This is a genomic window from Rhizobium sp. 05N49 (genome assembly GCF_056396805.1).
Map to the genome: position 1 here is coordinate 54978 of NZ_JBFTME010000024.1, position 40395 is coordinate 95372.

Consider the following 40395-nt stretch of genomic DNA (forward strand, 5'->3'; position numbering starts at 1 on the left):
ATAGGCCTCGCCATATTCGCGCAGCGACGTCTCGATGGAATCGTCGGCCGCCTGCTGGATGCCCATGTCGATCGTGGTGCGCACGATCAGCGAGCGCTGGTGGAAGCGCGGCGACAGGCGCTGTACCTCATCGAAGGCCCAGTCGAGGAAGAAGTCGGGCGATTCCACCTCGTTGCGGTCGACGACATTGGCCGGATTGCGCCGTGCCGCGATCACCTGACCCTCGGTCATCAGCCCGCTCTGCACGAGATTGGTCAGCACCTCGTTGGCGCGGCCGCGGGCGGCCGGCAGGTTCACATGCGGCGCATATTTGGCAGGCGCCTTGAACAGGCCGGCGAGCATGGCGGATTCGGCCAGATTCACATCGGTGATGCTCTTGCCGAAATAGAATTGCGCCGCGGCCGCCGCACCGAATGTGCCGCCGCCCATATAGGCCCGGTCGAGATAGGTCGCGAGGATCTCTTTCTTGGAGAGATTGGCTTCCAGCCAGAACGCCAGGAAGGCTTCGGTGATCTTGCGGTCGATCGAGCGCTCGTTGGAAAGGAACAGGTTCTTGGCGAGCTGTTGCGTCAGCGTCGAGCCGCCCTGCACGACTTCGCCGGCCTGAGCGTTGGTCACCATGGCGCGGAAGAGGCCGATCACGTCGATGCCGAAATGGTCGAAGAAGCGCCGGTCTTCTGTGGCGATCACGGACTTGATCAGGGAATCCGGCAACTCGTCGATCGGCACGGAATTCTGGTGGATGACGCCGCGATGGCCGATCACATTGCCGTAGCGGTCGAGGAAGGTGACGGCAAAATCGCCGCGGTTGCGCCAGTCTTCCTTGGTGGCCTCGAAAGCCGGCTGGGCGAGCGCCAGCATCAGCACCATGCCGACGGCGCCGAGCGTCAGCCCTTCGCCGGCGAGTTCGAACACCGCACGTTTCCAGCCGCGAACGCGGAAGCGGCGGAAGAAGATAGTTGTGTCTTCCCAGATCTCTGCGGCGCGAAAACCGGCATTCCAGACGGTCGAGTCGATCCACGAATCGATGCGCAGCAGCAGGTGACGGTTTTTCGACTGCTGCTTGCCTTGCCCGTTTTCGGGGCCTTCTGAACCAACATCTGACCCATTATTTGGGTTGTCCGGATCCTGCACGTCCTATATTCCCGCCTGAGCACGCTCGGCGACCGTAGAATCCGGACGCCGGAGCGGGGCCTGAAAGGGGCCGCAACTCTCCGGATAGCCGGAGCAAGTTGAATAATTGGTTGATTTTGCGCACAAGAACAAGAGAGTTGAACGGTCGTCACGCGAATTTGCGGGCGGCTGTTGCAAGAAACGAACGATGAACGATCTGCCCTTCTGGAAGCGTAAGACACTTGCCGAAATGAATGCCGAGGAATGGGAAAGCCTCTGCGACGGCTGCGGCCTCTGTTGTCTGAACAAGATCGAGGAATGGGATAGCGGCGATGTCTATTTCACCTCGATCCGCTGCAAGCTGCTCGACAGCGAAAGCTGTCGCTGTTCCAGCTACCCGAACCGCTGGGATTTCGTGCCCGATTGCGTTCAGCTGACCAGGGAAAACGTTCCCGAAATCGCATGGCTGCCGCCGACCTGCGGCTATCGCCTCGTCAATGAGGGCCGTGATCTCTATTGGTGGCATCCGCTGGTCTCAGGCGATCCCGAGACTGTCCATGCCGCCGGCATTTCCGCCCGCGGCCGCACCATCAGCGAAAACGAGGTCGCTGTCGACGATTTCGAGGATTACGTCGTCGACTGGCCGCTGACGGTCGGAGATGATGCCAAGGAGCCCGAGGAAAAGGCCGGCTGACCGTCATGACCAGGTGCTGTGAGGGATCTGGAACAGATGCCTTATGCGCGTCGTCAGCGTCGTTGGATGGCTGGCTTCGGCCGACACGCCTGCACTGAAATGATGCTTCTCGGACTCGATCCGGCGAGACAGCAGCAGACCAAGCTCTTCGGCAAGTGCCGGCCGCTCCTGCATGATCGCCGCGAGGTGATCCTTGGCGATTTCGTAGACCACGACGGATGTCAGCGCACGGATATTGGCCGGCTCAAGCGCACCCATCAGCACGCCGCGTTCGCCGAAGAGATCACCGGGCGCGATTCTGGCGAGTTCGATCGTCTCGTTGCCTTCCTTCCGCTCGACGACGGCAACGCCGCGCCGCACGACCATCAATGATGTCAGCGACGTATCCTGCGTGGCGATCAACGCATCCTTCCGGAAGGTCAGCCGCTTCATGTCGGCCGCAAGCGATTCCTTTTCGTCTTCCGTCAGCGTCGAGAAGAGCGGAATGGCGTTGAGCAGGCGCCAGGCCGAGTTCGGATGTTTCCCGGCGTCCTCCGGCGGATCCGCAGCCGGGGGAAGCGACGACCCTGCAGGTGACGCAAGCTGCAGGCCTGACGCCTTGATGTGACGATAGACGAGATCGTAGACTTCGTTCCGGGCAGCGGTCGCCTCGCCCAGTCCGGAGACACGGAAGGAGAGCTCGAATTCGATGGCACTGCTGTCAAGCCCGGTGACGCTGACAGTCGGGACGGGGGACTTCAGGATGGCGTTGCTGCTCAAGAGTACCGTGCGCATCGTCTCCTCGATGGTCGCCGGCGGGCTTGAAGGCACGACCCGGATTTTCAGCGAGACGCCATGGGCTTCTTCAGGGCTGGTCAGGTTCGTCAGCCGCGCCTTGGCGAGTGCGCTGTTGGGTACGATGACAAGGTCGTTTGTGCCGTTCAGGAGATGGGTGGAGCGCCAGTTCGTCTCCACCACGCGGCCCTGCACGCCGTCTTCGAGAACGATCCAGTCGCCGACGCTGTAGTGCCTGCCGAGATTGAGCGCGACACCCGAAAATACGTCATTCAGCGTACTCTGAAGCGCAAGGCCGAGCACGATGGCGAAGACACCCGATGTCGCAATCAGTGTGCCGATTGGCGCGCCGAAGACGTAAGCCACGACCGACAGCCCGGCGCCGAGATAGATGATGCCGACGACGAGATCCTGCAGCAGCCGTGCCTCGCGCGGCTTGCGCTCGAAGATCAGGAAGAGCCGCACCGAACTCGCCAGTACCATTGCGCCACCGATCCACCAGACGGCCTTGGCGACCCCGACGAAAATGCGCCGGAAAAGATCTTCGGCCTTGCCCATGTCGGACGTATAGGGGGCAATCTCGTGTTTCACGAGCAGCACGGTCAGCAGCGCGAAGAAGATGAAGTTGGCGATCAGGCGGAAGGCGGGTTCCCGTCCGAAAATGAACCGCGCCGCGCCACTGRCCAGAACGAGAACAATAAACTGGTACAGCGGATCTTCGAGCGTCTGCCATGACATGCAGGACATCCTGATTGGGGGTTGGACCCTATATCACGGAAGAAGAAGTCCTGTCCTCTGACACGAATGGATAGGGTGTCGTGACCGCTGACAACGCCGGCCGGGATTCTTGCCCGGCCGGGCATTTGACAGCTATTGCGCCGCGAAGGCTTCCAGCGCCTGGACTAGCTTCAGCCCCGCTTCGGCGCGGACCGTGTTCGGATAGTTCCGGTTCGCCAGCACCGTCAGGCCGATATGCAACTTCGGCACCAGCACGACATAGGCGCCGAAACCGTTCGTCGATCCGGTCTTGTTCATCAGCACTGCCGTCTGCGGCGCAAGCGGCTTTGTCCGTTTTTTCACGGGCTGGCTTTCCAGGCTCATCTTTGCGGAATTGCCGTCGAGAAGCTGCTTTAGCGCGACGGGCCAGGCATATTGCTCCCAGACCATGTCCTGCGTGTAATAGGCCGTATCGAAATATCCCGTATGCGTTTTCTCGATCGCAGCCCTGAATTCAGGTGCAAGAGCGTCCGGCTTCAAATTGGCGTCCAGCAGATGCACCATGTCGCGGGCCGTGGTCTTGATGCCGTAGGCCTCGTCGTCGAGGACGCCAGGTCCGACGCGGATCGGCTTGTTGGCCTTGCCATAACCGAAGGCGTAGCGATCCATGGCATCAGGCGGAACCGCGATGAAGGTGCTTTTCAGACCGAGGGCGGGAAACAGCTGCCCTTCGGCGGCTTGCCGGTAGGTGCCGCCGAGACGCTCTCCGGCAATGCGCCCGAGCAGGCCGATGCTGACGTTGGAATAGGAGCGCATGGTGCCGGCCTTATAGGCTGGCTTCCAGCTCTTCAGGTACCTCATCAGCTCGCTATCATCCGTCACGCTGTCGGGAACCTGCAGCGGCAGGCCACCTGATGTATGGGTGGCGAGATTGACGAGGGTGATCTTGTCGAAAGCGCTGCCCTTGAGCTCCGGCAGGTAGGTCGAAACCGGCTGATCCAGCGACAGCAGGCCGCGCTGTTCGGCGACGGCGGCAAGCGTGACATTAAAAATCTTGCTGACGGAGCCGAGTTCGAAGATCGCGTCGCTGGTGACCGGCGCTTTCGTCTCGCGCGCGGCTTCCCCGCGGGTATAATAGAATTCCGAGCCATTGATCGTCACGCCGACGGCCAGTCCCGGAATGTCGTATTCCCTGATCACCGGCTGAAAAACGCGATCTGCTATCTCCTGGAATGCCTTGTCCGTCATGTCTGCCGCGTGAAGCGGGCTCGCCGACAAGGCGAGGGCGATAAGGCAATGTCTTGTGTTCATCGGGCGGTTCCTCTTTGCGCAGCCGGCGACATGGCCGACACACGGTCGATAGCGTGGCCTTTTGCCCCTCCACAAACGATAAGAACTCGCAGGAGGCCCTAGTTAAATTGGGGCTTGAGAGCGGCAAGAAAGAGCCGCAGTTCCCGCTCCACGTAATCGGCAACCGCGCCATCGGACGAGAAGCCCCACCAGAGCAGCGATCCCTGCCATTGCGAGAGCATCAGCCTGGCAATGGTCTGTGCTTGACTGTGCCCCTCGAAACGCTCGGCAAGTGCCGAGATCAGTGCGGTCCCCCACGCCCCGCCGCGGGCGCGCAACACCGGGTCGCGGAAGTCTTCGCGCAGCAGAAGCAGGCCTTCCGCATAGGAGGCGGGATTATCTCCATAGTCCTGGGAAAGGGCGGCCAGAAGCGCGATCGCTCCGTCCGAGGTCTTCGGCAATGTATCGGCAAGTCGGGCGGTTTCAGCATCCAGCCGGTCCCAGGCGTGGAGCAGGGCGGCGCGCAACATGCCGGCCTTGGTGGCGAAGCGCTGCACCAGCGTCGAACCGGAAAGGCCGCTCGCCTTCGAGACCGCCGCAAAGGTCACCGCATCCGGTCCCTCCGACTGGATCACATCGAGAACGATCGACAGCAGCTGTTCATCGGAAAGCGTGCGCGGACGCGGCATGAAATTCCCTCTTGCGTTCGCCTTATTTATGAACGAACATTCGTTTATATACAAGCGAGCCGATCGATATGGCCAATTCTTTCTAGCGGGGAGGACAGCGAAGTGACAGTGAACTTGAATGGAAAGGTAGCACTCGTTGCCGGCGGAACGCGTGGTGCCGGCCGCGGCATTGCGGTGGAACTGGGCGCGGCAGGCGCGACCGTCTATGTGACCGGCCGCACGACCCGCGCGCAGCAATCCGAATATGGCCGGCCCGAGACCATCGAGGAAACAGCCGAATTGGTGAGTGCGGAGGGTGGGCACGGCATCCCGGTGCAGGTGGACCATCTGGTGCCCGAGCAGGTCGAAGCGCTGGTTGCCCGCATCCGAGCGGAGCAGGGCAGGCTCGATATTCTCGTCAACGATATCTGGGGTGGCGAACATCTGACGGAATGGAACAAACCGGTCTGGGAACATTCTCTCGACAAGGGCCTGCGCATGCTGCGGCTTGCAATCGACACCCATTTCATCACCGCCCACTATGCGCTGGCGCTGATGATCGAGCAGCCGGGCGGCCTGCTGGTAGAGGTCACAGATGGCACGGCGGATTACAACGCCACCCATTATCGCCTCTGCCCCTATTACGACCTGGTGAAAACAGGCACGAACCGCATGGCCTGGGCGCATGCCAAGGATCTGGCAGCCCATGGCGCCACTGCCGTCTCGCTTTCGCCCGGTTGGATGCGTTCGGAAATGATGCTGGAAATTTATGGGGTTAAGGAAGAAAATTGGCGTGACGGTACGAAAGTCCAGCCGCATTTCGTCATATCGGAAACGCCGCGGTTCACCGGCCGAGCCGTCGCCGCACTCGCTGCCGATCCCGATCGCAACAGATGGAACGGCCAGTCGCTCTCGAGCTTCCAGCTGGCCGATGCCTATGGTTTCACCGATCTCGATGGCACCCGGCCGGATTGCTGGCGGTATCTCGCCGAAGTGCAGGAGCCCGGCAAGCCGGCAGATGACGCTGGCTATCGCTGATCCGATGGACTGCAGCCCTGGGCATTGATCGGCCGGCGAATCTGCTAGTCTCCTCCCGGAAAGGGAGCTCGCACGACTTTGCGTATCATTTCACTGAATGCCTGGGGCGGCAGCATCCACGCGCCGCTGATCGACTATCTCGCGCACGCGGAGGCCGACGTCTTTTGCCTGCAAGAGGTGATCCGGTCAGCGCCCGATACGCCGGAATGGCTGGAATATCGCGACGGCGGCACTCGGTTGGCCCAGCGCGCCCGTCTCTACGACGAAATCGCTGCCGTTCTTCCCGATCACGACGGTTATTTCAGCCCGTTTGCGCGCGGCGACCTCTTTCACGGCGAGATCCTTTTCCCGTCCGAATTCGGGATCGCCACCTTCGTCCGCAGATCATATCCTGTCATCGGGCAGGCGGCGGATTTCATCCATGGCCGTTTCTCGCCAGATGGCTGGGGCGAGCATCCGCGCTCGCGCAATGCCCATTGCATCCGCCTGTTCGATCATGCCGGCGGCTTTTCCGTCACCATCGCCCAGCTTCACGGCCTGCGCGATCCCGCCGGCAAGGGCGACATCCCGGCACGTCATGCCCAGGCGGATGCACTCGTCGAGCTGATCGAACGCGTCTGGCCGGGTGATGAACGCCTCGTCGTTTGCGGCGATTTCAATGTGCTGCCTGACAGCATAAGTTTCGAAAAGCTTGGCCGCCTAGGCCTCAACGATCTCGTCACCAGCAGGGGTTTTACCGATACCCGCACCTCGCTCTATCCGAAGGAAGGGCGCTTTGCCGATTATATGCTGGTGACGCCAGAGGTCGTGGTGGAGCGCTTCGAGGTCATCGAACAGCCCGAAGTTTCCGATCACCGGGCGCTCCTGATTGAGCTTGCCTAAGCAATTCCGAAGGCGAGAAGCGGTTTTGCGTCCGGAATGGCGCAGGAATTAGCGCAGCTTGAAATGCCGGTTGAGGTCGGCGATCTGCTCCTCGTTCAGCTGCCGCACCTTCATGCCGCGCGTAATGATCGAAAGCTTCGCCGCCTCTTCCAGCTCTTCGATCGCGAAGACGGCAGAGTCGAGCGTCGCGGCCGAAACGATGGGCCCGTGATTTTCCAGGAGCACGGCGCTGTGTTCGCCCGCAATCTCGGCAATCAGCGGCTTCACGTCGGTTGAGCCCGGCCGCGTATAGGGCACGACCGGCACTTTGCCGACGCGCATGACCACATAGGGCGTCAGCGGCGGGATGGCGTCTTTTGGATCGGTATCCGCAAGGCAGGAAAGGGCAGTCGCATAGGTGGAGTGCAGGTGCACCACGGCGCCTGTTTGCGGCCGCTTTTCATAGAAGGAGAAATGCAGCGGCAGTTCCTTGGTCGGCGCATCGCCCGACAGATGCCTGCCGTCGCTATCAAGCTTCGATAGCCGCTCGGGGTCGAGGAAGCCGAGGCAGGAATTGGTCGGGGTCGCGAGATAGCCTTCTGCGGTGCGCACGGAAATATTGCCGGAAGAGCCGGCCGTAAGCCCCCGGTCGAAAAGCGATTTTCCCCAGCGGACGATGGCTTCACGCAGTAGGGTCTCACTCATGGCCTGCAATCCTGTCCAATGCCTTGGCGAAAAAGTCGGGCGAGCCGAAATTGCCGCTCTTCAGCGCGAGTCCGATCGGCTGCATCGGGTTGCCGCGTTCCGATACCAGCACCGGCACGCCGGGATCGATCTCGGCGCCGATGATCATATGCCTGAGGCCGAGCGCCTCGACCACCGCGCCTGAGGTTTCGCCGCCGCCGACGACGATCAGCTGCGTGCCGGAATCGGCAAGCCGTTTGGCAAGGCCGCCGAAGAAATCCTCAAGAATCTTCGCCGATTCCTCGCGGCCGAAGCGCTGCTGCACGAAGCTGACGACTTCAGGCGAGGAGGTGGAATAAACGATCGGATTGTCGGCCGCATTGGAAGCAACCCAGTGGGCGGCATGCTCCACCGACATGGTGCCGCGCATGATCGCCGCCGGGTCGATAGAAAGGCCTGGATGATTCTGGAGATGGCAGGCGACCTGGTTCTGAGAGGCGAGCGAACAGGAGCCGCAGAGGATGACACCAGGCCCGCTGACGACAGGCACTTCGGCCGGGGCGCCAGAGAGCTTGCCGCGCCTGGCGAAATTGCGCGCCAGCCCCTGGGCCAGTGCCGACCCGCCGGTTACGAGTTCATGATCGGCGACGGCTTCGCCGATTGTCAGCAGATCGGCATCCTCGATCGCATCGACGACGACGAGACGATTGCCATCGGTCAGCTCATCGCGCAGCCGGCGGCGGATGGCTTCCGAACCCTGGCGCACCGTATCGAGCGTGATGCCGCCGACACCGCCGCGCGTCTGCAGCCGCAGCCAGCGGCGAATATCCGGATCGGTCATCGGCGTCAGCGGATGGTTCTCCATGCCGGATTCGCTGAGCAGCTTGTCCTTGACGAAGAGGTGGCCCATGAAGACCCGTCGGCCGGTTGCCGGAAAGGCTGGGCAGACGACGGTGACATTGGCGCCGGTCAGTCGCTGCAACGCTTCGGCCACCGGGCCGATATTGCCTTCAGGCGTGGAATCGAAGGTCGAGCAATATTTGAAGAAAATCTGCTCACAGCCCTGATCGAGCAGCCAACGTGCCGCATCCATCGATTGCCACACCGCTTCCTCGGCCGGTATCGAGCGCGTCTTCAGCGCCACCACACCTGCTTCGCAATTGACCTTGCCGCGGCCGGGGCCGACGAACTGCATCGTCGACATGCCGCCGCGGGCAAGGGTGTTGGCTAGATCGCTGGCGCCGGTAAAATCGTCGGCAATGGCTCCAAGCAGCATGTCAGGTGCGCTCCGGTAGACTATTGTTCAATTGGTCCTCGATATGGACGCGGATGGTGTCATCAAGGGATGTCCCGGCTGTGAAACCGGGCGAAAGAGTGCGGCTGGCATCGAAACTCTGCGCCGATCACAAGGATTTTCATCTGAAACGGTCCTCCGACCGATGAAGTGAACGCAAACCAGAACGCGTTGTCGCCTGAGTCGGCAGACATAGTGCGTTTCCAGTTAAGACCAGCCGGGCACGGCTGTCACGCAATTTCGGGCAGAGGGCGTACCTTGCTTCGAGAGCGGTTTCGCGGCAACAAGCAGGGCATGAGCATTCCGACAGACTATCCGTTCGACTTCGATCCCACCTACGGGATGACGCTTGCCGATCTGCAGGCCATCCGCCCGCCTGAGGCGCCTGAGGGATTCGATGCTTTCTGGCAGAAGCGTTATGCGAAGGCGCTGGCGGTCAAGCCCGGGCCACGCCTGAGCCCGAGCAAGGATACCCATCCGGATTGGCAGGTGCGCGATGTCGTCTACACCTCCACTGATGATATCAGCATCGGCGGCTGGCTGCTCACGCCCCGCAAGGGCGAAGTCAGGCGCGGCCTCGTCGTCGGTCACGGCTATGGCGGGCGCGACCAGCCGGAATTCGATATTCCGGTCGAGGAAACCGCAATCCTCTTTCCCTGTTTTCGCGGCATGTCGCGCAGCGCCCATCCGCCGATTTCGCCCGACGCCACCGGGCATGTGCTGCATGATATCGATGATCCCGACCATTACGTGATCGGCGGCTGCGTCGAGGATCTGTGGGTAGCGGTGTCGGCGCTGCTCTCCCTCTATCCTTCACTCGACGGTCACATCGGCTATAGCGGGATCAGCTTCGGCGGCGGTATCGGCGCGCTCGCCATTCCCTTCGACAGCAGGATCGAGCGCGGCCATCTGACGGTGCCGACCTTCGGAAACCGCAAGCTCTGGCTGACATTGCCAACGGTCGGCAGCGCCCACTCGGTGCAGGAATACGCAAAGACCCACTCGGGTGTTTTGGAAAAGCTGCGCCTTTTCGACGCCGCAACGGCTGCGACCCGCATCAGAATACCAATGCTGGCCGCCGTGGCCCTCTTCGATCCAGCCGTCGCGCCGCCATGTCAGTTCGCGGTCGCGAACGCTCTGCCGAGATCAAAATTTAACGAAATCTTCATCCTGGATGCCGGGCATTTCGACTATGCTGATAGTGCAGTGCAGCAAACTGCGCTGCGCGAGCGAGTCGGGCGGTTTTTCAGGGGTCTATGAACCGAGAATATCTGCGCTGGTACAGCGATCGGCTCCATCGTGACATGGAGCTTCTGGTGTTCGGGCATGCCGGCGCCAAAGTTTTGATGTTCCCAACGCGGGAAGGGCGCTTTTGGGAATATGAACATCTCGGTATCGTCGCCAGCCTCGCTGAAAAGCTCGAGGCCGGCCATTTGCAACTGTTCTGCATCGAAGGCCTGGCGGGCGAGACCTTTTACGATTTTGGCCGTCACCCGGCCGATCGTATCCGTCGCCATATCGCGTTCGAGGAATATGTACTGAACGAGGTCCTGCCGTTGATGGAGAGCCGCAACGGCCACGAATGCACCATCGTGCACGGCTGCAGCCTCGGCGCCTTCCAGGCCGCCAGTCTCGTCTTCCGCCACCCGCATCTCTTTCGCAAGCTGGTGGCCTTTTCCGGCCGCTACGACCTGACGATGAAGGTCGAGTCCTTTGGCGATCTTTTCGACGGCTATTACGACGAGACGGTCTATTTCCACACGCCGACGCATTTCCTGCCGGGTCTCACGTCCGACTGGCGGTTGGAAAAACTGCGGCAGGTCGAAATCGTCCTGACGATCGGCAACGAGGATCCCTTCCTCGACAACAACCGCTATCTCAGCCGCCTGCTCGCCGAAAAGGCCGTCGGCCATCAGCTGCATTTCTGGGATGGCAGGGCGCATCGCGCAGGAGCCTGGCGCCGGATGGCGCCACTCTATATTTAAACGCTGCCGGATGGCGCCACTCTACATCTAAACGCTGCCGGATGGCGCCACTCTAACTCTGACTATTGCATCAGCGGCTTCTTGAGGAAGCTGTTGCGGTCAGCGGATTTGATGCGCAGCCAGGCCTCGCGGCCGTTCCGCAGCACGCGCATGGGAATTTCCGCCCCTGCCGGGCCGCTGCCCCAGACCTTGCGGTAGAAATCGGCAAGCCCGTCCACTTCTCCGTCGCGGATTTCCGAGATGACGTCGCCCTGCTGCAGACCCGCCTGTGCCGCAGGACTACCCTTGGCAACGCTCATGACAACCACTTCGCCATTGCTTTCGGCCGAAAAGGCGCCGAGCCAGGGGCGCGGCGGGCGGTCGATCTGGCCGCGATTGAGCAGGTCGTCGAGGATCGGCGGCAGAAGGTTGATCGGTACGACCATGTTGATGTCGGCCACCTCGTCGCCCTGTACCATCTGCAGACGCAGCGAGCCGATGCCGAGCAGCTTGCCGTCGTCGCTGACGAGTGCTGCACCGCCCCAGGAGGGGTGGGCGGGTGCGATGAAGATCGCCTCGTCGAGCAGATATTCCCAATAGCCCGCAAATTCCTGTTTGGCGACGATATTGGCCTGCACGAATTCACCAAGGCCGTCGGCAAAGATCACGGCGTCGCCGACCGTCGTCTTGACCTTGTCGCCGATGTCGATGGCCGGCAGGTCGAGAGGCGCAAGCGACTGGATGAGGCCGAAGCCGGTTTCCTGGTCGTAGGCGAGCGCATGACCCGGAACCACCTTGCCGTCATGGCGGGTCAGCCAGATTTCGTCTGCTTCGGTGATCAGGTAGCCGATGGTGAGCACCAGCCCGTTTTCCCTGATGACGACGCCGCTACCTTCCCGGCGGGTGCCCAGCGTATTCGCGGTGAAGGCATCTTCGGGGATGGAGGCGCGAACGGCCACAACTGACCGCAGGATCCTGTCGATATTCATGGTTTCATCCTCGTAAGGCGCGGCACAAAGGCCCAGAATGCAGCGAGGGCCGGCAAGGGCCGGACGCATACCATTCTCTGTATAGGTATGAAACGACAGCCGTTTCTGCAAGACCCGCGGCCTGCGGTCTTTTACTCCGCCGCGTCCCGGCCGTATTGCCGTGGCGAGCGCGCCATCACCCGCTTGAAGGCGGTGCTGAATGCGCTTTCGGACTCGTAGCCGAGGGAAAGTGCAATCGTACCGATCGGTTCGCGGCTGTTTGCCAGCCGCTCGCCCGCCAGCATCATGCGCCAGCGCGTCAGGTAATCCATCGGAGCAGCACCGACTTTCTGCTTGAAACGCTCCGCAAAGGAGGAACGCGACATGCCGGCCATGGCTGCAAGCTGCTGTAGCGTCCAGCGCCGCGCCGGCTCGGCATGCATGGCGCCGATCGCCGCGCCGATCTGCCGGTCGGCGAGCGCAAAGAGCCAGCCCGTGCCCTCCGTATCGGGTGCCGCGAGATAGAGCCGCAGGATCTGCATCAGCATGATATGTGCCAGATGCTCGGTCATCAGGAAGCCGCCAGGGTGCCGCCCGCGCAATTCCCGCGCCATCTGGTCGATCGCAAAGCGCAAGACCGATGCCTGGTCCGAATGCTCGCGGATATGCACGACCGGCGGCAATATGCCGACGAGCAGGTCGGCGCCGGCGCCGGAAAAGCCGAAACGGCTGCCGACGAGGAAGAAGGCGCCGCCGCCATTGCAGACCGCGACACCATCCTTCGCATGCGCGTAGATGTCGTCGGCCGGGATCGGCTCAAGGCTGCGATCGCTTGTCATCCGGAAGGACCGGCTCTGCGTCAGCAGAAAACAATCGCCTTCTTCCAGTCGGACAGGCTCGGCGACACCATCCACCTCCAGCCAGCAGCCGCCTGAGAGGACTGCGTTGAACTTGATACCCTGCGGTGGCGGAAAATCGATCGCCCAGTCGCGGCCGGCATCGAGACCGAGCGAGACGTAGCTTTTCGGCTTCAAGAGCGCCAGCACATCGGAAAGTGGATCCATGGATACGGAACTCATGCGGAAATCCGGACGATCGCAAACATATCACGGACTTTAACGCATAGATCGTATGGGCGCCACCGCACTAGTCTCCGGGCGAAAATAGAGAAGGAGACATCCATGGAAAACGCACAACACCCCATCGGTTCCGGTTTTGGCGCTCGCTCGACGGCCGAAGACGTGCTCGCCGGCATCGATCTCACAGGCAAACTGGCAATCGTCACCGGCGGACATTCCGGCCTCGGATTGGAGACGACGAAGGCGCTGTCGCGGGCCGGCGCACATGTGCTTGTCGGCGCACGTCAGCCGGAAGTGGCGGCCAAGGCGCTCTCGGGCACCACCAATATCGAGGTCGACAGGCTCGATCTTTCCGATCTCGAAAGCGTGCGGCAGTTTGCCGAGCGCTTCGTGGCCTCCGGCCGCAAGGCCGATATCGTCATCAACAGCGCCGGCATCATGGCCTGCCCGGAAACGCGGGTAGGGCCGGGCTGGGAGGCGCAGTTCGCCACCAACCATCTCGGCCATTTCGCGCTCGTCAATCGCCTCTGGCCGGCAATATCAAAAGGAGGCCGTGTCGTCTCCGTCTCCTCAGCCGCTCACGGCATCACGCCGATCCGCTGGGACGATATTCAGTTCAGTAGTGGCTATGACAGGTGGCAGGCCTACGGGCAGGCGAAGACCGCAAATGCGCTCTTCGCCGTACATCTGGACAGTCTGGGCAAGGATTCCGGCGTGCGTGGATTCTCGCTGCATCCCGGCAAGATCCTGACGCCGCTGCAGCGGCATCTGGAGAAAGAGGATATGGTCGCCGCCGGCTGGATCGACGCTGACGGCAATGCCATCGACCCGACCTTCAAGACACCCGAGCAGGGTGCCGCAACACAGGTCTGGGCCGCGACCTCGCCAAAGCTTGCAGGCCTCGGCGGCCTCTACTGCGCCAACTGCGATATCGCATCCATCTCCGACGACGGGGCGGAGACCAGTGTGCGCGCCTACGCCGTCGATCCCGACGAGGCTGCCCGTCTCTGGGCGCTCTCGGCGGAATTGACCGGTGTAAACGCGTTCAGCCGTTAAGCGTGGATGCCGGGCGCTTCGTAACCGGTGCGCTCGACATACTCGGTATAGCCACCGCCATACTGGTGGATGCCATCAGGCGTCAGCTCCAGCACGCGGTTGGAAAGGGCTGCCAGGAAGTGGCGATCGTGCGAAACGAAGAGCATCGTGCCCTCGAAATCGGCGAGCGCCTTGATCAGCATTTCCTTGGTATCGAGGTCGAGGTGGTTGGTCGGCTCGTCGAGCACGAGGAAGTTCGGCGGGTCGAACAGCATATGGGCCATGACGAGGCGGGCTTTCTCGCCGCCGGACAGCACGCGGCAGCGCTTGTCGACGTCATCACCCGAAAAGCCGAAGCAGCCGGCAAGCGCGCGCAGCGGCGCCTGGCCGGCAAGCGGGAAGGAATCTTCAAGCCATTCCAGCACGGTGCGTTCGCCGTCCAGCAGGTCCATGGCGTGCTGCGCGAAATAGCCGAGCTTGACACTGGCACCCAGCGCCACGCTGCCGGTATCCGGTTCGGCCGTACCCGTCACCAGCTTCAGAAGCGTCGATTTGCCGGCGCCATTGACGCCCATGATGCACCAGCGCTCCTTGCGGCGGACCATGAAGTCCAGCCCTTCATAGATGGTGCGGCTGCCGTATTTCTTGTGCACGTTCTTGAGGTTGACGACGTCTTCGCCCGAGCGCGGCGCCGGCTGGAATTCAAAGGCCACCGTCTGGCGGCGCTTCGGCGGCTCGACGCGCTCGATCTTTTCCAGCTTCTTGACGCGGCTCTGCACCTGCGAAGCGTGGCTGGCGCGTGCCTTGAAGCGCTCGATGAACTTGATTTCCTTGGCAAGCATCGCCTGCTGGCGCTCGAATTGCGCCTGCTGCTGCTTTTCGTTCTGTGCCCGCTGCTGCTCGTAGAAGCCGTAGTCGCCGGAATAGCTGTTGAGCGAGCCGGCATCGATCTCGATGATCTTGGTGACGATGCGGTTCATGAACTCGCGGTCGTGCGAGGTCATCAAGAGCGCGCCCTCATAGGTCTTCAGGAACTCTTCCAGCCAGATCAGGCTTTCGAGATCCAGATGGTTGCTCGGTTCGTCGAGCAGCATCACGTCGGGACGCATCAGCAGGATGCGGCCGAGCGCCACGCGCATCTTCCAGCCGCCCGAGAGCGCGCCAACATCGCCGTCCATCATCTCCTGGCTGAAGCTCAGGCCGTCCAGAACTTCGCGGGCGCGGCCTTCCAGCGCATAGCCATCCAGTTCCTCGTAGCGTGCCTGCACTTCGCCATAGCGCTCGATGATCTCTTCCATCTCGTCCATGCGATCAGGATCGGACATGGCCGCTTCCAGCTCGCGCAACTCGGCGGCAACGATGCTGACGGGGCCGGCGCCCTCCATGACTTCGGCAACCGCGCTGCGGCCAGCCATTTCGCCGACATCCTGGTTGAAATAGCCGATCGAGACGTGTTTCTCGACCGAGACCTGACCTTCATCCGGCAGCTCTTCGCCGTTGATCATGCGGAAAAGCGTGGTCTTGCCGGCGCCGTTCGGGCCGACGAGACCGATCTTCTCGCCCTTGTTGAGGGCTGCGGTAGCTTCGATGAAGAGGATGCGGTGGCTGTTTTGCTTGCTGATATTTTCTATACGGATCATGTCTTACGCGGGAGCTTGGGAGAATTTTGGCGCCCTTATGCCACGGGTTTGCCGCCGTGTCGCAGGTTTTCCGCGTCATGAAGCTGTGATCTTTGCAGCCTGTGTCCATTCCGCACGACTGGAAATCGAGACATCCTTCCTTATTATCCCCACGGGGAGGAGCCCATGACCGACAAGATATCCGCCAAGCCGGCAAAACCAGCGGAACCGAAGCTGCTGTCCGGCGGCAATCCGCAGATCGCCAAAGGCGAGGGCGATGGCCCGGTGCAAGCCTATATCGCTGCCATGCCCGGCTGGAAAAGCGATGTCGGCCGTCGCCTCGACGCACTGATCATGCAAACCGTTCCCGATGCCCACAAGGCCGTCAAATGGAACTCGCCGCTCTACGGCATGAAGGGTGACGGCTGGTTCCTCGGCGTTCACTGTTTCAACAGATACATCAAGCTGGCCTTCTTCCGCGGCGCCGCCCTGCAGCCCATGCCGCCCGAGGAATCCAGGACTGCGGAAACGCGCTACTTCCACATCCATGAGAACGACGTGATCGATGAGGCACAGATTGCCGATTGGGTGAGACAGGCAAGCCTGCTGCCCGGCGAGAAAATGTAAGGAGAGAGACCATGAAGAAAGCGGCGACCACAAAAAAGGAAACGGACCTGAAGGAAGTGTCTCCCTCCGAACGCATCGATGCCAAGATCGAGGAGTTGAGCGACTGGCGGGGCGAAACGCTCGCTCGCGTCCGGGCGATCATCCGCGCGTCCGATCCCGAGGTCGAGGAGACCTGGAAATGGCGCGGCGTTCCGGTCTGGGAACATGCCGGCATCATCTGCACCGGCGAAACCTACAAGACCGTCGTCAAGCTGACCTTTGCCAAGGGCGCTTCGGTGGAGGATCCGTCCAAGCTCTTTAATTCCAGCCTTGAAGGCAATACGCGCCGCGCGATCGATATTCACGAAGGCGAGAAAATCGACGAGGCAGCCCTGACAGCGCTGGTGCAGGCCGCGGTGGCGCTGAACACCGCGCGCAAACCGGCGGCGAAGAAAGCAGGCGCCTAGTTTTGCAGGCGAAAGGCGGTCCGGCCCGACTGGACATTGCCGACACCGCGGAGTGGGCTATGTGGAACCTTGCGCGCTGATTTCGATTAAAACCCGATAAGACGGAGGCTCTCTTGAAGGGTTACCTTCCCTATCTGCTGGGCGCACTGGCCGGAATGCTCATCGCGATTTTCCTGTCCAGTCTTTTGACGCTGACAGGAACGCCACAACTGGTTCTTTTCGCACTTCTGCCCGTCGCGGGCGGTGCGGTCGCCGAGCGTGCGGTCCGTCGCCGCTCCGGCAATTCCTGAGAGACCCATGGGACGGCTGAAGGAAATCGTCATCGATTGCGATGTGCCCTCCCGCGTCGCCCGTTTCTGGGCCGAAGCGCTCGATGGTTACGCGGTGCTGCCTTACGACGACGATGAAATCGCGCGTCTGGCAGCGCTCGGCCTGACACCCGAGACCGACCCGGTGGTGATAGTCGAAGGGCCTGGCACGCGCCTTTGCTTCCATCTTCGCAAGGGAGAGCGTCCGGCTCGCAACCGCGTTCATCTCGATTTAGCTGTCGACGACCGGAAAAAGGAAGTCGCGCGCCTGTTATCCCTGGGCGCGACTTTCGTGCGCGAAACGGCCGATTACACCGTGCTGAACGATCCCGAAGGCAACAATTTCTGTGTCACCTCCGACTAGTTCACGTCAGACCGACTTCACCTCGCCGCCATCCATGCGCAGCGTCGTGCCGGTCATCCAGTGCGCAGCCGGCGAGACGAGGAAGGCCATGAGTTCGGCGATCTCTTCCGGCTCGCCGTAGCGGGCAATGCCGGCTTCCTTCGGAAACCTGGCCGTCGCCTCTTCCGCCGTCATGTTGTGCAACGGCGCCCAGTGCTCCAGATAGCTGCGGCGGCGCCCGGTCATGACCGGCCCGGGCAGCACGCTGTTGACCTGCACGCCATCCTCGATGCCACGATCGGAAAAGCCCTTGGCGAGCGCCGAAATCGCCGCATTGATCGTGCCGACCGCAGCATAGGCCGCCTTCGGAAAGACCGCCGAGTTACCGGACATCAGCACGACGGAACCTTTGGTTTCCTTCAGTGCTGGCCAGGCGGCGATGGTCAGCCGCCGAGCGCCATGCAGCTTCAGCGCCATGCCGTCATCCCATTGTCGGTCTGTCATCTCGAACACGTCGATCTGCGGCACGGCGCCTGCAATGTTGAGCAGCGCATCGATCCGTCCGAAGGCGGCAAGCGCCTTGTCGACGATGCCCCGTGCCGCCGCCGGTTCCGCAAGGTCGGCATCGATGACCAGCGTTTTTGCGCCCGCCGCCTCGACAGCCTTGGCGGTCTCGGCGAGATTGGCCTTGTTGCGAGCAACGAGCACCAGCGCGGAAAAATCCTTTGCAAGCCGGATGGCCGTTGCCTGGCCGATGCCCTGGCTGGCGCCGGTAATGATGGCTACTCTGTCGGACATGATATCCCTCCTTTTTGCAGGCCTATCAACCGAGGAAGTCGCGGATCGCAGCGGCAATCTCGTCCGCATGCGTTTCGAGCGCGAAGTGGCCAGTGTCGAAGAATTTGATCACGGCATTAGGAATATCGCGGGCGAAGGCTTCTGCGCCCGGCGGCAGGAAGAAGGGGTCGTTCTTGCCCCAGACTGCGAGAAAGCGCGGCTTGTGGGTGCGGAAGTAATTCTGGAAGGTCGGGTAGAGTGCCACGTTGCTCTTGTAGTCGCCCATGAGATCGAGCTGCACATCGTCAGCACCGGGACGCGAGAGATAGAAATTGTCGAGCGAATAACCGTCGGGCGAAACTGTGGTCGGATCGGCAACGCCATGCGTATACTGCCAGATCGTTGTCTCCGGACCCAGAAAGGCCTTCAGCGCGGCACGGTTTTCTGCGCTGGCGTCCTGCCAGTAGGCCTGCACCGGATTCCATGCCTCGCTGAGGCCATCGACATAGGCGTTGCCATTCTGAGAAATGATGCCCGTGATCCGCTCCGGATGCTTCACTGCCAGGCGGAAACCGGTTGGCGCGCCATAGTCGAAGACATAGACGGCGTAGCGATCGAAGCCGACGATCTCGGTGAAGCGGTCGATCGTGTCCGCAATGCTGTCGAAGCTGTTGACCGCGGGATCGTCCGACTGGCCGAAGCCCGGAAGGTCGGGCGCGATGATGTGGTAACGATCGGCAAGCAGCGGGATCAGATCGCGGAACATGTGGCCGGAGGTCGGGAAGCCATGCAGCAGCAGTAGCTTCGGCGCGCCTTTGGGACCGGCCTCACGATAGGCGATCTTGATGCCGTCGACGGTGGTGTTGCGGTAGCTGATCTTGGTCATGGTCATGTTTCCTTCAGTTGAGATGAATGGCGATATGTCGGCCGTTCAGGCTTCGGCCACTGTTGCAGCGGCCTCGCGGATGACCTGCAGCACCGTCTCAGGTGCCGTTACCATCGGCGTATGATCGACAGCGAAGGGCCGCTGTATCGCCTGCATACGCTCGGCCATGAAGCGCTGGTTGGAGGCCGCGATCATCCGGTCGTCTTCGGCGACCAGGAACCAGGAAGGGCGATCCTTCCAGAGCGGTCGCCCGACCGGCACCGTGATGCAAGCAGGTGAAATCGGCCGTTGCACGGCAGCAAGTACTGCCAGTTCTTCATCCGTGGCATTCTGCGCATAGGCCGCGGCAAAGGCTTCCCGCGGGTAATAGATCAGGCCGTTTTCATCGGGCGCAAGCTGCGGCGCCCGCGGATCGAGGTCAGTGCGATAGAAGACATCGGCAACCGTCTCTCCCTCATCAGGGGCAAGGGCAGCAACGTAGACCAGTGCCTTCACATTCTCGTTCTGCACGCCGGCGATAACCGCTCCGGCATAGGCATGGCCGACGAGAACCACCGGCCCGTCCAAACGGTCCAGCGCCTGCGCAAGGGCTTTGACGTCATCGGCATAGGAGGTCAGCGGCAGCGGTGCGGCCGTCACCGCAAAACCGTCGGCGGCAAGCGGCGCGATCATCTTGGCCCAGCCGGAGCCGTCAGCCCAGGCCCCATGGACGAGCACGATATGCATAGTCTGCTGATCAATCGATTGCGACGGCATCTGCTTTCTCCCTTTTTCGAAGTAACCGTTTAAAGCGATGTAGAACGGTTATCCCGCCGACGTGTAACTTGTCAACAGGCTTTTGACAGGTTACATAAGAGCCGCATTTTCAAACGGGCTGCCCTACAGTTACGGTCTGCAGCCGAAATAGGACTTGTCATGGATAACCACTCTCCCGCCCTGTTTCTGGGTGATGCGCTGGCACTGGATTTCCTGAATTCGGTGGCGACGCCTGTCGACACGCCTGTTGATTGGATGGAAGACGGCGAGGGCCTGTTGCGCTGGCTGGAGCAGGCAAAGCTCGTCCCGCGCGAAACGCTCGAAAGCCTGCGTGCCCAAGCATTGCCGGGGGAACTCGACAAGGTCGCCGATCAGGCGCGCAATCTGCGCGAATGGTTCCGGACTTTTGTCCGCGATCACAAGGGAAAGCCGTTGAAGCCTCAGGCTTTGGCCGAGCTGGAACCGCTGAACCGCCTGCTTGAACGTGACGAGGGTTTCAGCCGTATCGTGGCGCGCCAGACGGAAGAAGGCGAGGTTTTCGAGTTCCGGCCGATGCGCAAATGGCGTTCGCCGGAAGCATTGCTGTTACCGGTCGGCGAGGCGCTCGGGCGCTTTGTCTGCTCCGAGGATTTTTCCAATGTGAAAGCCTGCGAGGGGCCGGTCTGCACTCTCTTGTTTGCCGACCATACACGCGGTCACCGCAGGCGCTGGTGCAGCATGGCAATGTGCGGCAACCGCGCCAAGCAGGCCGCACACCGCGACCGGATCAGGCAGGCGTAACCTTCATTTCTTCGATAAGCCGGTCGAAGCCGATACCCGTGCCGCTCTCTCTGATATCGCCGTCTTGGGAGTCTCCGAAGACGGCCTGCTCGGTAAAGGTCATCAGCGTCGTGGCGCCCCGTCCGGTAAGTTCCACCGTTACCAGTGACGAGGAGATGCTCTTGCCTGCCGTCAGCATCGTATAGGCATAGACGATGCGTTCGCGCGGGTGAATTTCGAGATAGTGGGCGCGCATCGCCTGCTCGGTCCCATCAGGCATGCGCCATGTCATGCGCTCGGCTCCGCCGATCTCGAAGTCGAAATGATCCTCCATCACCTGCCAGTCGGGATGACACGCTGTCCAGCGCCGCTTCAGCTGGTGGTCTGACCAGAAGCGGAAGGCATGCCCGACACTACCAGGCAGGTCGCGCTCGATGACGAAAGTCCGATGATTGACGGTGACACCCATCAGTGATCCTTTTCCTCAGGGGTTTCCGCCATCAGCAGGGCAAGGCGGTCGAAGGCGGCATGCATTTCGGCCTGTCGCTGCTCGAGCCACCGGTTGATGGCGCCGAAGGCCTGTTGCTGCATGCGATAGGTGCGCACGCGGCCGATCTTTTCCGAAATGACGATGCCGCTTTCCTCGAGAATGCGCAGGTGTTTCAGCACGGCCGGCAGACCGACATCGGCTGGCTCTGCCAGTTCCGTGACGGAGGCCGGTCCCCTGGCAAGCTGCTCGATGAAGCTGCGCCGATAGGGATCGGCGAGCGCCTGAAACATCCGGTCGAATTCGGCTGGCGCCGGCTCTGCCATTACATTGCCTCAAGATACCGCGCGGGCATCGCCTCCCGATAGGGAAACATCGAAAAATAGGGTTGCGCTTCCGACAGCACGCGTTTGACGGAAGGACGTTGTAACAGACGCTCCAGATAGGAGGAAAGCGCCCGCTGCTCCCTGGTGAACGGATGCACGATGGAGGCGAAGAACAATCCGGGCAAGGCCGCGCAATCGGCCATGGTGAAATCATCTCCCGTTGCCCAGCGCTTTTCCTGCATGTGGGCATCAATCATCTTGTAGGCCTGATCAAGCATAGCCCTCGCTTCCACCACGCCATGCGGATCATGAGCATCTGCCGGCCGGATCCTGTCGGTGACGACCTTCTGCATCGGCACACTGACATAGAGATCGTAGAACCGGTCCCAGAGCCGCACCTGCATCTGCGCCCCCGGATCATCGGGCAGAAGCCGCACCGGTCCCGGACAATGGGCCTGTAGATACTCTATGATGATGCTCGTTTCCGGTATCGTGCGCCCCGCCGCCCGATCATGCAGAATCGGAATCTTGCCGACCGGCCACTTGTCGAGCAACGCTGCGGCCGACTCCGGATTGCCGAAGTCGACGATCTCCGCGTCAAACGCAGTCCCATTTTCATAAAGGGCAATCAGCACCTTATGGCAGAAGGAGGCGAGGGGATGAAGATAAAGCGTCAGTGTCATTAATCCACCTATAGTTTCCAACTGAGGAAACTATAGCGTCGCCGTGATGGTACGGCAAGATACTTTCCAATAGCGGAAAGTTTTTATGCGTAAGCCACCCATCCCCTGAAGCTGAAGGCGGTGTAGAAAAGGGTGACACCCGAAAAGCCCGCCTCGCGCAACATGGTCTCCTCTTCCTCGGGTGCGAGGATATGCAGCCTTTCACGCATCGCCTTGCGCGCATTCTCGACGCGGGCGGGGTCTGTTCCATCGATGGCRCCAAAGGCGAGATGCCGATCGATCCATATCGATCGCTCCGGCTCGCTCTGCAGAAAGCTCATATGCGCAATCACAAAGGGCGCGCCGGACTTCAGGCGACGGCGAATTTGCAAAAGGGTTTCAAGCCGCTGCTCGATCGGGATGTGGTGAAACGTCAGAAGGCAGACGGCGGCATCGAACGGTCCCTCGGGCGCGACATCAATGTTGCCCTGATGAAAACCGATGCGGTTGCCGTGCTCTCCGGCGACCTGATGCGCCAGTTGCAGCATGTCGGCGGAGGGGTCGACGCCATCGAAAGTCCAGCCCGCCTGTGCCTCGGCAAGGGCTTTAAGCTCCAGCCCGCCACCGGCGCCGAGGACAAGAACGCGACCGTTGTCAGGCATGCGCTCTGCCATCAGCAACGTCGCCATCCGGTGCAGGCTTGAAAAGCCCGGAACCTGCCGCGGTGGGCCTTCGAGATAGGATTTGACGGCATCGCCGCTGAAGGCAGATGCCGCCGTGTGAGACGTGGAGTGGCCAGGATGATCGCCGTTCTTCATGTAACTTTTATTATTACATGATTTCTGGCCTGTCAATTCGTGGGCCTATTTCGCAAACTTGCGCGCCCCGGCGACGCAAAGAATGACGGCGACCGTTACCGCAAGCATGGACCAGCTCACCGTTTCCCGCAGCAATGTTGCGGCAAGCGCCAGGCCGAAGAAGGGCTGCAGCAGCTGCAACTGGCCAACGGCGGCTATTCCACCCTGCGCAAGGCCGCGGTACCAGAAGATGAAGCCGATCAGCATGCTGAAGAGCGAGACATAGGCGAGGCCCAGCATGGCCGGCGTCTGGATCTCGGCAAAGCTCGGCGGCCGGTAGGCGATGGCCGCGATGATCATGACAGGCAACGAAACCACCAGAGCCCAGGAAATCACCTGCCAGCCGCCAAGCCGGCGCGACAGCCGCGCACCCTCGGCATAACCGAGCCCGCAAACGATGATCGCGCCGAGCATCAGCGCATCGCCAACAGGCGAGGCGGTCAGTCCCTGCATCAGCGCAAAACCGGCCACAAGCCCGCTGCCGAGCAGCGAGAAGAGCCAGAAAGCCGGCTTCGGCCGCTCGCCGCCCCTGATGACGCCGAAGATCGCGGTTGCGAGCGGCAATAGGCCGATGAAGACGATGGAATGCGCCGAGGTCACATGCTGCAGCGCCAGCGCCGTCAGCAGCGGGAAGCCGACGACGACGCCGAGCGCTATGACGACGAGCGAGATGAGATCCTGCCGCGAAGGACGCTTTTCCCTAAAGACGATCAGCAGGCAGAGCGCCAGGATGCCGGCAATCGCCGCTCGCGCCACCGTCAGAAAAACCGGATCGAGCTGCATGACGGCCACGCGTGTGGCAGGCAACGATCCGCTGAAAATGAGCACGCCGATAAAACCATTGATCCATCCGGTCGCTGTGCGATCCATGTAGGCACTCCTTTGTTTGCCCCATGCTTATCCGCTTTCCGCACTGGCGCTGCCAGCCACAGTTCGATACAGTTTTCTGAAACTGTTATGGTGAAGGAAGCAGTACGGATGGACGAGCAGATACAGGCAGGCAGCCGGGTCGGCATGGTCATGGCGACCATCCGCCAGCGCATCGCCGGCCGCAGCCTCACACCCGGCGCCAAGCTGCCCTCGATCCGCAGCCTCTCGGGGTCTTTGAAAGTCTCGGCCTCGACCGTTGTCGATGCCTATGAGCGGCTGGTCGCCGAAGGCGCGATCCTCTCGCGCCCCGGCTCCGGCTTCTATGTCGCGAGCCAGACGGCCCCGCTCTCGCTCGCCGATATCGGCCCGAAGCTCGACCGCGCCGTCGATCCCTTCTGGGTATCGCGGCAATCGCTGGAGGCACAGGAAAGCGACCTCAAACCCGGCTGCGGCTGGCTGCCGCCCGCATGGCTTCCCGAAGAAGCGATCCGCCGAACCCTTCGATCCCTGTCGCGCGCCGATGCCGCAAGCCTCTCCGATTACGGCGCGCCCCTTGGCCTCAAGCCGCTGCGGCAGCTGATCGCACGCCGCGCGGCCGAGCGCGGCATCGAGGCATCGCCGGACCAGGTCATGCTCACCGAATCCGGCACGCAGGCGATCGATTTCCTCTGCCGTTTCCTGATCGAGCCCGGCGATACCGTGCTGGTGGACGACCCCTGTTATTTCAATTTCCATGCCCTGCTCAGAGCCCACCGCGCCAAGGTCGTCAGCGTTCCCTATACGCCCTCCGGCCCCGATATCGAGCTCTTCGCCGCAGCGCTTACCGAGCATCGGCCGCGCCTCTACATCACCAATTCCGCAATCCACAATCCGACCGGGGCCACGCTCTCGCCGGTTACAGCGCATCGGCTCCTGAAGCTTTCCGAACAACACGGCCTCACCATCATCGAGGACGATATCTTCGCCGATTTCGAACTGATGCCGGCACCGCGCCTTGCTGCCTTCGACGGCCTCGATCGTGTCATCCATATCGGCAGCTTCTCCAAGACGCTCTCGGCTGCCGCTCGTTGCGGCTTCATCGCCGCACGGCCGGAATGGATCGAAGGCCTGATCGACCTCAAGATCGCCACCTCCTTCGGCGGCGCCCGGCTGAATGCCGAACTGGTGCTTGGTGTGCTCAGCGACGGCAGCTATCGCAAACATGCCGAGGGCCTGCGCAGCCGCCTCTCGAAGGCGATGTTCGAGGTGACAACCCGGCTGAAATCACTGGGCATTCGCCCCTGGCTGGAGCCGCAGGCCGGCATGTTCCTCTGGTGCCATCTGCCGGATGGTCTGGATGCTGCGGCAGTCGCGCGCGCAGCACTTGCCCGGAATGTCGTGCTCGCGCCGGGCAACGCCTTCAGCCTGTCGCAATCCGCCACCGGCTTCATGCGGTTCAATGTCTCGCAGACGCTGGAAAGCAGGGTGTTTGATGTGCTTAGGGATGCGCTTAGGCAGGCGGAACGGTCCGCTGAGTGATACGCTGTCGCATGCCGATGTTTTAGGATGACAGGATCGCTGCCCAACAATATACAGTCAATTTCGGCCGGCCGTATCAGTCCGGATGCGCATTGTGGATTACGACATGAAAGACTGGCATCCAGACCTCAGCCTCTCTTCGAGCCCACGTTACATGGCAATCGCCGATCTGATCGAGATGGATTTGCGAAGCGGCGCACTGGCAGCGGGCGACAGGCTCCCTCCGCAGCGCGAACTCGCAAAGCGCCTCAACATCGATTTCACGACGGTGGCGCGCGGTTATGTGGAAGCGCAGAAGCGCGGGCTGGTGGACTCGCATGTCGGCCGCGGCACCTTCGTGACCGGCGGACCGGGCAGGGAACGGCGCGACCCTTTTGCCGATGCTGCGCCGGATCCGCGCCGGACATCGGTGGTCGATTTTTCGATGAACTTGCCGCCGGAGCCCGACGATCCGGAACTGCTGACCCATATGCGCGAAGGCATGTCGACGGTGGCTGCCAATCTCATTTCGCTGCTGCGCTATCAGGGATTTGGCGGTTCCAGCATGGACAAGGAGGCGGCTGCCATTTGGCTTGCCCGCCGCGGGCTGGTGCCGTCGCAGGAGCGCATCTTCGTCACGCCTGGCGCCCACCCGGCGCTGCTGGCGATCTTCGGTCTTCTGGCAAAGCCTGGCGAAACCGTGCTGTCGGAAAACATCACCTATCCCGGCATGCGCTCGATCGCCGCCCAGCTGCGCCTCAATCTCTCGGGTCTGCCGATGGATGAAGAGGGCATCCTGCCCGATGCCTTTGCAGAAGCCTGCGAGCGCTTGAAGCCGAAGGCGCTTTATCTCAATCCAACCTTGCAGAACCCCCTGACGCTGACCATTCCGGAAACGCGCCGCGAGGAAATCGCTGCCGTCGCCCGCAAATATCACGTGCCCGTTGTCGAGGACGATGCCTATGGCTTCATCCCGCTGCACGGCCCGCCGCCACTGGCCGCAATCGCGCCCGATCTCACCTGGCATATCGGCGGCCTCGCCAAATGCATCGGCGCCGGCCTGCGGCTGGCCTATGTGGTGGCGCCGGACACCAAGGCGATCTGGCCCTTCGTCAGCGCCATGCGCGCCAACAATGTCATGGCCTCGCCGATATCGGTGGCGCTCGCGACGCGCTGGATCGAGGATGGTACGGCAGACACGATCCTGCGCTTCATTCGCGCCGAGGCAGGTGCTCGCCAGCAGATGGTGGCGAATATCCTCCCCGAGGGCAGCTACAAGGCCGATCCGATCAGCTTCAACATCTGGCTGCCGCTCACCAATGGCTGGACCCGCTCCACTTTCGGCAGCCACATGCGCTCTTCAGGTATCGGGGTAGTCGCGAGCGACGCCTTCACGGCGGAAGGTGCAGCACCCGAAGCCGTCCGTGTTTGCCTGGGTGGTCCGATCGGCCGCGAGAGGCTTAAGGGCGCGCTGGACTTCATGGCCCATGCGCTGGAAGGCCCGCCGGAAATGTCGGCGTCTTTCTTCTGAGCCGTTGCTCCGCCTAACGCCTTCAATTCAATCAATAAAGACCCTGCCCCAAACCTCCCCGCAAGGGGAGGGACTCAATCTGCCGCGCTCGGCKGCCACTTATTCGGTGTTTCGGAAGGAGTGAAGGGGCGCCACAAGTTAGCCCTCCCCCTTGTGGGGAGGGTTGGGGAGGGGCTTTTGGCAAGCGCGCAATCTCGTCCGGTTAAGATTGGATCTTCCCTCCCTCGCGCCTCATGAGCCTAACCCAAAAGATCTCTGCGTCATTCTGACTAATGGACTGGCAATTCCCTTTCAATGTAACTATATTGTATGCATTCATTATGGGGCATTGAATGGATTTCCTGATGCCTCGCAAAGTCGAAAAGCGAGATCGCGATGGACACCGAATATCCTCCTCTCCCTCCGATGCAGACTGGCATCCGGGGCCGCTGCCCGCGCTGCGGACAGGGGCATATGTTCAAGGGTTTCCTCACGCTGCAGAAGGAATGCGAAGTCTGCGGGTTGGATTATTCCTTCGCCGATCCGGCTGACGGGCCTGCCTTCTTCGTCATCTGCTTTGCTTGCGTCCCAAGCGTGCTGCTTGGCGTGTGGCTGGAAGTCGCCTTCTCCGCACCGCTCTGGGTGCAGTTGGTGGTCACCGGCCCCTTCATGTTCGCCACCTGTATTCCGCCGCTGAGACCGCTGAAGGGATGGCTGGTCGCAAGCCAGTATTTCTATAAGGCCGAAGAGGGCAAGCTCGCCTGATCTCAGGCTGCCAAGGTCTGCTACTGTCAGGCATGCTGACCCTTCACAATGAAAGGCCGTTCGGAAAGCGAGCGGCCTTTTTTGCTGCCCGGGCCGTCACCGGATTTCTCCGAAGCCAAAATGCCGCAGGAGCCCGGTATTCAAGTCCATTGCATTTTCTGTACCGATCAGTACAATGAGTAACAATAGGTACAGATTCATCAAGGAGACCAGATATGCCTGCACCGCTTCCTCCCTTCACCCGTGAAACTGCAATCCAGAAGGTTCGCCTTGCCGAAGATGGCTGGAACAGCCGCGATCCGCAGCGCGTCTCGCTCGTCTACACGCCAGACAGCCAGTGGCGGAACCGCGCCGAATTCGTGACGGGCCGTGCCGAGATCGTCGCTTTCTTGACACGCAAGTGGGCAAAGGAGCTGGATTACCGGCTGATCAAGGAACTCTGGGCTTTCACCGACAATCGCATTGCCGTGCGTTTTGCCTATGAATGGCATGATGACAGCGGCAACTGGTTCCGCTCCTATGGCAATGAGAATTGGGAATTCGATGCGGAGGGCTTGATGCAGCGCCGTTTCGCCTGCATCAACGATCTGCCGATCAAGGAATCGGATCGCAAGTTCCACTGGCCGCTCGGCCGGCGGCCCGACGACCATCCGGGCCTTTCCGACCTCGGCCTTTGAGGCCTCAAGGTGAACTGTGAAGACCGTTTATGAACGTGCTGATGTCGTGCCGCTGCTCGCAGAGATCTTCCGCGAGCTCGGCTACGAGGGCACGACGTTGAGCCGCATTACCGAGCGCACCGGCATCGGCAAGGGCAGCCTCTATCACTTCTTTCCTGGCGGGAAAGAAGAGATGGCGGCGGCCGTCCTTGCCGATGTCGACGGCTGGTTCGAACGCGCCATCTACGAGCCGTTGCGCCGCGACGATGCCGGGGCGGCGATCGATGCGATGTGGGCCAATGTAATGGACTATTTCCGTTCCGGCAGCCGCATTTGCCTCGTCGGTGCCTTTGCGCTGGACGAAACGCGGCAGCGCTTCTCGCCCGTCATCAGGGATTATTTCGTCCGTTGGATCGAGGCGCTGCGCCAGGCACTGATCCGCGCCGGCTACGCCGAGGATATCGCGCTTGCCGCGTCCGAAGAAGCCGTTTCGGGCATCCAGGGCGCACTGGTGCTCTCGCGGGCGCTGGATGACAAGGATATGTTCCGCAGGACCCTTGGTCGATTGGCCGTCAGGCTGGCTGCGACGAGACTTGGGGAATAGTCCGTGGCCGCCGCGGCTGGAGCGCAGATGACGCCAATGCAGAAGGCTGCGAGTGAGGGGTTCAGGACATCCTCACTCGTCAGGATTGTGTTTAAGAGTCGTTCTGGGAGGGCAGACGGACCGGGCGCGGATTCTCGCGTTGCGTGCGTACCTGGCGCCATTCGTTTTCCATCTGGTCGACGACGTGCTGGGGGATCTTGGTCGGAGTTTCTGCGGTGGTCGGCATCGTGTCCCTCTCTTCCTCAGCAAGAGTGTGCTTGCGGATGGAGGCATCGCACAAGAAAAACAGCGTGTAAATCTACCCCGGTCACACTTGAAACGATTAAAAAAATTTCAATCGATTAAGCGGACATTAACCACAGCAGGCCTCGGAGAAAAGCATCATGACCGTCCCACTCGACCGGCAATTCTTCTTCGACACTGTGCAGCACAGCCTGTTCAAGGGCAGCCTCACGCCGGCCCAGATCGAAGGCATGAACGCGATGCTCGACTACTGGAACGCGAATTTGGCTACCGCTGATCGGCGCTGGTTGGCCTATATATTAGCGACCGCGTTTCATGAGACTGCTTACACCATGCAGCCTGTACGCGAGACGCTGGCGACGAGCGATTCGCGCGCCGTGGAAATTCTCGAGACCGCCTTCGCTTCGGGTCGGCTCTCCTGGGTGAAGTCGCCCTATTGGCGGGCGGATGAGGACGGCAAGTGCTGGCTCGGCCGCGGGCTGGTGCAGCTCACCCACAAGAGAAACTATGAGGCGATGAGCGAGGTAACCGGCATCGATCTCGTCGCTCATCCCGATCGCGCCATGGAAATGGCGCCGGCTGTGACGATCCTGATCGAGGGCATGCTGCGCGGCAGCTTCACCAGCCACCGGCTTTGCGATCACCTCAATGAGGAAAGGGAAGACTGGGTCAACGCGCGCCGCATCGTCAACGGCACCGACAGGGCCGAGAAGCTCGCCGACTATGCGCAAACCTTCCTCGCGGCGATCAGCATGGAGCAATGCGGTTCATCGACTTGATCTCCACGCCTCAGGTCGGCGAGCCTCAACGATGTCGAAACTGCTGGGAGGCTGACGACTTCCAACTGCTAGCCGACACACTATCGCGACGATGCAACTGACATTGTCCTGCCACCCGTTTTCAGCGATAAATTGAATGTCGAGGGTAATGGTCGTGAGAGATCTAAAGCGAAGTCGTGGGCCACTGTTTGAACCGCTTCAGCTGCCTTGCGGTTTGACCCTTGGTAATCGAATTGCAAAATCAGCGATGTCGGATTCACTGGGCGACGGAACTGGGCATCCGACCGCTTCGCAGATGAGGCTTTATCAACGCTGGGCCGAAGGTGGATTGGCCCTATCCATAATCGGAGAGGTCCAGCTTACCTCCGGGTATGCCGAAAACCCCGGCAACCTGGTGCTCAACGAAGCATCGGACCTCGAACCGTTCCGGAAACTTGCTCTGCACGGCAGCGAAAACGGCACTGGGCTTTGGCTGCAGCTCGGTCACGCTGGAGCCCTTGCCTATGCACCGACAAGCAACCCGAGGGGTCCGAGTGCTTTCGACCTCCAGGGCCTGCGTTGCGCGGAAATCACATTGACGGAACTAGGCCGATTGCCCTCGCAATATGCAACGACAGCCCGGCTAGCGCAGCAGGTCGGGTTTGGCGGTGTGCAGATTCACGCGGCACATGGATTTCTGCTGAGCCAGTTTCTTTCACCGCTGTTCAACAGGCGGCGCGATGCATACGGAGGGGAGATCGCCCATCGTATGCGGATTCTGCTGGAAGTTATCGAAGCCACCCGGGTCGCTGTCGGGCCGGCTTTCCCGATCGCCGTGAAACTGAATTCTTCGGACGAGCTAGAAGGAGGGTTCGACGAAGATGACGCGCTCGAAGTGGTGGCGGCGCTGGACCGATCTTCGATCGACCTGATCGATATCAGCGGCGGGACTTACTTTCCTGGCGCAAAATCAGCCTCCGACAGGGCGGGCCGGGGGCCCTACTTCCTCGATTTCGCGAAACGCGCACGCGCTGTCACAACCAAGCCTCTTATGCTGACAGGCGGTTTCAAGACTCGCGGGCAGGCTGAAGACGCCGTGACATGCGGTGCCATTGACATTGTCGGTCTTGCGCGCGCGCTCGTCCTTGAGCCTTCTCTTCCCAATCTTTGGAAAGAAGACCAGAAATCGGAGCCGTCCTTTCCCAGGTTCCCGGACGCTCCGGAGGGTGGGATCACAGCATGGTACACGATGCGGCTCGCCGCGATCGGTGTTGACTACGATCCACCCGATTCTAGCGGACTCGAACAGGCCGTCCGCGACTATGCGGAACGGGACAAGCATCGAACAAAAGTCTGGTTGGCTCACTTTGCCAACGAGGCAGCCGGAAGCAGCTGAAGCCGACGACGCTGCCATTATGGCGGAAGGAGCGATTATCGGTTTCCGACTAATCGCGTTCCATCGTCGCGAGGATAGCCGCGGCCATCCGTTTCGCCTGGCGGCCGGGCTCCGCTGTGCGAACCACTTGGGCTACGGCCGTTGCTCCCTCATGAAGAATATTGATTTCGTCCGCCACACGTCTCGGATCACGGAACCGTGCAGCATGAGCAAGTTCTTCGAAATAAGCGAGCGTCAGGCGCTTGTGCATGCTGGCGGCACGAAACACAGGATCGACGATGTCCTTGTGTTCTCCGGTAGCGGCCATAAAGCTGCAGCCCCTGAAGTCTTTGTCCTTGAACCAGAGCTGCAGAAAGTCGAACGTCAATAAAATCCGCTCTGCCGGATCACTGGCACGCTTTTCCACAAACTCCCGCATCTCACGGCGATCCTCCTCGTCGCGCCGCTCGAGCGCGGCAACGATCAGATCCTCCTTCGTCTCGAAGTGCCGATACAACGTCGTTTTCGCGACGCCGCTTTCCGCGATAATCAAATCGACCCCCGTTGCCTGATAGCCCTTCTGGTTGAACAGGCGGAGGGCCGTTTCAAGAAGATGGTCCCTGATCTCTGATCGCCGCATTGTCACCCCTCAAACAGAACTGATCTGTAGCGACAATTAGGTATTCCAGCAACCAAAGGCAACGCGCAAGCGCAGGAAGATTCCTTTAGACGCCACTTCTGCCAAGCCAGCCCGCATGTCTTCACTATCGAAGGGCGTTGACGATCGCGCTTTCGTGATTTGGAAACGATACAGTTCTGTAGTATTTCGTTTATAACGATACAGATTTGTATCGTTTTCTATGGAGGCGAGGAACCTCTGGAGATCAATTCAATGGGAGAAGGAAATGACCCAAGCTATCAATCGTCTCGGCAAGCAGCCGGCGTCCAGGAGCACCTTCGGCATCTTGCATCTGGCGGATACCTATGGCCGTTCGGCGACAACCGCCGGCCTCTATGTCTCGATCACCGTGATTTATGCCTGGTTCGGCGGCATGAAATTTACTGCCTACGAAGCGCAGGGACTGGTCGATCTGGTCAGTAACAGCGCCCTTGTAAGCTGGATGTATGCGATCTTCAGTGTTCAAGGTTTTTCGAGCTTTCTTGGCGTCCTGGAACTGAGTATCGGCGCACTGATCGCAGCAAGGTTCATTAGCCCGGTCTACTCGTTGCTGGGAGGCGTCCTGTCTTCGGGACTGTTCGTCACCACCATCAGCTTCATGGTGACGACCCCTGGCGTGATTGTTCCCGAGCTCGGGTTCCCGGCCATTTCCGTCGCTCCTGGACAATTCCTGCTCAAGGACGTCGGGCTACTAGCGCTATCCCTTTGGATTGCAATGGATTCCCTTCTCGCGATCCGGTCCGCCAGAGCCTAGATCCGAAAGCTCGCCAGTTAGCCTTTGGTGCGAACGCCCCGATCCAGCTCGGATCGGGGCGTTCGCCATTCACTGAAGGCGAAACTCGTGCCATTCTGCGAAGCGCGATCTTCTTTTCTGAACGGAGGATTGGTGCTGTGGACGGATTGCCCGGCGGTGCGGAGCCAGCAGGTTTCGAGACATGGGCGGGTTTCAGCGTTATCGGTACGCTGAGCTTCGTACTCGGCTTCGCGATGAACTACGGTTCTATCTGCACCTTCATCGCTACGACCGAGCTGGTTTCCGAGCGCCGACCTGCACGATTTCTTGCTTTGGCCGAATGCGCGGTATGGGCTGGCGTCGGATATATTGTCCTCGATACGTTGCCGACCATGCATGCTGAATGGTCTCCTTTGCTTCATATGGTCAGCGCAGCCATCCTCTTTGGCGTCGGCGTATACGTGAACGGTGCCTGCGTCTTTGGATCGGTCGGGCACTTTGGCAACGGGGACTTGGAGTTCGGCTTCACGTTCCTCGGTATTCTGGTCATCCTCTCCCTCGACTTTGCGCTCGAATTCCGCCCGGCACCGATGCCGATCAGCGCCGCACCGCCGCTTGCGCTGGGAGCGTTGCTCGTGGTTCTGTCCGCATTTCTCTTTCTAAGACTGGGCGTCTCTTTCAAATCCGAGACGAACTTTCGGCGGCTGACGCTAGCAATGGGTACGATCGGCATAACTTCGGCCACCTTGTCAGAGTTTGCCCCCCGCTTCTCGATCACCACCTCGGTTGGATCGATGCTTTCGATCCCAGTGACGAGTTCGCTCATTTTTGCCTGCATGTTCGGAGGCAGTCTCGTTTCGGCGAGAATTCGCGGCCATCGTTTTTCGCTAACCTGGCCGACATGGGGAAGTGTGTCGCGAAGGATAACGGGCGGGATGCTGATGGGCTTTGGCGCGCTCCTTATCCCTGGCGGAAACGACACCCTGCTGCTCGTCGGGCTCCCGATGGGAGCGTGGCAGGCCCTAATCGCCTACCTTCTTATGGTTGCGGCGCTTGCCGCGCTGATCGTTGGGTTTGGTTCAGCAGCGCGATCTTGGTCGTAACATCAGGCTCGCCCGTGCGGCTCAAGCTTTGTTGGTCAGTGACGCGACATTGTAGCCCGGTTGAAGGCCCGGGCGGCGCGTGTTATCGCCCGGTTGCCGGCCTTGAGAGCCTAGGCTCAGAGAATTGCCCCAGGAGTGTTCCGCGTGATCCGCCATATCGTCTTCTTCACCGTGCCGGAGGAAAACCGCGAGGCAGTGCGCAGGGGGCTCTCGATACTGACGGGTATCCCGCATGCGCTGAAGCTGGAGATCGGCGAAAACGTCAAGACCGACCAGTGGGGCAATGCTGTCGATTTTGTCGTCTACGGCGAATTCGAGAGTGAGGAAGCGCTCGCCGCCTACAAGTCGCATCCCGATTATGATCTCTCGACACGCACGGTAAAGCCGCTCCGCGATACCAGGACTGCGGCCGATTTCGATAGTGGCAAGGCAGTCACTACGCCCCTGCAGCATTGACGATCGCGACCGCGCCGCTTCGGCGAAAGGCCTATCCCGTTGAAAATGAATAAGTATTTTTCAAATTCCGGCATATTTGCCGTGATTTATCGGCTAAGTCATTGATTCTGTTTAAGTGATGCATCCAAGGCCAAAACCTCTTTTTAAATTCGATTTCAGCAAAGGCTGCCTCTGATTTTGAAATTCTTTACGCGAAGTTTTGAGGCAAAGTGGATCACTTATTCAGGATCAATGACTTAGCGCCCAAAACACCGCATTTAAGGCTCATTTTGAAAATTCTTATTCATATTCAAATGGATAGGGAGAAATTGGATGCTGCGCCGGTTGCCGATGAATCAATCTGTCAAGAGCCGGAATCAACCATTGAGGAAAAAGCTGCAAATGATTCAGAAGCTTAACGGATTTGCAGTCTTTGGTGCCGACTGACCGGGCTTCCTGCGCCGAGGGCAGGGCGCCGGTTCTCCGCTGGTTGTGGGGACATCATAATCAACAGATTTAAACGGCCGGCCTTGGAAGACGAGCCGGCCGCCGGCAAATGGGATGGGCTTCTCCTGTCGGTCAGGCTGGCTGGACGCTCGGTCTTGCGCCACGCACCAGTGCCATCAGCATCAAAACGAAAACCAGGGCGATGGCCGCAAGCGCTGCGCATATGATCACCGTCGGACCGGCGCCGGCGCGGTCGAGAACCGCGGTGAAGATGACGGGGGCGATCGCATTGGCGAGGTTCTGCGGCATCGACAGGCGGGCTGCCTGCAGCCCGTATTCCCTGGCCGAAAAAAGGGCGAGCGGAAGCAGCGCGCGCGCAACCGCCAGCACGCCGGAGCCGAAACCGTAGAGCAGCACGAAGGTGATGAGCAGAGGCGCCGACGGCGGCACGACGAAGAGCATCAGGAAGCTGAACAGCATCAGGCTGACGCCCATGACCGATGTCAGGATCGGATTGCCGCGCTTGCCGAGCAGCATGTCGAGCGCACGCGCCGAGATACCGATCACGCCGCGGGCCGAGCCAAGCTGCAGGGCAAGGGCCGGCGATGCGCCGGACTGGCGGAAGATTTCGAGCAGCGACGGCGAGACGCCGAAGGTGATGAAGGTGCAGAGCGTGGTGGAGATGGCAATCAGCAGGAAGGCTTTGCGCCGGTCGGCCGGCGAAAGCGCTACCGGTGGCATTTCGGCGGCGGCTCCCTGTGTATGGCTTGCGACCGGTTTCGGCAGGGCGAAGAGGTGCAGCGGCAGGCAGATGAAGAATTGCAGGCCGGCGCTGATGACGAACGTGATGCGCCAGCCGAAGTTTTCGTTGAGCAATGTCAGGATCGGCCAGAAAATGGTGGCCGAAAGACCGGTAAACAGCATGAGGATGGCGATGACGCGCTTGCCGTTCACGCCCTCGCGCTCCACGACGGCGGTGTAGCAGGGCGCCGAGAGACCGAGCGCGCCGCCGAAGCCGATCACCACCCAGGCAATGGCATAAAGGATGACATTCGTGGTGGCGGCCAGCAGCAGCAACCCGATCGCAAAGGTGATCGACGAGCCGGCCAGGACTTTTGCCGCGCCATAGCGGCCGAGCCAGCACCCGGTCGCAGGGCCGGCGAAGGCGCTGATGATCATCATGATCGTCAGGCCGGCGAAGATTGCCTCATTCGGAAGGCCCAGCGATGGCGCGATGACGCGTCCCATGACGCCGAGCATGTCGAAGGTGGTTCCCCAGCCGATAAGCTGGGTGACGGCGAGCACGCCAACCGTCTGCGCCGTACGGAGCGAAAATGATTTTTGCATGGATTTTGAAATGAAATGAATGAAGACGCGTCAAGCGATAGCAGCTTCAACCTGCTGGTGAAAGGCTCGATCGAACAGATCCACCACCGGTCCGACCGATGCCGGAATTTTCGTTGCGGAGGAATACATTACGACAGTTTCCGTCCATCATTCGGAAATCAGGTATATTTCGCGCAATAGTCGAGAATTGTTCTAAAAAACCTGCATAGCCGTGCATTCATTTGCCATTCAGGTCGCTTGAGTACATAGTCTGGGCAAGTTGGCATTACATTGAAAGCACAGCACATGGCCTCTCCTCTGAGCGTCGCAGCATTGGCCGCCGGCCTGGCGGTTTCGGCGCCCTCACCGGACGATACGCACACGCTTGTCCTGCGTGTGGCGGGCGATTGCAGCGCCGCAGCCCAGCAGGTCGTGGACGAGACGGGCGGCCAGCTTCTCTCCGTGCAGCCGGTGGGCAATAGCTGCATCATAACTGTTCTCGTTCAGGGTAACGGCCAGCGTCCGCGCAAGGTGACGGTAAAGGTTCCGATGTAAGCGGAATCGGCTTATCAAGGTTCCAGTGATTTGCAGCGGAAGAAGGCGAAGCGATGCGCATTCTGGTAGTCGAAGACGACGTCAATCTGAACCGGCAGCTGAGCGACACGCTCAAAGAGGCGGGATATGTCGTCGATCAGGCGTTCGACGGCGAGGAGGGCCACTTTCTCGGCGACACCGAGCCTTATGACGCGATCATCCTCGATATCGGTTTGCCCGAGATGGATGGCGTGACTGTCCTTGAAAAATGGCGTGGCGCAGGCCGCACGACGCCGGTGCTGATCCTGACCGCCCGCGACCGCTGGAGCGACAAGGTGGCCGGCATCGACGCGGGCGCCGACGACTATGTGACCAAGCCCTTCCATGTCGAGGAAGTGCTGGCCCGCATCCGGGCGCTGATCCGCCGGGCGGCCGGCCATGCCTCCTCCGAAATCGTCTGCGGCCCGGTGCGCCTCGACACCAAGACTTCCAAGGCGATCGTCAACGGCGTCACCCTGAAACTTACCTCGCATGAGTATCGCCTGCTTGCCTATCTCATGCATCACATGGGCGAGGTGGTCTCCCGTACGGAACTGGTCGAACATATGTACGATCAGGATTTCGACCGAGATTCCAACACGATCGAAGTCTTCGTCGGCCGCCTGCGCAAGAAGATGGGCGTCGATCTGATCGAAACGGTGCGCGGTCTCGGTTACCGCATCCAAGCGCCGACCAATGCGAATTAAGTCTCTCACCGCACGCGTGCTGCTTCTGACCACGGTCTGGTCGACAGTGGCGCTGGTGGTGATCGGCCTGTTGATCTCGACGCTCTACAGGCGCAGCGCGGAGCGCGGCTTTCAGGACCTGCTGCGCGCGCAGCTCTACAACGTCATCAATTCCGTCACGATCGGCGATCAGGGCGCGCTGTCAGGCAGTCCGCAGCTCGGCGACCTGCGTTTCGCCCAGCCGAAGACAGGCTGGTACTGGGTGGTCGAGCCGCTCGGCACCTATACGACCGCGCCACTCGTCTCGCCCTCGCTGGGGTCTGCGACGATCCCGGTACTCTCTGTCGTCGAAGCACCCTTCGACAAGAACTATGAACGCTACTACCAGGTGACGGACGCTTCCGGGAACAGGGTACAGGTGGCCGAAACCGAAGTGGTGCTCGACACCGATGGCCGCGCCGCACGCTTCCGCGTGACGGGCAATGTCGATGTCGTGGAAGACGATGTCCGCAATTTCTCCCACCGTCTCTATCTTGCGCTGGCAGGCTTCGGCGTCGGCAGTCTCATCGTCAACGCTCTCGCCATTCTCTACGGCCTCAAGCCGCTGGATAAGGCGCGCGCCGCTCTCGAGCGCATCCGCGCCGGCGAAAGCGAGCAGTTGAAGGGTGATTTCCCGCGCGAAATCCTGCCGCTTGCCAATGAGGTCAATGCGCTGATCGACAGCAACCGCCGCATTGTCGAGCGGGCCCGCATGCAGGTCGGCAATCTCGCCCATTCCCTGAAGACGCCGATTGCCGTGCTGCTCAATGAAGCGCGCGTGCTGGAGCGCTCGCATGGCGACCTCGTGCGCAATCAGGCCGAGGCCATGCAGGGACAGGTGCAAACCTATCTCAACCGCGCGCGCATCGCCGCCCAACGCGAATCCGTACTTGCGCGCACCGATGCCGAACCGGCGCTCGAACGGCTGGTGCGTGTCATGCGTCGCCTGAATGTCGAGACCGAGTTCGAGCTGATTGTCCAGCCGCCGCATCTCGCCGTCGCCATGGAACAGCAGGACCTCGAGGAGACGGTTGGCAACCTCCTCGAAAACGCCGCCCGTTTCGCCAAGAGCAAGGTGCGCCTCTCGGCAGTCGAAGCCGGTGACGACGTGAAGGGAACGGAAGCCAGCGCCCGCAAACATTGGGTGGAGCTTGCCGTCGAGGATGACGGCCCGGGGCTGGAGCCCGATCAGATCCGCGAAGCGCTGAAACGCGGCCGGCGGCTGGATGAAAGCAAGCCCGGAACAGGCCTTGGTCTCTCCATCGTCACGGAAATTTCCAATGAATACCAGGGTCGGCTGGAACTCTCCCGCGGAGAGTGGGGCGGGCTCAAGGCCAAGCTTATCCTGCCGGGTGTGACAAAGGATGTTGCATGAGCAACTGCTTGATGTCACAAAGATAGTGGCAAATGTATAGCATGCTTTGCCTTAATGCTGACACGGGGACTCTGCACTTCGATCGGCTGTTATTTCACCCCTGATCGTGGTTCGATTGCAATGACTCTACGTTCGCAAGGCATGATCGTTTCTTCCCTTCTCGTCGCCGTTGCGCTCTCTGGCTGCACGACGACGAAGGGCGCCACAACGCGCGGTCTCTTCGGCGGCAAGCCCCCGGCTTCCGCTGCTTTCATTTCGGCTTTGCAGGGTGGCATCGTCGGCCGCACCGGTGTGGAACTCAGCGACAGCGACAAGCAGCGGGCGCTGGAAGCCGAATATCGCGCCCTGGAAGGAGCCGCCGTCGGCCAGCCGGTCACCTGGACCGGCCGAGACGCCAATGGCAGCGTCGTGGCCGCAGCGCCCTATCAGGTCGGTTCGCAGAACTGCCGCCAGTACACCCATACGGTCACTGCCGACGGCAAGGATACGCTGGCGCGCGGTGTCGCCTGTCGCAACGAAAACGGCACCTGGTCGCCGCTCGGTTGATCTCTTTTTCCCGCTATCCTTGCGGCCAAAAGCCTCAAATCTTCGTCAACACGGCATTGGCAGTTGGAATGAGGGCGCGCTTCAAGTATTTGGGCCAATATGCTGTTCTGGATTCTCGTGGCCGTCCTGACGGCGGCCGTTGCCGCCATTCTGCTTTACCCTCTTTTGCGTGGAGCAAAGACGGTGGAGGATACGCACGCCGGTGAAGCGGCTGTCTATCGCGATCAGCTTCGCGAACTCGACAGGGATCTCTCGGGCGGACTGATCAGCGCCGATGAGGCCGAATATGCGCGCGCCGAAATTGGCCGGCGGCTGATCGCCGTTTCCGGTGCTGCTCCAGCCGAACTGCGCAAGCCGGCGCGGCATCACCGCTTGACCGAAGCCTTCATCGTGCTGCTCCTGCCCGTCATTGGGCTCTGTCTTTACATGAATACCGGCAGGCCCGACCTGCCGTCGCAGCCGCTGGAGGCACGGCTTGCCAATCCCGGCAATGATATGGCCGTCCTTGTCGCCAAGGCGGAGCGGCATTTGGCGCAGAACCCTGACGACGGCAAGGGCTGGGATGTGCTGGCGCCGATCTATTTCAGCACCATGCGCGTTTCCGATGCCGAGACCGCCTATCGCAACGCTATCCGCCTGCTCGGCCCGAGCCCCGCGCGTCTCGACGGTCTTGCCGAAACGCTGATGGCGGTCTCGGAAGGCGTGGTGACGGAAGATGCGCGCAAGCTGCTCGAACAGTCGCTCTCCCTCGAGCCGAACAATYCGCGTGCACGTTTCTACATTGCCTTGAGCCTGGAGCAGGCGGGTCAGCCGGAAGAGGCGCGGAGCGCTTTCGAGACATTGGCGAAGCAATCGCCTGCCGATGCCCCCTGGCTGCCGCTGGTCAACGAGCATATCGCCAAGAATGGCGGTCCGGCGGCAGCGCCCGAGGCCCAGCCCGCGGCGCCGGGCGGCCCGACTTCCGAGGATGTGGCTGCGGCTGAGAATCTGAGTAGCGGCGACCGTCAGCAGATGATCCGCGGCATGGTGGAAAGCCTCGATGCGAAGCTGTCAGCTGATCCCAACAATTTCGAGGGCTGGATGCGTCTCGTCCGCTCTTACGCCGTATTGAACGACAAGGATCGCGCCGCGGGCGCTCTGAAG

Annotated in this window: 45 protein-coding genes (1 of these 45 cut by a window edge); 26 read left to right on the plus strand and 19 right to left on the minus strand. The window is 60.9% G+C overall.

Features of this window, described 5'->3' with window-relative positions:
* Window positions 1-1134, minus strand: partial view of a transglycosylase domain-containing protein gene (locus tag AC1DF8_RS31150; RefSeq protein ID WP_478156456.1) — the 5' portion only. It extends 1050 nt beyond the left edge of the window; 1134 of the gene's 2184 nt are visible here — the first part of the coding sequence; it begins with the start codon at window positions 1132-1134; the stop codon falls past the left edge of the window.
* A gap of 187 nt (window positions 1135-1321) precedes the next feature.
* On the opposite strand from AC1DF8_RS31150, the gene AC1DF8_RS31155 reads away from it, so the two are divergent.
* The gene (locus AC1DF8_RS31155; RefSeq protein WP_112547434.1) at window positions 1322-1807 is read left to right on the plus strand and encodes a YcgN family cysteine cluster protein; all 486 of its coding nucleotides are present in this window, start codon (window positions 1322-1324) and stop codon (window positions 1805-1807) included.
* A gap of 3 nt (window positions 1808-1810) precedes the next feature.
* Here the strand turns inward: AC1DF8_RS31155 and AC1DF8_RS31160 are convergent, their stop codons facing one another.
* From AC1DF8_RS31160 to AC1DF8_RS31170, 3 genes are all read right to left on the minus strand, one after another.
* Complete coding sequence (locus tag AC1DF8_RS31160; RefSeq protein ID WP_478156458.1) at window positions 1811-3319, minus strand: mechanosensitive ion channel family protein; 1509 nt, start codon at window positions 3317-3319, stop codon at window positions 1811-1813.
* Window positions 3320-3451: 132 nt separating this feature from the next.
* Window positions 3452-4609 carry a class C beta-lactamase gene (ampC, locus tag AC1DF8_RS31165; RefSeq protein ID WP_478156460.1) on the minus strand — a complete coding sequence of 386 codons (1158 nt, stop codon included), beginning with the start codon at window positions 4607-4609 and terminating at the stop codon, window positions 3452-3454.
* A gap of 98 nt (window positions 4610-4707) precedes the next feature.
* Window positions 4708-5277, minus strand: coding sequence for a TetR/AcrR family transcriptional regulator (locus tag AC1DF8_RS31170; RefSeq protein WP_478156462.1), 570 nt, complete (start codon window positions 5275-5277; stop codon window positions 4708-4710).
* A 102-nt stretch (window positions 5278-5379) separates the two neighbouring features.
* Between AC1DF8_RS31170 and AC1DF8_RS31175 the strand changes: the two genes are divergently transcribed.
* Window positions 5380-6294, plus strand: a complete 915-nt coding sequence (locus AC1DF8_RS31175; RefSeq protein WP_478156464.1) for an SDR family oxidoreductase — start codon at window positions 5380-5382, stop codon at window positions 6292-6294.
* Window positions 6295-6372: 78 nt separating this feature from the next.
* Entirely contained in the window at window positions 6373-7176 is an 804-nt protein-coding gene (locus AC1DF8_RS31180) for an endonuclease/exonuclease/phosphatase family protein (protein ID WP_478156466.1), read from the plus strand.
* Between the two features lie 48 nt (window positions 7177-7224).
* Here the strand turns inward: AC1DF8_RS31180 and otnC are convergent, their stop codons facing one another.
* Together otnC and otnK are read right to left on the minus strand one after the other, a co-directional pair.
* On the minus strand, window positions 7225-7860 hold the full coding sequence (gene otnC, locus AC1DF8_RS31185; RefSeq protein ID WP_113117939.1) for a 3-oxo-tetronate 4-phosphate decarboxylase: 636 nt from the start codon (window positions 7858-7860) through the stop codon (window positions 7225-7227).
* Window positions 7853-9115: a 3-oxo-tetronate kinase gene (otnK, locus tag AC1DF8_RS31190; protein ID WP_112970605.1), complete on the minus strand. Its 1263-nt coding sequence runs from the start codon at window positions 9113-9115 to the stop codon at window positions 7853-7855. The genes otnC and otnK overlap by 8 nt, the downstream gene beginning before the upstream one ends.
* Window positions 9116-9427: 312 nt before the next feature.
* On the opposite strand from otnK, the gene AC1DF8_RS31195 reads away from it, so the two are divergent.
* Both AC1DF8_RS31195 and AC1DF8_RS31200 read left to right on the plus strand, forming a co-directional pair.
* The gene (locus tag AC1DF8_RS31195; RefSeq protein WP_478156469.1) at window positions 9428-10393 is read left to right on the plus strand and encodes an acetylxylan esterase; all 966 of its coding nucleotides are present in this window, start codon (window positions 9428-9430) and stop codon (window positions 10391-10393) included.
* Window positions 10390-11118 (plus strand): esterase family protein, encoded by a 729-nt coding sequence (locus AC1DF8_RS31200; RefSeq protein ID WP_112547443.1) that lies wholly within the window; start codon window positions 10390-10392, stop codon window positions 11116-11118. Before AC1DF8_RS31195 ends, AC1DF8_RS31200 begins: the two co-directional genes overlap by 4 nt.
* 62 nt (window positions 11119-11180) lie before the next feature.
* Here the strand turns inward: AC1DF8_RS31200 and AC1DF8_RS31205 are convergent, their stop codons facing one another.
* Both AC1DF8_RS31205 and AC1DF8_RS31210 read right to left on the minus strand, forming a co-directional pair.
* Window positions 11181-12086, minus strand: a complete 906-nt coding sequence (locus AC1DF8_RS31205; RefSeq protein WP_112547460.1) for a S1C family serine protease — start codon at window positions 12084-12086, stop codon at window positions 11181-11183.
* A gap of 131 nt (window positions 12087-12217) precedes the next feature.
* Window positions 12218-13129: an AraC family transcriptional regulator gene (locus AC1DF8_RS31210; protein ID WP_478156510.1), complete on the minus strand. Its 912-nt coding sequence runs from the start codon at window positions 13127-13129 to the stop codon at window positions 12218-12220.
* A gap of 117 nt (window positions 13130-13246) precedes the next feature.
* Between AC1DF8_RS31210 and AC1DF8_RS31215 the strand changes: the two genes are divergently transcribed.
* A complete protein-coding gene (locus AC1DF8_RS31215) occupies window positions 13247-14200 on the plus strand; it encodes an SDR family NAD(P)-dependent oxidoreductase (RefSeq protein ID WP_478156472.1) in 954 nt (317 codons plus the stop codon).
* Here AC1DF8_RS31215 and AC1DF8_RS31220 read toward each other — a convergent pair.
* Window positions 14197-15819, minus strand: a complete 1623-nt coding sequence (locus AC1DF8_RS31220; protein WP_183881034.1) for an ABC-F family ATP-binding cassette domain-containing protein — start codon at window positions 15817-15819, stop codon at window positions 14197-14199. The two genes, AC1DF8_RS31215 and AC1DF8_RS31220, sit on opposite strands and share 4 nt — an antisense overlap.
* Window positions 15820-15984: 165 nt before the next feature.
* Here AC1DF8_RS31220 and AC1DF8_RS31225 point away from each other — a divergent pair, with 165 nt between their 5' ends.
* From AC1DF8_RS31225 to AC1DF8_RS31240, 4 genes are all read left to right on the plus strand, one after another.
* Window positions 15985-16425 carry a DUF1801 domain-containing protein gene (locus tag AC1DF8_RS31225; protein WP_113017129.1) on the plus strand — a complete coding sequence of 147 codons (441 nt, stop codon included), beginning with the start codon at window positions 15985-15987 and terminating at the stop codon, window positions 16423-16425.
* Window positions 16426-16436: 11 nt separating this feature from the next.
* A complete protein-coding gene (locus AC1DF8_RS31230) occupies window positions 16437-16871 on the plus strand; it encodes a DUF1801 domain-containing protein (protein ID WP_183881038.1) in 435 nt (144 codons plus the stop codon).
* A 113-nt stretch (window positions 16872-16984) separates the two neighbouring features.
* Window positions 16985-17161 carry a hypothetical protein gene (locus tag AC1DF8_RS31235; RefSeq protein WP_183881040.1) on the plus strand — a complete coding sequence of 59 codons (177 nt, stop codon included), beginning with the start codon at window positions 16985-16987 and terminating at the stop codon, window positions 17159-17161.
* A 7-nt stretch (window positions 17162-17168) separates the two neighbouring features.
* Window positions 17169-17543, plus strand: a complete 375-nt coding sequence (locus AC1DF8_RS31240) for a VOC family protein (RefSeq protein ID WP_478156475.1) — start codon at window positions 17169-17171, stop codon at window positions 17541-17543.
* Between the two features lie 6 nt (window positions 17544-17549).
* Here AC1DF8_RS31240 and AC1DF8_RS31245 read toward each other — a convergent pair whose 3' ends face one another.
* The 3 genes from AC1DF8_RS31245 to AC1DF8_RS31255 are packed head-to-tail and all read right to left on the minus strand — an operon-like array spanning window position 17550 to window position 19941.
* On the minus strand, window positions 17550-18320 hold the full coding sequence (locus AC1DF8_RS31245) for an SDR family oxidoreductase (RefSeq protein ID WP_478156477.1): 771 nt from the start codon (window positions 18318-18320) through the stop codon (window positions 17550-17552).
* Between the two features lie 25 nt (window positions 18321-18345).
* Window positions 18346-19185 (minus strand): alpha/beta fold hydrolase, encoded by an 840-nt coding sequence (locus AC1DF8_RS31250; RefSeq protein WP_478156479.1) that lies wholly within the window; start codon window positions 19183-19185, stop codon window positions 18346-18348.
* Between the two features lie 45 nt (window positions 19186-19230).
* A complete protein-coding gene (locus AC1DF8_RS31255) occupies window positions 19231-19941 on the minus strand; it encodes an alpha/beta fold hydrolase (protein WP_478156481.1) in 711 nt (236 codons plus the stop codon).
* Window positions 19942-20100: 159 nt separating this feature from the next.
* Between AC1DF8_RS31255 and AC1DF8_RS31260 the strand changes: the two genes are divergently transcribed.
* Window positions 20101-20721 (plus strand): CGNR zinc finger domain-containing protein, encoded by a 621-nt coding sequence (locus tag AC1DF8_RS31260; RefSeq protein WP_478156483.1) that lies wholly within the window; start codon window positions 20101-20103, stop codon window positions 20719-20721.
* On the opposite strand, the gene AC1DF8_RS31265 is transcribed toward AC1DF8_RS31260, so the two are convergent.
* The 5 genes from AC1DF8_RS31265 to AC1DF8_RS31285 form a co-directional block, all read right to left on the minus strand.
* Window positions 20708-21169, minus strand: a complete 462-nt coding sequence (locus AC1DF8_RS31265) for an SRPBCC domain-containing protein (RefSeq protein ID WP_113017123.1) — start codon at window positions 21167-21169, stop codon at window positions 20708-20710. The two genes, AC1DF8_RS31260 and AC1DF8_RS31265, sit on opposite strands and share 14 nt — an antisense overlap.
* A complete protein-coding gene (locus AC1DF8_RS31270) occupies window positions 21169-21513 on the minus strand; it encodes an ArsR/SmtB family transcription factor (RefSeq protein ID WP_112970618.1) in 345 nt (114 codons plus the stop codon). The genes AC1DF8_RS31265 and AC1DF8_RS31270 overlap by 1 nt, the downstream gene beginning before the upstream one ends.
* A complete protein-coding gene (locus AC1DF8_RS31275; RefSeq protein WP_478156486.1) occupies window positions 21513-22196 on the minus strand; it encodes a glutathione S-transferase family protein in 684 nt (227 codons plus the stop codon). The genes AC1DF8_RS31270 and AC1DF8_RS31275 overlap by 1 nt, the downstream gene beginning before the upstream one ends.
* A gap of 83 nt (window positions 22197-22279) precedes the next feature.
* Window positions 22280-22993 carry a class I SAM-dependent methyltransferase gene (locus AC1DF8_RS31280; protein WP_478156488.1) on the minus strand — a complete coding sequence of 238 codons (714 nt, stop codon included), beginning with the start codon at window positions 22991-22993 and terminating at the stop codon, window positions 22280-22282.
* Between the two features lie 45 nt (window positions 22994-23038).
* Window positions 23039-23902, minus strand: coding sequence for a DMT family transporter (locus AC1DF8_RS31285; RefSeq protein WP_478156490.1), 864 nt, complete (start codon window positions 23900-23902; stop codon window positions 23039-23041).
* A gap of 87 nt (window positions 23903-23989) precedes the next feature.
* On the opposite strand from AC1DF8_RS31285, the gene AC1DF8_RS31290 reads away from it, so the two are divergent.
* The 7 genes from AC1DF8_RS31290 (at window position 23990) to AC1DF8_RS31320 (ending at window position 31331) form a co-directional block, all read left to right on the plus strand.
* Entirely contained in the window at window positions 23990-25420 is a 1431-nt protein-coding gene (locus tag AC1DF8_RS31290) for an aminotransferase-like domain-containing protein (RefSeq protein WP_478156492.1), read from the plus strand.
* A gap of 106 nt (window positions 25421-25526) precedes the next feature.
* Entirely contained in the window at window positions 25527-26930 is a 1404-nt protein-coding gene (locus tag AC1DF8_RS31295) for an aminotransferase-like domain-containing protein (RefSeq protein WP_478156494.1), read from the plus strand.
* A 375-nt stretch (window positions 26931-27305) separates the two neighbouring features.
* Window positions 27306-27674 carry a DUF983 domain-containing protein gene (locus AC1DF8_RS31300; RefSeq protein ID WP_478156496.1) on the plus strand — a complete coding sequence of 123 codons (369 nt, stop codon included), beginning with the start codon at window positions 27306-27308 and terminating at the stop codon, window positions 27672-27674.
* A 215-nt stretch (window positions 27675-27889) separates the two neighbouring features.
* Window positions 27890-28351 carry a nuclear transport factor 2 family protein gene (locus AC1DF8_RS31305; RefSeq protein ID WP_112970625.1) on the plus strand — a complete coding sequence of 154 codons (462 nt, stop codon included), beginning with the start codon at window positions 27890-27892 and terminating at the stop codon, window positions 28349-28351.
* Between the two features lie 16 nt (window positions 28352-28367).
* On the plus strand, window positions 28368-28934 hold the full coding sequence (locus tag AC1DF8_RS31310; protein WP_478156498.1) for a TetR/AcrR family transcriptional regulator: 567 nt from the start codon (window positions 28368-28370) through the stop codon (window positions 28932-28934).
* Window positions 28935-29317: 383 nt separating this feature from the next.
* The gene (locus tag AC1DF8_RS31315; RefSeq protein WP_478156499.1) at window positions 29318-29956 is read left to right on the plus strand and encodes a lysozyme family protein; all 639 of its coding nucleotides are present in this window, start codon (window positions 29318-29320) and stop codon (window positions 29954-29956) included.
* Between the two features lie 148 nt (window positions 29957-30104).
* Window positions 30105-31331, plus strand: a complete 1227-nt coding sequence (locus AC1DF8_RS31320; protein WP_478156512.1) for an NADH:flavin oxidoreductase/NADH oxidase family protein — start codon at window positions 30105-30107, stop codon at window positions 31329-31331.
* A 49-nt stretch (window positions 31332-31380) separates the two neighbouring features.
* Here AC1DF8_RS31320 and AC1DF8_RS31325 read toward each other — a convergent pair whose 3' ends face one another.
* Window positions 31381-31950, minus strand: a complete 570-nt coding sequence (locus tag AC1DF8_RS31325; RefSeq protein WP_112547937.1) for a TetR/AcrR family transcriptional regulator — start codon at window positions 31948-31950, stop codon at window positions 31381-31383.
* Between the two features lie 265 nt (window positions 31951-32215).
* On the opposite strand from AC1DF8_RS31325, the gene AC1DF8_RS31330 reads away from it, so the two are divergent.
* The 3 genes from AC1DF8_RS31330 to AC1DF8_RS31340 all read left to right on the plus strand — a co-directional run bounded on the left by AC1DF8_RS31330 (window position 32216) and on the right by AC1DF8_RS31340 (window position 34281).
* Window positions 32216-32743, plus strand: a complete 528-nt coding sequence (locus AC1DF8_RS31330; protein ID WP_183848370.1) for a YkgB family protein — start codon at window positions 32216-32218, stop codon at window positions 32741-32743.
* Between the two features lie 137 nt (window positions 32744-32880).
* The gene (locus AC1DF8_RS31335; RefSeq protein WP_478156501.1) at window positions 32881-33825 is read left to right on the plus strand and encodes a YeeE/YedE thiosulfate transporter family protein; all 945 of its coding nucleotides are present in this window, start codon (window positions 32881-32883) and stop codon (window positions 33823-33825) included.
* A gap of 144 nt (window positions 33826-33969) precedes the next feature.
* On the plus strand, window positions 33970-34281 hold the full coding sequence (locus AC1DF8_RS31340) for a Dabb family protein (protein ID WP_112547944.1): 312 nt from the start codon (window positions 33970-33972) through the stop codon (window positions 34279-34281).
* A gap of 558 nt (window positions 34282-34839) precedes the next feature.
* Here the strand turns inward: AC1DF8_RS31340 and AC1DF8_RS31345 are convergent.
* Window positions 34840-36054, minus strand: coding sequence for an MFS transporter (locus AC1DF8_RS31345; protein ID WP_478156503.1), 1215 nt, complete (start codon window positions 36052-36054; stop codon window positions 34840-34842).
* Window positions 36055-36339: 285 nt separating this feature from the next.
* On the opposite strand from AC1DF8_RS31345, the gene AC1DF8_RS31350 reads away from it, so the two are divergent.
* The 5 genes from AC1DF8_RS31350 to ccmI form a co-directional block, all read left to right on the plus strand.
* Window positions 36340-36588 carry a hypothetical protein gene (locus AC1DF8_RS31350; RefSeq protein WP_018114518.1) on the plus strand — a complete coding sequence of 83 codons (249 nt, stop codon included), beginning with the start codon at window positions 36340-36342 and terminating at the stop codon, window positions 36586-36588.
* Between the two features lie 53 nt (window positions 36589-36641).
* Complete coding sequence (locus tag AC1DF8_RS31355) at window positions 36642-37313, plus strand: response regulator transcription factor (RefSeq protein WP_018114517.1); 672 nt, start codon at window positions 36642-36644, stop codon at window positions 37311-37313.
* Entirely contained in the window at window positions 37303-38706 is a 1404-nt protein-coding gene (locus AC1DF8_RS31360; protein WP_112547934.1) for a sensor histidine kinase, read from the plus strand. Before AC1DF8_RS31355 ends, AC1DF8_RS31360 begins: the two co-directional genes overlap by 11 nt.
* A 120-nt stretch (window positions 38707-38826) precedes the next feature.
* Window positions 38827-39252, plus strand: coding sequence for a hypothetical protein (locus AC1DF8_RS31365; RefSeq protein ID WP_112970638.1), 426 nt, complete (start codon window positions 38827-38829; stop codon window positions 39250-39252).
* A 99-nt stretch (window positions 39253-39351) separates the two neighbouring features.
* Window positions 39352-40395, plus strand: a 1044-nt coding sequence (gene ccmI, locus AC1DF8_RS31370; RefSeq protein ID WP_478156506.1) for a c-type cytochrome biogenesis protein CcmI, incomplete at its 3' end; no start/stop codon positions are given.

Coding starts and splice junctions, on each gene's coding strand:
- AC1DF8_RS31245 (WP_478156477.1), bottom strand. CDS start 18,320: ATGTCCGACAGAGTAGCCATCATTACCGGCGCCAGCCAGGGCATCGGC.
- AC1DF8_RS31275 (WP_478156486.1), bottom strand. CDS start 22,196: ATGACACTGACGCTTTATCTTCATCCCCTCGCCTCCTTCTGCCATAAG.
- AC1DF8_RS31290 (WP_478156492.1), top strand. CDS start 23,990: ATGGTGAAGGAAGCAGTACGGATGGACGAGCAGATACAGGCAGGCAGC.
- AC1DF8_RS31200 (WP_112547443.1), top strand. CDS start 10,390: ATGAACCGAGAATATCTGCGCTGGTACAGCGATCGGCTCCATCGTGAC.
- otnC (WP_113117939.1), bottom strand. CDS start 7,860: ATGAGTGAGACCCTACTGCGTGAAGCCATCGTCCGCTGGGGAAAATCG.
- AC1DF8_RS31255 (WP_478156481.1), bottom strand. CDS start 19,941: ATGCCGTCGCAATCGATTGATCAGCAGACTATGCATATCGTGCTCGTC.
- AC1DF8_RS31220 (WP_183881034.1), bottom strand. CDS start 15,819: ATGATCCGTATAGAAAATATCAGCAAGCAAAACAGCCACCGCATCCTC.
- AC1DF8_RS31155 (WP_112547434.1), top strand. CDS start 1,322: ATGAACGATCTGCCCTTCTGGAAGCGTAAGACACTTGCCGAAATGAAT.
- AC1DF8_RS31265 (WP_113017123.1), bottom strand. CDS start 21,169: ATGGGTGTCACCGTCAATCATCGGACTTTCGTCATCGAGCGCGACCTG.
- AC1DF8_RS31210 (WP_478156510.1), bottom strand. CDS start 13,129: ATGGATCCACTTTCCGATGTGCTGGCGCTCTTGAAGCCGAAAAGCTAC.
- AC1DF8_RS31295 (WP_478156494.1), top strand. CDS start 25,527: ATGAAAGACTGGCATCCAGACCTCAGCCTCTCTTCGAGCCCACGTTAC.
- AC1DF8_RS31260 (WP_478156483.1), top strand. CDS start 20,101: ATGGATAACCACTCTCCCGCCCTGTTTCTGGGTGATGCGCTGGCACTG.
- AC1DF8_RS31325 (WP_112547937.1), bottom strand. CDS start 31,950: ATGCGGCGATCAGAGATCAGGGACCATCTTCTTGAAACGGCCCTCCGC.
- AC1DF8_RS31270 (WP_112970618.1), bottom strand. CDS start 21,513: ATGGCAGAGCCGGCGCCAGCCGAATTCGACCGGATGTTTCAGGCGCTC.
- AC1DF8_RS31300 (WP_478156496.1), top strand. CDS start 27,306: ATGGACACCGAATATCCTCCTCTCCCTCCGATGCAGACTGGCATCCGG.
- AC1DF8_RS31320 (WP_478156512.1), top strand. CDS start 30,105: ATGGTCGTGAGAGATCTAAAGCGAAGTCGTGGGCCACTGTTTGAACCG.
- AC1DF8_RS31305 (WP_112970625.1), top strand. CDS start 27,890: ATGCCTGCACCGCTTCCTCCCTTCACCCGTGAAACTGCAATCCAGAAG.
- AC1DF8_RS31330 (WP_183848370.1), top strand. CDS start 32,216: ATGACCCAAGCTATCAATCGTCTCGGCAAGCAGCCGGCGTCCAGGAGC.
- AC1DF8_RS31170 (WP_478156462.1), bottom strand. CDS start 5,277: ATGCCGCGTCCGCGCACGCTTTCCGATGAACAGCTGCTGTCGATCGTT.
- ampC (WP_478156460.1), bottom strand. CDS start 4,609: ATGAACACAAGACATTGCCTTATCGCCCTCGCCTTGTCGGCGAGCCCG.
- AC1DF8_RS31365 (WP_112970638.1), top strand. CDS start 38,827: ATGACTCTACGTTCGCAAGGCATGATCGTTTCTTCCCTTCTCGTCGCC.
- AC1DF8_RS31360 (WP_112547934.1), top strand. CDS start 37,303: ATGCGAATTAAGTCTCTCACCGCACGCGTGCTGCTTCTGACCACGGTC.
- AC1DF8_RS31230 (WP_183881038.1), top strand. CDS start 16,437: ATGAAGAAAGCGGCGACCACAAAAAAGGAAACGGACCTGAAGGAAGTG.
- otnK (WP_112970605.1), bottom strand. CDS start 9,115: ATGCTGCTTGGAGCCATTGCCGACGATTTTACCGGCGCCAGCGATCTA.
- AC1DF8_RS31195 (WP_478156469.1), top strand. CDS start 9,428: ATGAGCATTCCGACAGACTATCCGTTCGACTTCGATCCCACCTACGGG.
- AC1DF8_RS31355 (WP_018114517.1), top strand. CDS start 36,642: ATGCGCATTCTGGTAGTCGAAGACGACGTCAATCTGAACCGGCAGCTG.
- AC1DF8_RS31285 (WP_478156490.1), bottom strand. CDS start 23,902: ATGGATCGCACAGCGACCGGATGGATCAATGGTTTTATCGGCGTGCTC.
- AC1DF8_RS31345 (WP_478156503.1), bottom strand. CDS start 36,054: ATGCAAAAATCATTTTCGCTCCGTACGGCGCAGACGGTTGGCGTGCTC.
- AC1DF8_RS31225 (WP_113017129.1), top strand. CDS start 15,985: ATGACCGACAAGATATCCGCCAAGCCGGCAAAACCAGCGGAACCGAAG.
- AC1DF8_RS31250 (WP_478156479.1), bottom strand. CDS start 19,185: ATGACCAAGATCAGCTACCGCAACACCACCGTCGACGGCATCAAGATC.
- AC1DF8_RS31315 (WP_478156499.1), top strand. CDS start 29,318: ATGACCGTCCCACTCGACCGGCAATTCTTCTTCGACACTGTGCAGCAC.
- AC1DF8_RS31350 (WP_018114518.1), top strand. CDS start 36,340: ATGGCCTCTCCTCTGAGCGTCGCAGCATTGGCCGCCGGCCTGGCGGTT.
- AC1DF8_RS31205 (WP_112547460.1), bottom strand. CDS start 12,086: ATGAATATCGACAGGATCCTGCGGTCAGTTGTGGCCGTTCGCGCCTCC.
- AC1DF8_RS31240 (WP_478156475.1), top strand. CDS start 17,169: ATGGGACGGCTGAAGGAAATCGTCATCGATTGCGATGTGCCCTCCCGC.
- AC1DF8_RS31215 (WP_478156472.1), top strand. CDS start 13,247: ATGGAAAACGCACAACACCCCATCGGTTCCGGTTTTGGCGCTCGCTCG.